The following is a 57,671-nucleotide window of genomic DNA, read 5'->3' as shown; positions in this document are numbered from 1 at the left end:
CCGGGCGGCGCCTGACCGGCTCCGCGAGCAGCGTGGCCGAGCGCACCCGGTCGGCACGGAAGAGCTGCGGCTTTCCGCGCCGGTCGGCGACGAGGTACCAGACGCCGGCCTTGGACACGAGGCCGTAGGGGTCGACCGTGTAGCGGCTGGGCTCGGTCCGCCCGCTGTGCCGGTAGCGCAGCCGCAGCCGGCGGTCGGCGAACACCGCGTCCTGCAGCACCTCCAGGTCGACCGCCCGCTGCGGGCCGCCCTTCCAGCGGGTCGCGTCGACGAGGACGCGGCGGCTGGTGGCCTCGGCGGCCGGTCGGTGCGGGGCGGGCAGCGCGGCCATCACCTTGCGCAGGGCGGAGCCGAGCGCGGCGTCCAGACCGAGCGCGGCGTGCGCCCCCTGGGCGGCCAGGATGAACAGCGCGCGGGACTCGTCGGCGGTCAGCCCGGTGACGTCCGTACGGAATCCGGCGAGGAGCTCGATGCCGCCGTGCCGGCCGCGCTCGGCGTACACCGGCACGCCGGACGCCGACAGCGCCTCGACGTCCCGGTAGATGGTGCGCACCGACACCTCCAGCCGGCCGGCGAGTTCGTGCGCGGGGACCCGGCCGCGCGTCTGCAGCAGCAGAAGGATCGACAGCAGGCGGTCGGACTTCACGCGCCCAGGATTCCCCGCCCGTGAAGCCCTGCGCAAATGCTGACGGAATCTGTCAGGTTATGCGGCGAGAGTCTGCGCATCGGCTCCCGGAGCCGATCCGTCGAGCCCGGTGGGAACCGGGCGGGCCGGCGGTCCCGCGGGTGCGTGGCACCCCGAGGCACTTGGCCCCCGACGGCACCCGATGCGACACCACGAGAGGTGCGACATGAACGCCGCCCCCGACCCCCGCCCCCTGTACGCCCGCGCCGCGGAGCAGATCGCCGCGCTGATCGGGACGGTCCGCGCGGACCGGTTGACCGGACCGACGCCGTGCGCCGAGTACGACGTGCGGCGGCTGCTCTCGCACCTGGTCGGCGGCACCCGCCGGATCGCCGTGATCGGCGAGGGCGGGGACGGACTCGCGCTGAGCCCGTACGCCGACGAGGTCCCGGACGAGCGCTGGCAGCCGGCGTATGCCGAGGCCGCCGCGCGGGTCCGACGGGCCTGGAGCGACGACACCCGGCTGGACGCCCCGGTGCGGGTGCCCTGGGGCGAGGTTCCGGGCCGTGCCGCCCTGTCGGGTTACGTGATGGAGGCCGTCACCCACGCCTGGGACCTCTCGGAGTCCCTCGGCCGTCCGCTGCCGCTCGACCCGGAGCTCGCCGGGTTCGCGCTCTCCGTCGCCCGCCGGGTCCTGCCCGACGAGCGGCGCGAGCCCGGCGGGCACTTCGCGTCGGTGGTGCCGGCTGCCGAAGGAGCGGACACCTACGGGCAGTTGGCGGCCTGGCTGGGCCGCCGGCCCCTGGTCTCCGCGTGCGGGAGGGTCAGCCGAGCCTGACGCGGGCGAGCTGACGGGACTGCGCGACCAGCCGGTCCGCGCTGTCCCACACCTCGGCGTCCTCCTCCAGGAAGCCGCCGGCGAGGTTGCGGGTGGTGATGGAGACCCGGAGGGGACCCGGAGCCGGGCGGCACCGCACGTGCACCGTCAGCTCGACCGTCGGCACCCAGCCGGACAGGCCCAGCTCGAAGGCGGTCGGCGGCAGCGCGTCGACCGCGAGGAGCAGGGAGAGCGGGTCGGGGTCGCGGCCGTCGGCGAGACCGAACCAGGCCCGCATCTCGCCCTTGCCGGAGGGCGCCCCGAGGGCCCAGCCCAGCGTCGAGGGGTCGAGCTTGAGCATCAGCCGGTCGGTGATGGCGGAGCTGCCGGGCACAGGCGCCGGTCCGTCCTGGGGTCCGAAGCACTGCTCCACGGGCGGGATCCCGGGCGGCTGCGCGGTGGTGCGGACGTCTTCGGGCAGAGCGCCGAGGTCGCCGTACGAGGCGAGCACGCGGATCCGCTCGACCTCGCGCCCCTCGTCGTCGTACTGGAAGAGGGAGGCCTGGCCCGTCGACAGGGTGCGGCCGGTCCGTACCACCTCCGTGCGCACGACCGCCGGGCCCGGCTGGGAGGCGGTCAGGTAGTGCGCGGAGATCGTGAACGGGTCGGGGTGCGGCAGGGCCTCACCCAGGGCGCGGCCGAGGACGGCCAGCAGGTAACCGCCGTTGACGGCGCTGATGATCGTCCACCCGGCGGACAGGTCGATGTCGTAGACGCCGGGCTCGCGCAGGGTGACCGCGGTGTCGCGGTCGAACTCGCTGTCGCCGATCGTGGCCCGCGTGGCCTGTACGAAAGCTGCTTCTGACATACCTGAACCGTACAACAGGCGATTACTAAGCGGTAGCTTTTCAGTGTTGCGATCCCGTGAACCGCGGACTCACTCGTCCGTCTCCTGCACCGTCGAGCGCCGGTTCCAGGCCCGCGGCGCCCGCCAGTGGAACCGCATCGCGAGCAGCCGCAGCACGAAGGCCGTCACCACGGCCAGCCCACTGGTGAACGGCGAGAGCGCGTCGTAGCGGATGCACAGGGCCACCATCGTGGCGCCGACGATGGCCGGCACCGCGTACAGATCACGGTCCCAGCGCAGCAGCGAGGGGACCTCGTTGGCCAGGACGTCGCGCAGCACACCGCCCCCCACCGCCGTGGCCAGCCCCAGCGCGGCCGACGGCGTGAGACCGAGGCCGTAGGTGTACGCCTTCGTGGTGCCGGCGACGCAGAAGAGGCCGAGCCCGGCCGCGTCGAAGACGTTCACCCCGACCTGGATGCGCTCCACCTGCGGGTGGAGGAAGAAGACGAGCAGCGCGGCGAGCAGCGGGGTGATGAAGTACCCCAGGTCCGTGAAGGCGGCCGGCGGGACGGCCCCGATGACCAGGTCGCGGAACAGCCCGCCGCCCAGCGCGGTGACCTCGGCGAGCACGGCGATGCCGAAGACGTCGAAGTTCTTGCGGACGGCCAGCAGGGCGCCGGAGATCGCGAACACGAAGATGCCGACCAGGTCGAGCGTGTGCTGGACGGAGGGGCTGAACAGTTGCTGAAGCACCCGACATTCTTACGCACCGCAACAGGGGCGGGAGAGCGCCCCCGCGCTCTCCCGCCCCTGTGCACACACGCCTCTACTCCTTGCCGGGAGCGTCCCCGGTCTCGTCCGCGTTCTTCGCGGTCGCGGGCTTCGCAGTCCCCGGCTCCACAGCGGGCTCGTCCGTCGCGGCCTTGTCCGTCACGGGCTCGACCGTCGCCGGCTCGACCGTCGCCGGCTCGACCGCCACGGCCTTGTCCGTCACGGGCTCGACCGTCACGGCCTTGTCCGTCGCCGGCTCGTCCGTCGCGGGCGCCGCGGCGGCGGGCGCCACGGCCGACTCCGCGGGGCTCCCGGCCGGGGTCTTCCCGACCGGCTCCGCGGCCTCGGTGTCCGCCGACGCGGGGTCGGCGTCCTTGAGGGAGGCCTGCACCGCCACCGAGGACGTCTCCGCCAGCACCGCGTCCGGCACCAGCTCGACCGCCTCGCGGGCCACCGTGAGCAGCACGGTGTCCTGCGGCGCCTGGTCCGCGGCGTTCTCCGGGTGGTGGCAGGCGACCTGCTGACCGGGCTTCAGCTCCAGGAGCGGCGGCTCGGTGGTCTTGCAGATCTCCGTCGCCTTCCAGCACCGCGTGTGGAAGCGGCAGCCGCTGGGCGGCGCGATCGGCGAGGGGACATCGCCCTTGAGCAGGATGCGCTCGCTCTTGGCGTTGCGCCGCGCCGGGTCCGGGATCGGTACGGCCGACATCAGCGCCTTGGTGTACGGGTGCATCGGCGCCTTGTAGAGCGAGTCCCGGTCCGCCAGCTCGACGATCTTGCCGAGGTACATCACCGCGATCCGGTCCGAGACGTGCCGCACGACCGAGAGGTCGTGCGCGATGATCACGTACGTCAGACCGAGTTCCGCCTGGAGGTCGTCGAGGAGGTTGACGACCTGCGCCTGGATCGACACGTCGAGCGCCGAGACCGGCTCGTCCGCCACGACCAGCTTCGGGTTGAGCGCGAGCGCGCGGGCGATGCCGATGCGCTGGCGCTGACCGCCGGAGAACTCGTGCGGATAGCGGTTGTAGTGCTCGGGGTTGAGACCCACGACCGACAGCAGCCGCTGGACTTCCTTCTTGATGCCGCCCTCGGGCGTGACGCCCTGGAGCTTGAAGGGAGCGCCGACGATCGTGCCGATGGTGTGGCGCGGGTTCAGCGACGAGTACGGGTCCTGGAAGATCATCTGGACGTCACGGCGCATCGGGCGCATGCCGCTCACACCGAGGTGCGTGATGTCCTTGCCCTGGAACTCGACCTTGCCGGCGGTCGGTTCGAGCAGGCGCGTGATCAGCCGGCCCATCGTCGACTTGCCGCAGCCCGACTCGCCCACCACGCCCAGGGTCTCGCCCGAGCGCACCTCGAAGTCGATGCCGTCGACGGCCCGCACCGCGCCGACCTGACGCTGCAGAAGGCCCTTCCGGATGGGGAAGTGCTTCTTGAGGCCGGTCACCTTGAGCAGGGTCTCACCGTGGGCGGCATCCTTGGCGAGGGTCGCGCCGCCGCTCTGTGCAGGGATGCTCACTGCGTTGTCTCCCGCGTTCTCACTCACAGCTTGGGCGCAATCTCTTCGGTCCAGATCCGCTCCCGCTGCTCCTGCGTCATGTGGCAGGCGGCCCAGTGCTGGCTGCCGACCTCGGACAGCTCGGGGCGGACCGTGCGGGTGACGTTGTCCTTGGGGACGTCCGCGTACGGGCAGCGCGGGTTGAAGGCGCAGCCGGACGGGATGTTGATGAGCGAGGGCGGGGAGCCCTTGACCGGGATGAGGCGCTCCGTCTGTTCGCGGTCCAGCCGCGGCATCGAGCCGAGCAGACCCCAGGTGTAGGGGTGCCGGGGCTCGTAGAACACCTTCTCCGCCGGACCGCGCTCGACGCAGCGGCCGCCGTACATCACCAGGAGGTCGTCGGAGAGTTCCGCGACGACGCCCAGGTCGTGGGTGATGACGATGACCGCGGAGCCGAACTCCTTCTGCAGGTCACGGATGAGGTCGAGGATCTGCGCCTGGACGGTGACGTCGAGGGCGGTCGTCGGCTCGTCCGCGATCAGCAGCTCGGGGTTGTTGACCAGCGACATCGCGATCATCGCGCGCTGGCGCATACCGCCGGAGAACTCGTGCGGGTAGCTGTCGACACGCTTGTCCGGCTGCGGGATGCCCACCCGGTCGAGCATCTCGACAGCGCGGCGCTTGGCCGTCTTCTTGTCGACGTTGTGGTGGATCCGGTACGCCTCCACGATCTGCTGACCGATCGTGTAGTACGGGTGCAGCGCCGACAGCGGATCCTGGAAGATCATCGCCATCTCGCGGCCGCGCAGCTTGCGCACGTAGTCCGGGTCCGCCGACAGCAGTTCGGTGCCGTTCAGCCAGATCTCACCGGAGATCTGGGCCTTGCGCTTGCCGTACTGGCCGGCCGTGTGCAGACCCATGATGCCGAGCGAGGTCACCGACTTGCCGGAGCCCGACTCGCCCACGATGCCGAGGGTCTTGCCCTTCTCCAGCGTGAAGCTGAGCCCGTCGACGGACTTGACCAGGCCGTCGTCGGTCGGGAAGTGGACCTTCAGGTCGCGTACTTCGAGGAAGGCGGAGGGCGCCGGCGAGGTGGTGACGGGCTCGCCGACCGCTGCTCCGCTCTTGCTGAGTTCGGTCATGCGAGCCTCACTCGGGGGTCGATCACGGCGTACAGGATGTCCACGACGAGGTTGGCGACGATCACCGCGAGGGAGGTGATCAGCGTGACGCCGAGGATGACGGGCAGGTCCTTGTCGCTGATCGCCTTCAGAACCGCCTGTCCGAGTCCGGGGAGGCTGAACGTGGTCTCGGTGAGGATCGCGCCGCCGATGAGGGCGCCGAGGTCCATGCCGAGCATGGTCAGGATCGGCGTCATCGTGGAGCGCATGGCGTGCTTGCCGATGACGACCGGTTCCCGCAGGCCCTTGGCGCGGGCGGTGCGGATGTAGTCCTCACCCATGACCTCCAGCATGGTGGCCCGGGTGATCCGCGCGTACATCGCCGCGTAGAGGAAGGCGAGCGTGATCCAGGGCAGGATCATGCCGCCGAACCAGCCGCCGAAGCCGTCCTCCAGCGGGACGTACTGGGCGTCGAGCCAGCCGAGCCCGTAGCTGAAGATCGCGAGCGACAGCAGACCGGTGAAGTAGATGGGGAGGGAGACGCCCGCGAGGGCGACGACCATCGCGCCGCGGTCCCAGAGGGAACCCCGCTTGAGCGCGGAGAGCACGCCCGCCGCGACACCGAAGATCAGCCACAGGACGGCCGCACCGAGCGCGAGAGCCAGGGTCACTGGGAAGCGGTCGGTGATCTGCGGCCAGATGGCCTGCTCGCTGCGGAAGGAGTAACCGAAGCAGGGAGCAGCGCAGTTCGTGACGTCACCGCCGGACGCGTACGTGCGCCCCGCGAAGATGCCCTTGAAGAACTCCCATACCTGGACGAAGATCGGGTCGCCCAGGCCGAGCTTCTCCCGCACGCCCTCGATGGCTGCGGGGTCGGCCTGCTTGCCCACGAACATCGTGGCCGGGTCCACACCCGCCCACTTCGGGACAAGGAAGAAGATGCCGAAGACCACCAGAATGATGACCACCAGCATCACTGCGGCGGCGAAGAGCCGCCTGATGAGGTAAGCGAGCACTGCTCTCGGCCCGACGGCGGGGCCGTGGGCCACCGGAGGTCTTCCGGTGGCCCACGGCTCACACCGCTCCGGCCTTCACCTGCCTTTCGTGCCTTATGGCGGGTGCGCCGGTCGGGATTACTTCACGCCGAGGTTGACGAAGTCGAACTGACCGCTGTAGTTGTCCGTCGTGTAGACGTTGGCCAGCCGGTTCGAACGCCAGTTGATGAACTTCTCGAAGACGAAGGGCAGGTAGTAACCGCCCTCCATGACCTTGTGGTTGATCTCCGTGGCCAGCTCGACCTTCTTGGACTCGTCGAGCTCGTTCACGTAGTCGTCGAAGAGACCGTTGATGGTCTTGTCGTCGATCATCGCGAAGTTGTTGTTACCGCTGTCCAGGATGTACTTGCCGGACCACAGCGGGAGACCGAAGCCCTGGACGGTCGGGAAGTCCGGACCCCAGCCCATGATGATGATGCCGAAGCCCTTCTTCTTCACGTTCGAAGGGCTGCCGATGATGCCGGTGGTCTGCGCACCGTCGAACTGCTCGATGTCGACGGTGACGCCGATCTTCTTCAGCGACGCCTGGAGGGACTCGGCGGTCGCGACCTCGACGGGCTTGTTGTTGCGGACCGCGATCGTGGTCTTGAAGCCGTTCGGCTTGCCGCAGGCCTTGAGCTCTTCCTTGGCCTTGGTGATGTCCGCGGCGCCGTCGTTCTTCGCGGCGTTGTACGGGTCGTACTTCTGGCCCTCGGAGCCCGGGACGGACGGCGGGAGCATGTTGGTGCCGATGTCACCACCGGCGACCGGGCCACCGCGCGCGGTCTGCAGGGACTTGTGGTCGGCCCCGTAGATCACGGCCTTGCGGCAGTGCTCGTTGTCGAACGGCTTGACCGTCTGCGGGAAGACCGCGTAGCGGATGTAGCCGGAGACCGGGTTGTCCAGGTTGCCCTTGTGCTGCTTCAGGGCGGTGGTGCGGCCCTGCGGCGACAGGCCGGTCTGCGCCAGGTCCAGGTCGTAGTCGCCGGCGATCAGGCGCTGGTCCAGGTCGTTGGCGTTGGTGAAGAACTTGATCGAGATCTTCTCCGGCAGCGCCTTGCGGATCGGGTCCGAGGACTGCTTCCACTCGGTGTTGCGGACCAGCGTCAGGTTCTTGTTCGGGGTGTAGCCCTGGAACTTGTAGGGGCCCGAGGAGAACGGGTGCAGACCGTACTTGGACTTGGTGTCCTTGTCCTGGCGCACCGGCGCGGCCGAGGCCAGCGCGAGCATGTCCTCGAAGTCCGAGTTCGCCTTCGGCAGCTTGAAGACGATCGTCTTCTCGTCGGGCGTCTCGATGGCCTTCAGGCCGAGCTTGTCCTTGGACTTGTCCTTGTAGGGGCCCTTGTACTCGCCCTTCGGGTCCAGGACGTCCTTCAGGTAGACCGGGCCGCCGGACAGCACGTCCTGCGCCCACTGGCGCTCGATGCCGTACTTGACGTCCTGGGACGTGATCGGCTTGCCGTCCTCCCACGTCGCCCCGTCGCGCAGGGTGTACGTGTAGGTCTTGCCGTCGTCCGTGACCTTGGCGAGGCCGGTCGCGAGGTCCGGGGCGAGCTCGGCACCGGCGGCGCCGGGCTCGGCCTTGCCCGTGACGAGCGTACGGCTGTAGTAGCGCATGAAGTTCCACGCGAAGCCGTAGTAGCCGCGCGTGGTGTCCCACGAGTCGGCGTCCTGGGCGCTGGCGAACTTCAGCTCGCCGCCCTTCTTCGACGAGGCGTTGGCGACCTTGTTGTTACCGGCGTTGAAGCCGGCTGCGCCGCCGTTCTTGCCGCCGCTCTTGTCGTCGTCGCCGCCGCCGCACGCAGCCGTGCTCAGCAGTGCTGCGACCACTGCAGCTGCGGCCACGGCCTGCTTGCGCCGCCCTGTGGTGCGTTGGGTAGTCACGATCTCGGATCCTCCGAAATGATGTAGGCGGCCTGTGGATGAGTCACAGGCCCCGGGGGTACGGCAGTTCAGCGGGAAGCCTTCGGGTCGAGCGCGTCACGCACGCCGTCACCGAAGAGATTGAAGGCGAGCACGGTGACGAAGATCGCCACACCCGGGATCACCATGTACATGGGATCCGAGTCGTAGTAGTCGATCGCCGAGGAGAGCATCTGTCCCCACGAGGCGGTCGGCGGCTTGACGCCGACACCCAGGAAGCTGAGCGCCGCCTCGGTGAGGATGTTGGTCGGGATCATCATCGTCGTGTACACGATGATGGGCGCGATGAGGTTGGGCAGCAGTTCCTTGAACAGGATGTAGAACCGCCCGGCGCCCAGGCTCCGCGCCGCCTCCACGTATTCGCGCTCGCGCAGCGAGAGCGTCTGGCCGCGCACCACGCGGCCGACATAGGGCCAGCCGAAGAAGCCGATCACCAGGATCATGACGAACAGGCGCACGCCGGTACCCGTCAGGCCCAGCATCTCGTTCGGCATGACCGAGACCAGGGCGATGATGAACAGCAGCTGGGGGAAGGCGAGGAGACCGTCCATCACACGGCTGATGGCCGCGTCCACCCAGCCTCCGAAGAAGCCCGCGAGGATGCCGAGGACGGTTCCGAGGACCACCGCGACCAGGGCGGACAGGAAGCCCACCAGGAGCGAGATGCGGGCTCCGTAGATGATGCGGGCGAAGATGTCGCGGCCGCTCACCGGTTCGACGCCGAGGAGGTGGTCCCCGCTGATGCCGCCCAGGGATCCCGTGGGCGTGGAGAACAGCGGGTCGATCAGGTCCTCGTGGTGCGACTCGGGGTCCTGGCCCACCAGGTTGGCGATCACCGGCGCGAGAATCGCGATCACGATGAGCACGAGCACGACGACGCCGCCCGTGAGGGCCAGCTTGTCCCGCTTGAGGCGCTCCCAGGCGATCCGGCCGAGAGAGCGTCCTTGAACCGCCTTCGGATCGGCGCTGACAACCGCCGCTTCCTCGGCAGCGCTCGGGGCCGCTTCAGCGGTCGGCTCGTGCAATGGTGCCGTCATCGTGGCAGGGACCCCTCTCAACCGGCGGTAGCCGGCCCACACGTGCCGCTGTAGCGGCATGATCAGTCCGTCGTACAAAGGGGCGAACACCCCTGGACCGGGAGTCTTCAACGCCTCGGCGATCTGTTGCCAGACTTGACGGTGAATGGATGCGCAAACGTGATGCGCTCTGGGGGGTTCCGTTATCCGGACGGCGGGTAACGGGGGTCGGACGCGGGGCAATTGAGCCGGAAGGGTCCACGGGGGACGCTTTCCTCTCCCTTCGTCCGCAACACGGACATCACGCACTTACGCGTTCGAGCACGCTGGTCAGCGCCCGGAGCCCGTTTCAAAGGGCGTGCCGGAGCGCCGATTTCAGGGTGCCCGGGGCGTCGGTTCGGAGCCGGCGCGGACGCGTCGCGGGCCGGCGCGGACGCGGTCGCGGGGTCAGTACGGACGCGGTCGCGGGGTCAGTACGGACGCGGCTGCGGGTAGCCGTAGCCGCCGGCCGCGGGAGCCTGGGCGGGCGCCGCGTGGGCATCGCGGTCGTAGAAGGGCCGCGCTCTCGCGCGCAGCCACATCGCCACCGGGTCGTACTCGTCGGACATGGCGACGGTCGACACGGGCAGCCCGTCCGGGACCGCGCCGACGGACTGCTGCATCATCGCCCGCACCGAGTCGACGGCGGACGGCGACGTGTCGTAGACGTCGAGGCCGATCGCCAGGTACGGCGCTCCGAGCGCCGGCTGCACCCAGGCACGGCGCAGCGACCGCACGGCCGGGGTGCGGTGCGCGTTCTGCGTGAGGAGGGCGTAGAACTGGGGGATCTCGATGCCCGGTTCGGAGAGCCGCAGCGGTCCCGCGGGCTGTCGTTCCAGGCCTGTGGCGATGCGCCGCAGGTCCAGCCACGGGATCCCGACGCCGCCGCCCGGGGCGTGCGGGTTCAGCCAGAGCCCGAAGTGGTCGGGATAGAGGGTGCGGGCGACGTCGAGGCCGTCGACGACCTCGTACGAGCGGTTCCAGCCGCTGGCGGACAGCTCCTGGGCCGAGGTCACACAGGGCGCGTAGCCGTAGCCGCCCACCTCCATGTTCCCGTACTGGGCGTCCTGGGAGCCCGCCTGGCCGTGCCAGAGCAGCATCCAGATCTGGCCGTTCGACGGGGTCGCGAGCGCACGGAGGAGCGCCTCGTAGGCGTCGTAACGCCCGGGCGTCACCTGGCGCAGCATGTGCTCGACCTGCCCGGCCGCGGCCGTGCCCGACGCGCTCACCCTCAACCGCCCCTTCGCGAACAGATCATCATGAACTCACCCATTGCCCCCCGGGGCGCTCGCACGGCTTCCCGTCCGGGAGCACGTCGACACCTCGACCGAGCCATGAAACCAGCTTAAGCGGCGTTCCTGACAGGAACTTGACGCTCGGCTTCACCGGCCCGCGTGGCGTCGGGCACCCGGCGGGGGCCCGGCCCCGCCCGCTCAGTACTCCCGCTGGTAGAAGGGCCGCACCTGGGCGCGCATCCAGTCGCCCACCGGATCCTGGGCGACGTCGAGCAGGACCAGGTTCACCGGGCGGTCGACCGGGACCCGGCCGAGCGCCCGGCCGAGGGCGTCCAGCGGGTAGGTCCGCGCGGGGCCCTCCCAGTCGGACAGCTCGACGCCGACGAACATCACCGGGTCGCCGCCCTCGATGCTGGCCAGGCAGCGGCGCGCGGTCAGGACCACCCCGGTGGCGGCGAACTCGGCCGAGGCAGCGGCCAGGAAGTCCACCGGGTCCTCCTGCCAGTCCGGTTCGAAGAGCCGGACCCGGCCTCCGCTGGCGGGCCCGTCCAGCGGGGTACGGCCGGTGCGGCACAGTTCGGCGACGGCGGGCGGCGGCAGCGGCACGCCGACCACGCCGTCCGGGTTGACCGCGAGCCCCACCTGTGGGGGCAGGCCGCGGGCGAACTCGACGGCGGGCGCGATCGTGTACGCCATGTGCGCCCCGGCGACCTGGCGGAACTGCTCCTCGGAGCTGAAGACCGGGACGTACGCCTGCCCCTCGATCTCCAGCGTCGGCAGGTCGAGCGGGCCGCTGTGCGGACCGCCGCCGTTCGGCAGCGGGATCCACAGGAAGCTGCGGCCGAGGACCTCGACGATCCGGGCGCCGGCCGAGGGGACTCCGAGGGACGCGGAGAGCACCTCCTCCAGTTCGTTGCCGGGCCATCCGCCGTGCGGATGGGGGTGCGGGTGCGCCTGTGCCGGGAAGTCCATCTGTCTACCGCCTGCTGTGAACCGTCGTTCCGGCTGGAAACCCTAGCCGGTGCGCGGGTACGGGGATCAGTCGCCGAAGTCGATCCGGCGCAGCACGTCCGCCGCCTCCCGGTCGATCAGGACCGCCGAGCCGCAGCCCTTGGGCAGCGCGCCGGTCTCGACGGACCGCAGCAGCCGGCCGGCCGCCCGGCGGTGGCGCAGGAAGGCGTAGCGCGAGACCCCCCGGCCGCGCTCGCGCTGGCCGTCCAGGGCCGCGTCCGGCGGGACGTCGAGGAGCAGCAGGTGCAGGGTGCCGCCCCGGCGGCGGGCCTCCCGGGCGAGCCAGCGGCGCACCCAGGCCTGGGTGCCGCAGTCGTGGACCACGACACCGGCTCCCGAGCGCAGCGCCCGGCGCAGCCCGGCGTAGTGCGCGAGCCGGACGAGGGGGCGGTAGAGCGCGTACGGCACGAAGCGGGACAGCCGGGTGTCCCAGCGGTCGCGGGTGTCCTGGGAGTCGATGCGGGCGCCGCTCACGGCTTTGCGCATCAGCGTCGACTTGCCGCTGCCGGGCAGGCCGGTCACCACCACCAGGTCGGCGGCACCGAAGGACAGACCGTGCGGGCTGCGCCCCGCGCGCTCGCGCAGGTCGCGGACGACGGGCCCGGTCCTCGGTCCGCACGCCTCCCGGGCCGGGACACCGGGCTGGTCGGGCAACGCGAGTCCCGAACTCGTCGCGTACGCCGTGGTCCTGTTCACCCTGATCGTCCTCCCCCTTGGTTCCGGAGTCCCATCCCCGTCGAGTGTAAAGAGAAGGTAATGCGGAACGCCTCTCGTTTCCGTCCTCGTCCTGCCACAGACCGGTCACAGGTCCCGCCCGGCCCGCGGGACGGGCCGCCCCTGCCGTGTTTCACGGATGCGTGCAATGATGTGCCCGCCAACTGCATACCGGCCGCTTGAATCCGCGCGGGAGAGTCCCGGGGGCATGAGACCCCGGGCGCCGAAGGAGCAAGTCCCTCCCTTGAATCTCTCAGGCCCCGATACCGCGCGGGCGAGGCACATCTGAAAAGCGGGCCGCTGACCAGTGGCTCCACCCAAGGTGCAAATCAGGACCACCGGTTCGCGGGGTCGTGATGAACCTCTCAGGTTCCGATGACAGATGGGGAGGAACGACCTCGCCGTCATGCCTTGGGAGCCCCACCGATGAGCAGTAACGCCCCCCGTCACACCGCGCTCGATGCCCTGCATCGCTCACTCGGCGCGACGATGACCGACTTCGCCGGCTGGGACATGCCGCTGCGCTACGGCTCCGAGCGGGACGAGCACCTCGCCGTCCGCACGAAGGCCGGCCTCTTCGACCTCTCCCACATGGGCGAGATCACGGTCACCGGTGCGCAGGCCGCCGCCTTCCTGAACTTCGCCCTCGTCGGCAACATCGGCTCCGTCGGTGTCGGCCGGGCCCGCTACACCATGATCGTCCGGGCGGACGGCGGCATCCTCGACGACCTGATCGTGTACCGGCTCGGGGAGCAGGAGTACATGGTCGTCGCGAACGCCTCCAACGCCCAGGTGGTGCTGGACGCGCTGACCGAGCGGGTCTCGGGCTTCGACGCCGAGGTGCGCGACGACCGGGACGCGTACGCGCTGCTCGCGATCCAGGGCCCGGAGTCCCCCGGCATCCTGAAGTCCCTCACGGACGCCGACCTGGACGGCCTGAAGTACTACGCGGGCCTGCCCGGCACGGTCGCGGGCGTCCCGGCGCTCATCGCGCGCACCGGCTACACCGGCGAGGACGGCTTCGAGCTGTTCGTGGCGCCGTCCGACGCCGAGAAGCTGTGGCAGGCGCTGACCGAGGCGGGCGCCCCGGCGGGCCTCGTGCCCTGCGGGCTGTCCTGCCGTGACACGCTCCGCCTGGAGGCGGGCATGCCGTTGTACGGGCACGAGCTGACGACGTCGCTCACCCCCTTCGACGCGGGTCTCGGGCGGGTCGTGAAGTTCGAGAAGGAGGGCGACTTCGTGGGCCGCGAGGCTCTCACCGAGGCCGCCGCCCGGGCGCAGGACAACCCCCCGCGGGTGCTCGTCGGGCTCGTCGCCGAGGGCCGCCGCGTGCCGCGCGCCGGCTACTCCGTCGTCGCCGGCGGCGAGGTGATCGGCGAGGTCACCTCCGGCGCCCCCTCCCCCACGCTCGGCAAGCCGATCGCCATGGCGTACGTCGACGCCGCGCACGCCGCTCCCGGCACGACCGGTGTGGGCGTGGACATCCGGGGCAGCCACGAACCGTACGAAGTCGTGGCGCTGCCGTTCTACAAGCGCCAGAAGTGACACTGGTCGTCGGACACCGACACCGGTCCCACGGCGCCCCGCGTGACATCCGTCCCCGGGCGTCGCACGACCCCGGCCCCGGACGTCGAGACGTGACGCCGGGCACCACCGGGCCGGCTCGCCCGGTCCCCCACCGTCCCCGCTTCATCAGCACTCCCCCGCGTACAGGAGAATTCAGGCCATGAGCAACCCCCAGCAGCTGCGCTACAGCAAGGAGCACGAGTGGCTGTCGGGCGCCGAGGACGGCGTCTCGACGGTCGGCATCACGGAGCACGCGGCCAACGCGCTCGGCGATGTCGTGTTCGTCCAGCTCCCGGAGGTCGGTGACACCGTGACCGCGGGCGAGACCTGCGGCGAACTGGAGTCGACCAAGTCGGTCAGCGACCTGTACGCCCCGGTCACCGGCGAGATCGTCGAGGCCAACCAGGACGTCGTGGACGACCCGTCCCTGGTGAACTCGGCCCCCTTCGAGGGCGGCTGGCTGTTCAAGGTCCGGGTCACGGACGAGCCGGCCGACCTGCTCTCCGCGGACGAGTACACCGAATTCACCGCAGGTTAAGGACTCCCGACTGATGTCGCTTCTGAACACGCCCCTCCACGAACTCGACCCGGACGTCGCCGCCGCCGTCGACGCCGAGCTGCACCGCCAGCAGTCCACCCTGGAGATGATCGCCTCGGAGAACTTCGCTCCGGTCGCGGTCATGGAGGCCCAGGGCTCGGTCCTCACCAACAAGTACGCCGAGGGCTACCCGGGCCGCCGCTACTACGGCGGCTGCGAGCACGTCGACGTGGTCGAGCAGATCGCCATCGACCGCGTGAAGGCGCTCTTCGGTGCCGAGCACGCCAACGTCCAGCCGCACTCGGGCGCCCAGGCCAACGCGGCCGCGATGTTCGCATTGCTCAAGCCGGGCGACACGATCATGGGTCTGAACCTCGCGCACGGCGGGCACCTCACCCACGGCATGAAGATCAACTTCTCCGGCAAGCTCTACAACGTGGTCGCGTACCACGTGGACGACGCCACCGGCCAGGTCGACATGGCCGAGGTCGAGAAGCTGGCCAAGGAATCGAAGCCGAAGCTGATCGTGGCCGGCTGGTCCGCCTACCCGCGGCAGCTGGACTTCGCCACCTTCCGCCGGATCGCGGACGAGGTCGGCGCGTACCTCATGGTCGACATGGCGCACTTCGCCGGTCTGGTGGCGGCGGGCCTGCACCCCAGCCCGGTGCCGCACGCGCACGTGGTCACCACGACCACGCACAAGACCCTGGGCGGCCCGCGCGGCGGCGTGATCCTCTCCACCGCCGAGCTGGCGAAGAAGATCAACTCCGCCGTCTTCCCCGGTCAGCAGGGCGGACCGCTGGAGCACGTCATCGCGGCCAAGGCCGTCTCCTTCAAGGTCGCCGCCACGGACGACTTCAAGGAGCGCCAGCAGCGCACCCTCGACGGCGCCCGGATCCTGGCCGAGCGCCTGGTCCAGGACGACGTCAGGGCCGTCGGCGTCGACGTCCTCTCGGGCGGCACGGACGTGCACCTCGTCCTCGTCGACCTGCGCAACAGCGAGCTGGACGGACAGCAGGCCGAGGACCGGCTCCACGAGGTCGGCATCACGGTCAACCGCAACGCCGTGCCGAACGACCCGCGCCCGCCCATGGTCACCTCCGGCCTGCGCATCGGCACGCCCGCCCTCGCCACCCGCGGCTTCGGGGCCGAGGACTTCACCGAGGTCGCGGACATCATCGCCGAGGCGCTCAAGCCGTCGTACGACGCGGACTCGCTCAAGGCCCGGGTGTCCGCTCTGGCCGACAAGCACCCGCTGTACCCCGGCCTGAAGTAGATTCGTACGCTTTTTTGCCGTACGCGTCTTTTCGTGGCACCGTCTTCCTTCGTACGAACGTCCGGGGCACCGCGCACACTGGAAGCAGAGCGCGGTGCCCCGCCGCATGCACCGCCCCGCACGACCGGCTGACAACGGCGTCCGCCGAAACCCTTAGGAGTCCCCCGTGGCCATCTCGGTCTTCGACCTGTTCTCGATCGGCATCGGCCCGTCCAGCTCCCACACGGTCGGCCCCATGCGCGCGGCCCGCATGTTCGCCCGCCGACTGCGCAACGAGGACCTGCTGGCCCCGACGGCCTCGATACGCGCCGAGCTGTACGGCTCCCTGGGCGCGACCGGCCACGGCCACGGCACCCCCAAGGCGGTGCTGCTGGGCCTGGAGGGCGCCTCGCCGCGGACCGTGGACGTGGAGGGCGCCGACGACCGGGTGGAGGCGATCCGCACCGGCGGCCGCCTCACCCTGCTCGGCGAGCACGAGATCGCCTTCTCCTTCGACGACGACCTGGTCCTGCACCGCCGCAAGGCGCTGCCCTACCACGCGAACGGCATGACGCTGTGGGCGTACGACGCCGACGGCAAGGAGCTGCTGTCAAAGACCTACTACTCGGTCGGCGGCGGCTTCGTGGTCGACGAGGACGCGGTGGGCGAGGACCGCATCAAGCTGGACGACACGGTCCTCAAGTACCCCTTCCGCACGGGCGACGAGCTGCTGCGCCTGACCCGGGAGACCGGCCTGTCGATCTCCGCGCTGATGCTGGAGAACGAGCGCGCCTGGCGCACCGAGGAGGAGATCCGCGAGGGGCTCCTGGACATCTGGCGGGTGATGCAGGCGTGCGTGTCGCGCGGCATGTCCCGCGAGGGCATCCTGCCGGGCGGCCTGAAGGTGCGGCGCAGGGCTGCCGTCTCGGCCCGCCAGCTGCGCGCGGACGGCGACCCGCTGGCCCACGCCATGGAGTGGATCACCCTCTACGCGATGGCCGTGAACGAGGAGAACGCGGCGGGCGGCCGGGTCGTCACCGCGCCCACCAACGGCGCCGCGGGCATCATCCCCGCCGTCCTGCACTTCTACATCAACTTCGTGCCCGGCGCCGACGAGGAGGGAGTCGTGCGCTTCCTGCTCGCGGCCGGCGCCATCGGCATGCTCTTCAAGGAGAACGCCTCCATCTCCGGCGCCGAGGTCGGCTGCCAGGGCGAGGTCGGCTCCGCCTGCTCCATGGCCGCCGGCGCGCTGGCCGAGGTCCTCGGCGGCAGCCCCGAACAGGTCGAGAACGCCGCCGAGATCGGCATGGAGCACAACCTGGGCCTGACCTGCGACCCGGTCGGCGGCCTGGTCCAGATCCCCTGCATCGAGCGCAACGGCATGGCCGCGGTCAAGGCCGTGACCGCGGCGAAGATGGCCATGCGCGGCGACGGCTCGCACAAGGTCTCCCTCGACAAGGTCATCAAGACCATGAAGGAGACAGGCGCGGACATGTCCGTCAAGTACAAGGAGACCGCGCGCGGCGGACTCGCGGTGAACATCATCGAGTGCTGAACCCCCGGTGGTGCGTATAGGGGTGGGCCCCCGGAAGTGAGGGAAAAAGCAAGGGAGTCGGCGCTTTCCGCCGCTCCCCCCCTTGCTCCTCCCTTCCTCCCCCCACGCACCAGGAGTCGCCATGCTGCGCGGCATCGACGTGAGCGCCTACCAGTCGTCGTCCTTCTCCACCGACGGTCTCTCCTTCGTCTTCGTCAAGGCGACGGAGGGCCGTTCGTACGTCAACCCGAAGCTGAACGCCCAGGTGAAGCGGGCCCGTGACGCCGGCTGCGTCGTCGGCTTCTACCACTTCCTGTGGCCGGGCAACATCACCGCCCAGGCCGAGTACTTCCTCGGCAAGGCCCCGGACCGGGCGGGCGACATCCTCGCCGTCGACTGGGAGACCACGGGCGACGGCACGCACGCGAGCAACGCGGACAAGGACCGCTTCCTGCGCAAGCTGAAGGAGCTCCGGCCCGACCACCGGGTCGTCCTGTACTGCAACCGCAACTTCTGGCTCAACGTCGACACGACGTCGTACGCGGGCGACGGGCTGTGGATCGCCGACTACGTGACGGCGGGCAAGCCGAGGATCAAGGCGGACTGGACGTTCCACCAGTACACCGACGATCCCCTGGACAAGGACGTGGCGCGCTTCGCCGGCGCCGCCGAGCTGCGGGAATGGGCGAACCCGTAGGCTTCGCGGCATGGGTGGGACAGTGACCGCGGTCAGCCGCAACGAGAAGCCGAACCGGGAGAGCATCAGGCTGCTCGACGGGCTCGGCGTCGAGGGGGACGTGCACGCGGGCGTGACCGTCAAGCACCGGTTCCGGATGCGCAAGGACCCCTCGCAGATCAATCTGCGGCAGGTGCACCTCATCCACGAGGAACTGTTCGACGAGGTCCGCGCGGCCGGGTTCGACGTCGCGGCCGGGCAGCTCGGGGAGAACGTCACCACCCGTGGGATCGATCTGCTGGGCCTGCCGGCCGGGGCGCTGCTGCGGCTCGGCGACGAGGCGGTGGTCGAGATCACCGGTCTGCGCAATCCGTGCGCGCAGATCGACGGCTTCGCCAAGGGCCTGCTCAAGGAGGTCGTCGGGCGGGACACGGGCGGCGGCCCCGTGCTCCACCGGACCGGCGTCATGAGCGTCGTCCGGGCAGGCGGCACGGTGCGGCCCGGGGACCCGATCGCCGTCGAGTTGCCGGACGGGCCGCACCGGCCGCTGCGCATCGTCTGAGCGGCGCTCAGCCGCGGAAGTCCGCCGGGCGTTCCGCCGGTGCCTCGGCGAGCGCCTTCGTCACCTCGTCGACGCCGGCCCGCAGCCCGTACACCGGGGTGCCCGGCTGCTGGCGCCAGGAGTCGTCCAGGCCGCCGGCGTCGACCGTGTCGAAGCCGAGTTCGTCGACGAGGGCGCGGACGACGCGCTTGGCCGCCTCGTCGTCACCGGCGACCGGCAGGGCCATCCGGTCGGGGTCGCCCGCCGGGCGGCCGCGGTCCAGGATGTCCTGCGCGTACGTGCCGTTGAAGGCCTTGATCACGGTGTGGCCGATCTGCCGGGCCGTCCAGCCGCTCTCGGTCAGTCCCTCGTCCTCGATCCCGGCGATCCGGCCGTCGCGCTGCTGCGGGTAGTAGTTGCCGGTGTCGATCACCGCTACGCCCTCGGCGGCGCCGTCGAGGATGCCGGACGGCAGGTCGGGCACCGCCTTCAGGGGCACCGTGACGACGACGACCTCGGCACCGCGCGCCGCCTCCTCGACCGGCACGGGGGTCGCCCCGGTCTCCTCGGCGAGGGCGGTCAGGGTGTGGGGGCCGCGGGAGTTCGCGACGGAGACCTCGTGGCCGAGCGCGGTGAGGCGCCTCGTGAGATTGCCGCCGATGTTGCCCGCTCCGATGATGCCGATCTTCATGGCTCGCCCTTCCGGGACTCGGGTTCCTGCTGACGCGGAGCACCAACCTCCCGGCCCGGCGGGCTATTCCGCGGCGTCGTGCGACCGGGTGACGCCGGCCGGAAGACGCCGTCGGCCGGTCGCACCGGCGGACGGCCCGGGGCCGGTGCGATGCCCGGGTGTTCCCGGGCGGGCGGGGACGACGGAGGGGCGCCCCCCGTGCTGCGGCGGGCGCCCCTCGCGACGTCGGCTCACTTGTTCAGGTGGGCCCAGAACTCGTCGAACGAGAGGAGCTTGTCTCCGTCGATGTCGCGGGAGGCGATCACGGCCTCCGCCACCGACTCGGTGACGTTCCAGTCCCCGCCCTGGGCGAGAGCGGTCTTGAACTCGGCGGCCGTCACGAAGCCGTCCCCGTCCGCGTCGATCCGCTCGAACGCCTTGCGTGCTTCCTCGATGTCCGCCACCGGATCCGCCCCTTCTTCGTGCTGCATGCAGGCCCTGCGGCCCTACTGACGGAGGTCAGATTAACGGTCCGCCCGCGCACCCGGCGCGGCACCCACCCGGGCGGGCTCCGGGACGCCCGGCACCGTGGCCGATCATGGAGTGCGGCCCGGCGTCACGGGGCCGGGACTCGGGACGAGGGAAGACGAGGGAAGGGGACGGCACCGTGGCCGGCACTCTGCGGGACATCCTGGACGCGGCGGCCCGGGGGGTCTTCCCGCCCCCCGACGGCTCCGTCACCGTCGTACCGCAGCACTGCGCACGTGACGCGGGCGTCCTCGCCTTCACGGCGCACTCCGTCGTGTTCACCGACGAGGATCCGGCGTGGGTGCACGCGGCGGTGCGCGCCCTGGACTGCGATCCGCTGGCGGCGACCATGAACCCGCGCTTCCTCGCGGCGTTCATGGACCGCACCGGGCGGTCCACCGACACGATCGACCTGCTGACCGTGGCCGCGCCGCTGCCCGGGGAGCCGCCGCTCGCGCTGGCGGAGATCGACGATCCGGGCCATCCCCGGGTGGCCCGGGCGCGCGGCCGGCGCGACGACGTGCGGGTGTGGGCGGCGGACGGGGGCGTGCTCGTCCTGGGGCGCGGGGTCGCCGGGCGGCTGGAGGCGGCGGTCGAAGTGACGGAGTCGGCACGGCACCGGGGGCTGGGCCGGGCGCTCGCGGTGGCGGCACGGCACCTGAGCGCGGGCGAACCGGTGTGGGCCCAGCAGGCTGCGGGGAACGCCCGCAGTGTGCGGGCGTTCCAGGCGGCCGGCTACCGCCCGGTCGGGGCGGAGGCACTCCTGGCCGCCCGGTGAGACCTCTCCCGGCGCCGGCTCGGAGCGTGGCCGGTGGGGCTCGTCCCGCACGGACGCCGGCATCCCCGGGAAGCCCGCCACCGCGGGTCAGCGGAAGATGCCGGTGTGCCCGAGGGAGTAGCGGCCGGGCTGGGGGTACACCGCGAGACCGTGCGGGCCGCTGCCGACCTTGATGCGGGCGAGCTGGGCGCCCGTGCGGGTGTCGATGGCGTACACCTCCGAGTCGTACCGTCCGGAGAGCCAGAGCACCTTGCCGTCGGCGGAGACACCGCCCATGTCGGGGCTGCCACCGTCGGGCAGGTGCCACTTCTTGGTCAGCCGGTTCTGGGCGAAGTCGAAGACGGAGACGGTGCCCTCGCCCCGGTTGGAGATGTACATCTCGCGCGAGTCGCGGCTGACGTAGAGGCCGTGGCAGCCCTTGCCGGTGGGCAGCAGGGTCGGCTCGGTGAACTTGTCGCCGTCCAGCACCCACATGCCGTGGGCCATCATGTCGGCGATGTAGAACTTCTTGCCGTCCGGGGAGATCTTCACGTCCTGCGGCATGGCGCCGTCGAACGGCAGCTTCTGCTGGGCGACGACCTTCATCTTCTCGGTGTCGACCTTGAGCAGCTCGCCGCTGAACTCGCAGGAGACGATGAAGTAGCGGCCGTCGGCCGAGAAGTCGGCGTGGTTGACGCCGTAGCAGTTGACCGGCTCCGTCTTGACGCGCTTCATGGTGTGGGCGTCCCGGAAGACGAGTTCGCGGTCGAGCGAGGCCATCACGATCGCGTACTTGCCGTGGGGCGTGAAGTAGAGGTTGTACGGATCGTGCACGTCGACGGTCTTGCCCGCCCGGCCGGTCTTCGGGTCGATGGGCGTGAGCGTGTTGCCCTTGTCGTTGTTGACCCACAGCGTCTTCATGTCCCAGGAGGGGACGACGTGCTGGGGCTGGGAGCCGACCGGGATCGTCTCGATGACCTCGTACGTGGCCGGGTCGATGACCGAGACGGTGTTGGAGTTGGTGTTGGGGACGTAGACCCGGGAGGGGAAGTCCTTCACCACCGGGGAGAGCTTGCCGGGGCGGTCGGCCGCGTAGACGTCGGTCGGGTCCAGCACGGGCGGCATGCCGGGCAGCCCCTTGGCCTGCGGCGGTTGCGGGGGCCTGACGGCCGCCTTGGTGCCGAGGGCCTCGTCGGCGTGGTCCCCGGACCCGCCGGCGCATCCGGCGAGTGCGGTGAGAACGGCGCCCGCGAGCAGGGCGCGCTGGGTGAGGTTCCGTTTGCGGGTCATCAGCTCAGCAGCTCCGTGGTGGTCACCGCGCGCAGTCCGCGGCGGTCGAGTTCGTGCAGGACGGCGGGGAGTGCGGCGACCGTGTCCGCGTACCCGAAGTGCAGGCTCACCACGGATCCGGCGCGGACCTCGCCCATGACCTTGCGGGTCACGGTGGCGGCGCCCGGCGAGGTGAAGTCCAGGGAGTCGACGTCGTACGACAGGACGTGCGGGTAGCCGGCGCGGCGGGCGACCCGCTCCACCAGCGGTGTGGCGTGCGGCGTGCGGGAGGGGCGGAACCAGGTGCCGACGGACCCGGTCAGCCGGCGCAGCCGGTCCGCGCAGCCCCGGATCTCGGCGTAGGCGTCCGCCTCGGACATCGCGTTGATGTCGAGGTGACGCAGCGTGTGGTTGCCGAGGTCGTGTCCGCCGTCGAGGACGCGCCGGGCCATCTCCGGGTGCTCGTCGAGCCAGCTGCCGACGGCGAGCACGGTGACGCGGGCGCCGCCCCGCTCCGCCTCGTCCAGGACGGAGCGTGCGATGCCGGGGTCGCCCTGGCCGTGGAAGGTGAGGGCGACCCGGGGCCGGGTGCGGGGACCGTGCTCGATCTGCACGGGCTGCCCCGGGAAGTGCCGGGGCGCCGGCGCGGGGCGCGCGCTGGGCGTGGGCGAGGCGGCACGGGAGTCCGAGGTGTCCGGGGCGCGGGCGGGGTCGCCCGGGTGCGCGGCGGCCCCTTTCGAGGAGCACGCGGTGGCGAGGGCCCCGGCTGCGGCGAGCCCGGCGCCCGCGCACAGCGCCGAACGGCGGTCGGTCGTGGTCACCTGCACCATTTAAGGCCGATACGACCCGAAATAGGCATATTGACCTGTTGAACGACGACCACGGGTCGCGATCCGGGGATACGGCCCGATGCCCCGCCGGGGTGTTTCGGCCCCTCCGGTGCTTGAGGAGCGGGGTCCGGGGAGGGGAGCCCGGCAGGGTACGCGCAGAAGCGCGGCGACGGGGCCTCGCGGCCGGTACGGAGGGCCCTGCCCCCGGGCGGAGCCCCCGTCAGCGGTCGGCGACCCGCATCTCGAACCAGGTCGTCTTGCCGCGGGGCAGCAGATCGACGCCCCAGCGGTCCGAGAGTTTGTCGACGAGGAAGAGTCCCCGCCCGCTCAGATCCATCTCCTGCACCGGCATCAGACAGGGCAGCCCCCGGGAGGGGTCGCGCACCTCGATGCGGATCCAGCCGCGCCGGCGGCGCATCCGGAGGCCGAAGACCCGGGCGCCGGTGTGCCGTACGGCGTTGCCGACGAGTTCGGAGACGAGCAGGACCGCGTCCTCGGTCATCTTCGGGGAGAGCCCCCAGTGGCGCAGCACCACCACCTGGGCGAGCCGCCGCGCCGTGGCCGCCGACTCCGGGCGGGACGGCAGGGGCACCTCGCCCTCCGTCGGATTGCCGAACAACTCCAGCGCCTTCAGCGCCCGTTCGTCCTCCACCGCCGGCGACCAGCGCGCCGCGGTCGCACTCGCGTGCCGCCGCGGCTGTTCGACACCCTCCAGCCCCGCCATGGCACCATCATGGCCGCCCGTGGGCCCCTACGGGGCGGTTCCGAAGGAATACGCCCCCCGGAACCGCTCGTTCCGCAGCTGCCGTCCGGCATATGCCACAGGTAATTCAAGACCGGCCACAGCTCACGCGACCTGCGGATTCCCTGCCCGCAAGGGCAGGCACCGGAGGTGGCCGTTCAGTCGCCCTTAAGGTTGTCTTAAGGCGGACATAAACCAGCCCTACGGGGGACACCGGGTGAGACGTCGCGTCAACTGCAAGTGGATCTCGACATCAACTGCGGTGCGATCAGAGGAACTTCGCCTTGCCGGGCCCCTCTTCCACGAAGCTCCGCATGCCCCGCTCGCGGTCCTCGGTCGCGAACAGCCCCGCGAACCAGTTCCGCTCGATGGCGAGGCCCGTCTCCAGGTCGGTCTCCAGACCCGCGTCGATGGACTCCTTGGCGGCACGCAGCGCGAGGGCCGGCCCCTGCGCCAGCCCGGCCGCCCACGCGTGCGCCTGGGTGTACACCTCGTCCGCGGGGACGACCCGGTCGACCAGCCCGAGGGTCAGCGCCTCGTCCGCCCGGACCATGCGGCCGGTGAAGATGAGGTCCTTGGCCCTGGAGGGGCCGATCAGCCGGGAGAGGCGCTGGGTGCCGCCGGCTCCGGGGATCAGGCCGAGCAGGATCTCCGGCTGGCCGAGCTTGGCGTTGTCCGCGGCGATGCGGAAGTCGGCGCACAGCGCCAACTCGCAGCCGCCGCCGAGCGCGTAGCCCGTGACCGCGGCGACGACGGGCTTGGGGATGCGGGCGACGGCGGAGAAGGAGTCCTGCAGGCCCCGGGACCGCACGACCATCGCCGCGTGGTCCATGGCCTGCATCTCCTTGATGTCCGCGCCGGCCGCGAACACCTTCTCGCCGCCGTACAGCACCACCGCGCGCACGTCGGTGCGGCGCGTGGCCTCCTCGGCGAGTTCCTTGAGCCGGTCCTGGGTGGCGACGTCCAGCGCGTTCATCGGCGGACGGTCGAGGCGGATGGTGCCGACGCCTTCGGCGACTTCGAGATGCACAGTCATGGGAGCAGGTTAGTGGGCGTTAACGCCGACGGGCCCGGTGTGCTCGGTCACAGCAGCACACCGGGCCCGTGGACGGGCGGACGGTCCTAGGCGGTCCACTTCTCCCAGGACATGTTCCAGCCGTTGTACCCGTTGTCCGGGGCCACGGTCTTGTCGTGGGAGTTCTTCACGACGACCACGTCACCGACCATCGAGTGGTCGAAGAACCACGCGGCGGGCACGCTCCGGTCGCCGCCGCCGCGCACGTCCCGCAGGCCGACGCAGCCGTGGCTGGCGTTGTAGTTGCCGAAGGCGTCGCCGCCCCAGTAGTTGCCGTGGATGAAGGTGCCCGAGTTGGTCAGGCGCATCGCGTCCGGGACGTCCTTGATGTCGTACTCGCCGCCGTAACCGACGGTCTCGCCGTTCATCCGGGTGACCCGCAGGCGCTCGCTGATGACCATCTGGCCGTTCCAGGTGTCGTAACCGGGCTTGCCGGTGGTGACCGGGATGGTCTTGATGGTCTTTCCGTCACGCTTGACCGTCATCTTCTTGGTCTTGACGTCGACGGTGGAGACCTGGCTGCGGCCGATCGTGAACTTCACGGTCTTCGCCTGCTTGCCGTACACGCCCGGCCGCCCCTCGACGCCGTCGAGGTTGAACTCGACGGTGACCTTCGTGCCGGCCTTCCAGTACTCCTCGGGACGGAAGTCCAGGCGGTCGTTGCCGAACCAGTGCCCCTGGACGTCGACCGCGGGCTCGGTCTTGATCCTGATCGCCTTCTCGACGTCCTCCGGGTGCGTGATGCCCCGGGTGAAGTGGACCGAGAACGGCATGCCCACGCCGACCTTGGAACCGTCCTCGGGCGTGTAGATGCCGACGAAGGTGTTCTTCGGGTTCAGCGTGGTGAACGCGGACTCCTCGGCGGCCTCCCGGCCGTCGGCGTCCTTGGCCACCGCGTGGACCGTGTACTTGGTGGCCGAGGCGAGGTGGGTCGAGGGCGTCCAGGTGGCGCCCCCGCCGGTTATCTTCCCCTCGACGGTCCTGCCCTTGGTGTCCTCGACCTTCACCTCGGTCAGCTTGCCCTTGGCCGCGGTCACCTTGAGGGCGCCGCTGGTCTTCACGTCGTCCGCGCCGTCCTTGGGCGCGATCGTCACGACGGCCTGCGACGCCTTCGTGTCCGCCGTCCCCGAACCGCCCTTGCTCCGGCCGGACCCCGAGTCCGTGCCCCCGCCCCCGCCGCACGCGGTCACCGCACACAACAGGACACCCAGCACGAGTGCCAGGGCCCCCTTGTTCCGCTGTGCCCGCGCGCCAACCGACGCCCCCGATATCGGTCGCCCGTTCAAAGTCGTTCTCCCCTCGCACGGCCTGATCAGGCCCGCACCCCGGCGCGTCCCACGCGCGTATCGCGCTAATTAATCACACCGCCAGGAGGGATGGATCCCTGGGATTGTCACTGTTCAGTCCCAAGTTCAACTGTCTTCGAGACGAGCCGGAGGCCGCTCTGTACGTACCCGTATGTCGGGCTACTTCACCGCGCCGCCCGCTTTCCACTGCTTCCAGCCCATGTTCCAGCCGCCGAGACCGTTGTCGGGTGCGACCCGCTTGTCCTTGCTGTGGACGACCTCGACGACGTCACCGATGAGACTGCGGTCGAAGAACCAGCCCGCGGGCGAGCGCGAACTGCCGCCCCTGACGTCCTTCAGGCCCACACAGCCGTGGCTGACATTGGTGTTGCCGAAGGCGTCCGGCGCCCAGTAGTTGCCGTGCAGGAAGGTGCCGGAGCTGGTGAGGCGCATGGCGTGGGGGACGTCCGGGATGTCGTACTCGCCGCCGAAGCCGACCGTGCGGCTGTTCATCCGGGTCACCTCCAGCATCTCGGTGACGACCATCTTCCCGTTGTACGTCGTGGTCTTGGGGGCGCCCGCCGTGATCGGCACGGTGGCGAGGAGGTCGCCGTCGCGGCGTACCTCCATGGTGTGCTCGGCGGCGTCGACGAGACTCACCTGACTGCGGCCGACGGTGAAGGCGAACGTCTTGTCCTGCAACCCGTAGACGCCGGGCGCCCCTTCGACGTCGCGCAGCCGCAGCGCCACCGTCACCTTGGTCCCCGGCTTCCAGTACGTCTCGGGCCGGAAGTCGAGCCGGTCCCTGCCGAACCAGTGCGGGCGGATCTCCACCGGCGGGACGGCGCTCACCCTGATCGCGCGCTCGACGGCGGCCCGGCGTTGGATCTCCCGGTTGAACTCCAGGGAGACGATCATCCCGGTGCCCACCGTGGAGCGGTTCTCCGGCGCCACGTACCCGATGAACCGCTCGTCCGGCACCGCCGTCGTGAAGGTCGTGTGCCGGGCCGAGCGGCGCCCGTGGCCGTCCAGCGCCACCACGTCCACGGTGTACTTGGCGGCGAGGGCGAGCCGGTGCTCGTCCGGCCGCCAGGTCAGGCCGTCGTCCGTGACCCGGCCGGGCACCACGGACTCCTGCGCGTCCTGGACCTTGACGACCTTCACCGACTCCAGACGCCCGCTCGGCACCCGTACCCTCAGCTCCCGCCCGGGCCGCACCCCCTTGCTGTCGTCGCCCGGCGAGACGTGGATGACGTCCTCGGGCGACCGGGGTTTGCCGAGCACCTCGTCCATCCCGTTCGAGGTGCAGCCGGAGGCGGCGGCCAGCAGGGCCGCCCATGTCAGTGCGGCGGCCAGCGCGGCCCCGGCGCGTCGCGCGCGCGTCGTTACGTGCATCACGACGGACCCAACGACCATGCCCCTCCTGGGGAAACGTGAGTGCGAGCCACGCGGTGGGCAGAACAGTGGGGAGGACGACGCGACGGGGAACCGCGGCCGGGACGCCACGGGGCCCTTTTCTTGTCGCTCCCCATCGAGCCGCGGGAGGCTGACCGGTGTCGAGCGCACCCGAGCAGGAGGCAGTCCAGGAGGGACATGCCGCGGGCGGTGGACTGCCCACGCAGTCCGCTCCCCCGAGGAACGGCACGCAGCGGGCGGCGCCCGTCGTGCCCGTGTGGCCGGGTACCCCGACTCCGCTCGGGGCACGCTTCCGGGTCGGACCCGACGGTGTCGCGGGCACCAACTTCGCCCTGTGGGCCGGCGGCGCGGAGGCCGTGGACCTGTGCCTCTTCGACGACCGGGGCGGCGGGGCGAGCGAGGTCCGCGTCAAACTCACCGAGCTGACGCACGAGATCTGGCACGGCTTCGTCCCCGGCGTGCTCCCCGGCCGCCGGTACGGCTACCGGGTGCACGGCCGCTGGGACCCGTGGACCGGCGCGCGCTGGAACCCGGCCAAGCTGCTCCTCGATCCCTACGCGCGTGCCGTGGACGGCGACTTCAGCCTGCCGCCCGAGGTGTACGGGCACGTCCGGGACTGGCCCCAGCAGCATGTCGCGGACACCGTGCGCGACGACCGCGACTCGGCCCCGTACGTCCCCAAGGGGGTCGTCGTCCACGACGACGACGACTGGGCCGACGACCACCGGCCCAAGACGCCGTGGTCGGACTCGGTGATCTACGAGCTGCACGTGCGGGGCTTCACCCGGCTGCACCCGGACATCCCGGAGGACCTGCGCGGCACGTACGCGGGCCTGGCGCACCCGGCGGCGATCGCGCACCTGACGGCGCTCGGCGTGACGGCCGTGGAACTGCTGCCGGTGCACCAGTTCGCCCACGAGGACCATCTGCTGCGCCGGGGCCTGCGCAACTACTGGGGGTACAACTCGATCGGCTACTTCGCCCCCCACGCGGCCTACTCCGCGACCGGGACCCGGGGCGAGCAGGTCGGCGAGTTCAAGCGGATGGTGCGCGCGCTGCACGCGGCCGGCATCGAGGTCGTCCTCGACGTCGTCTACAACCACACGGCGGAGGCGAGCGAGCTGGGCCCGATGCTGTCGCTGCGCGGCATCGACAACCGGGGCTACTACCGGCTGCAGTCGGACGCCCGGCGGTACGCGGACTACACGGGCTGCGGCAACACCCTGCACGTGGTGCAGCCGCACGTGCTGCGGCTGATCACCGACTCGCTGCGGTACTGGGTGACGGAGATGGGGGTGGACGGCTTCCGCTTCGACCTGGCGGCGGCGCTGGCCCGCTCGATGCACGACGTCGACATGCTGTCCCCGTTCCTGGCCGTCATCGCGCAGGACCCGGTGCTGCGCCGGGTGAAGCTGATCGCGGAGCCGTGGGACGTGGGCTCGGGGGGATACCAGGTGGGGGCCTTCCCGCCCCTGTGGACGGAGTGGAACGACCGGTACCGCAACGCGGTGCGGGACTTCTGGCGCGGGGCGCTGCCGGACGTACGCGACCTGGGGTACCGGCTGTCGGGATCGAGCGACCTGTACGCCTGGGGCGGGCGGCGGCCGTACGCGTCGGTGAACTTCGTGACGGCCCACGACGGTTTCACCCTGCGCGACATGGTGTCGTACGAGCGCAAGCACAACGAGGCCAACGGCGAGGGCAACCGGGACGGCTCCGACGACAACCGCGCGTGGAACTGCGGGGCGGAGGGCGAGACGGACGAGGAGCGCGTACGGGCCCTGCGCCGACGCCAGTTGCGGAACCTGCTGACGACGTTGCTGCTCTCCACGGGGGTGCCGATGCTCGTCGCGGGTGACGAGTTCGGGCGGACGCAGCGCGGCAACAACAACGCGTACTGCCAGGACAACGAGATCAGCTGGGTCGACTGGTCGCAGCTGGAGGACCCCGGGTGGCGGGCCCTGTTCGACCTGACGTCACGTCTGATCGCCCTGCGGCACGAGCATCCGGTGCTCCGGACGCGGTCCTTCTTCTCCGGGCGGGCCCATTCGGCGGACGGGCTGCGCGATCTGGCCTGGTTCACCGCGCGCGGCACCGAGATGACGGAGCGGGACTGGTACGCGCCGGCCGCGACCCTGGGGATGTACCTGTCCGGGCGGGACATACCGGGCCGGGACGCCCGGGGCGCGCCCGTCGTGGACGACAGCTTCCTGGCGGTGCTGCACGCCGGGGACCGGCCGGCGGCCTTCGTCCTGCCCGGTCCGCCGTGGGCCGCGGAGTACGAGGTGGTCGTGGACACCTCCCGGGAGGACCAGGCGCGGGCGCCGGGCGTGGTGCACCGGGCCGGGACGACGGTCACCGTGCCGGCCCGGGCGGTGCTGCTGCTGCGGGTCGCGGGCTGAGGCGCCCGACGCGGTGCCCGGCCGTCTCGCCCGGCCGTCCCGCCCGGCCGGGAGCCGAGCCGCACCGGGTGGCGCCGCGCCGACGGGAGCCGTGCGGCGGAGACGTTCCGTCCGGCGCGGAAGCCGTGGAGCGGAGGCGTTCCGTCCGGCGCGGAACCCGTGGAGCGGGGGCGTTCCGTCCGGGGCGGCCCGGGGGTGGGCGCGGCCGGGTGCGGAGGCGGTGCCTCCGGGGCCGCCCGGGCGTTCCGGGTCCGGCCAAAACTCGGTGGGCTGTGTCAGTGACGATCCGTAGGCTCGCCCCTGATGGCCACGACAGATGCAGCGACCAAGGATCACGACGAACCCGCCGGCGGACCCGGGCGGGCCGGCGCCGACGACGGCGCGGGCACGAGCCCCCCGGGCCCGGGCGGGGGCTCCACCGTGCGCAGTCTGCTGCGCCTGTGGCCGTACGTGCGGCCCGTGCGGGCGCGGCTGTTCGGCGCGGCGTGCGTCGCGGTGGTCGCCTCCTGTACCGGGCTGGTCTTCCCGCTCGTCCTGAAGTGGCTGGTGGACGGCCCGGTCGCCGACCGCGATCCGCGCGGAGTGTGGCTCGGGGCGCTGTACCTGCTGCTGCTCGGGTTCGCGGAGGCGCTGCTGTTCGGGCTGCGGCGCTGGCTGGTGGCGCGGCCGCTGGCGGGCGTCGAGGCGTCGATGCGGGCGGACCTGTACCGGCATCTGCAGCGGCTCCCGGTCGCCTTCCACGACCGCTGGGCCTCCGGGCAGCTGCTGTCCCGCGCCACCACGGACCTGATGCTGCTGCGCATGTTCCTGGCCTTCCCGCTGACCTTCCTGCTGGTCAACGGGGTGACGATCCTCGCGGGCATGACCATCATGCTGCTCCAGCAGTGGACGCTCGGGCTGGTGCTGCTGGCCCCGGTCCTGCCCGTGGTCCTGGTCTGCTGGCTGTTCGAGCGGCGCTACTCGGAGGTGGCGCGGCAGGCCCAGGACCAGGTGGGCGATCTGACGACCGTCGTCGAGGAGAGCGTCCTCGGCATCCGCATCATCAAGGGCTTCGGACGGCACCGGAGCCAGGCCCGCGCCTTCCGGGACCTGTCGCGGACCCTGCGCGGCACGGAACTGGTCAAGGCCCGGCTCCTCGCCTCCATCTGGGCCGTCATCGTCACCCTGCCCGAACTCGCCATCGGCGCGGCCCTGGTGCTCGGCACGGTCCAGGTGGCCGACGGGGACCTCTCCGCGGGCACCCTGGTCGCCTTCCTGTCCACGGCCCTCGCCCTGCGCTGGCCCATCGACTCGATCGGCTTCCTGCTGGCCATGAGCCAGGAGGCGGCGACGGCCACGCAGCGCTACTTCGAGGTGATGGACGCCGAGCCGGAGTCGGCCGACCCGGGCGCCCGTGACGCCTCTCCGAGCGGCGCCGGGCAGGACGGGACCGGCGGAATCCGGTTCCACGACGTGCGCTTCCGCTACCCGGACGCCCCCGCGGGCGCGGCCCCGGTCCTGGACCACGTCGACCTGCACATCCGCCCCGGCGAGACGATGGCCCTCGTCGGCGCGACCGGTTCCGGCAAGACGACGCTCACGGCTCTCATCCCCCGGCTGCACGAGGTGACGTCGGGCCGCATCACGCTCGACGGCGAGGACATCACGCGGATGCCCCGGGCCACGCTGCGCGACCTCGTCGCCGTGGCCTTCGAGGAGCCGACCCTGTTCTCGGCGAGCGTCGGCGAGAACGTCCTGATGGGCGCCGAGGACACCGCGGGCGAGGCGGAGCTGGAGCGCGCACTGGCCGTCGCGCAGGCCGACTTCGTCCACGCGCTCCCCCAGGGCACCGCCACCCAGGTCGGCGAGCAGGGTCTGAGCCTGTCCGGCGGTCAGCGCCAGCGTCTCGCCCTGGCGCGGGCCGTCGTCGGCACTCCCCGGTTCCTCGTCCTGGACGACCCTCTCTCGGCGCTGGACGTCCACACGGAGGCCGCGGTGGAGGCGGCCCTGCGCCGGGTGCTGGCCCGCACGACGGCGCTGGTCGTCGCGCACCGCCCGTCCACGGTGCTGCTCGCGGACCGGGTGGCCCTGCTCTCCGGCGGCCGCATCGCCGCGGTCGGCACCCATCACGAACTGCTGCGCTCGAACGCCGAGTACGCCTGGCTGATGTCGGGCACCGAGGACACCGCCGACGGCGGACGGGGCGCCGGCACCGCCCTGTGCTCCGTGCGCGGCGGCGCGCGCACCGATTCCCCCCGGCCCGAGCACGCCGGCACCCGCAGCAAGGAGGACCACCGATGACGGCGGCGCCCACGACGACCGCGCCGGACCAGGACCCGGCCGGGGAAGAGGACCCGCCCGCGCGGGCGGCCGCCGGGCACGAGGACCCGTTCGACCGCGATGTCCTGCCCACTCCCCCGGGCGCGACGGCGGCACTGCTGCGCTCGCTCCTCGCCCCGCTGAAGGCGCGTGTCGTGGTGGCGGCCGTGCTGCTCCTGGTCCAGCAGGCGGCCGTGCAGCTCGGTCCGCTGCTGGTCGCCTACGCCATCGACCGCGCCGTACCGGCGTTCCGCCGCGACGACCACGGTCCGCTGATCGCGGTGGCGGTCGCGTATCTGCTGTGCTCGGTCGTCTCCGGGGCGCTGCAGTACGCCTTCATCGCGGCGTCCGCCCGGGTCAACCAGGACGTGCTGCTCGATCTGCGCGGTCGCATCTTCCGGCACGCGCAGGCGCTCAGCATCGACTTCCACGAGCGCTACACCTCGGGCCGGCTGATCTCCCGTTCGACGACGGACGTCGAGTCCCTGCGGGAGCTGCTCAGCGAGGGGCTGCAGGAGCTCGTCATGGTCGTCCTGTCCTTCGTCTACATCTCGGCGATGCTGCTCTGGCTCGACCTGGGCCTGGGCGCCGTCGCGGTGGCCTCGTTCGTGCCGCTGTACCTCCTGGTCCGCCTCTATCAGCGCCGGGCGGGCCGGGTGTACCGCCTGCGGTCGACCGCGATCGCCGCCGTCATCGTGAAGTTCGCGGAGACGATGAACGGGATCAGGCCAGTCCGCGCCTTCCGCCGAGAGGCGGCCAACGACGCGGAGTTCCGGGTCCTCAACCGCCGTCACGAGCGGACGAACGGCGACGCGCTGCTGGAGATGGCCCGCTATGTCACGGGCTCGCGCCTGGTCGCCAACACGGCGGTCGCGGGCATCGTGCTGTGGGGCGCGTACCGGGTGGCGTCGGGTTCGCTGGAGCTCGGGGTGCTGGCCGCCGCGGTGCTCTATCTGCGCCGTCTGTACGACCCCATCGACCGGCTCGGCATGTTCCTCAACTCCTATCAGTCGGCCGCGGCATCGCTGGAGAAGATCGCCGGGCTGCTCGCCCAGACGCCCGCGGTGCCGGAGCCCTCGACGCCCCGGCACCTGCCGGAGTCCGCCTCGGAACACCCGGGCCGCGAGGTCGTCTTCGAGGGCGTCCGGTTCGCCTACCGCACCGGCGGCGAGGTCCTGCCCCGCTTCGATCTCACGCTGCCCGCCGGCCAGACGGTCGCCGTGGTCGGCTCGACCGGCGCGGGCAAGTCCACCCTGGCCAAGCTCCTGGCCCGCTTCTACGACCCGTCCGAGGGGCGGGTCCTCCTGGACGGCGTCGACCTGCGCGACCTCGCCAACGCCGAACTGCGGCGCGGCGTGGTGATGGTGACGCAGGAGGCGTTCCTGTTCTCCGGCACGGTCGCCGAGAACATCGCGATAGGCCGTCCGGACGCGGGCCGCGAGGAGATCGAGCGGGCCGCGAGGGCGATCGGAGCCCACGACTTCATCAGCGCGCTGCCCGACGGCTACGACACCGACGTGCGCAAGCGCGGCGGGCGCATCTCGGCCGGGCAGCGCCAACTCGTGGCGTTCGCGCGGGCGTTGCTCGCCGACCCCGCGGTGCTGATCCTCGACGAGGCGACCAGCTCCCTGGACATCCCGGGCGAGCGGGCCGTCCAGCGCGCGATGTCGACCGTGCTGCACGGCCGCACGGCCGTCGTCATCGCCCACCGGCTGTCGACGGTCGAGATCGCCGACCGGGTTCTGGTGATGGAGCACGGCCGGATCGTCGAGGACGGAACGCCGGACCAACTCGTCGTGGACACCGGCCGTTTCGCCGACCTCCACCAGGCATGGCAGGACAGTCTGGCCTGACCGAACGACCAGTTCGTATACCGAACATGACCATCCGGACAACGAACGGTTTCCGGCCAACTTCTTGATGCGCCCCTGACAGACAGCGCAATCTGCTGCCACTCTTCCCACGGCCGCTTCACAGCAACCTCACAGCACCTTTGCTGTGCCGTGGCGCAACCTCCTGTGCACCTGGCTTTGCGTACCGCCCTGTTCTGCCCGGACGGGTCACCCATCGTCCGGTCTCCCCTGGCCGTGCGACCCGCGGCCACGCAGAAGGAGTCAGTGTTGAGAAGCAGCACCTCCCACAGACGCACCTCCCACACCGCCCGCCGCCGCGCCACCGCCGTGGCGCTCGTCGGCGTCACCGCGCTGCTCACCGCGGCCGTCCAGTCGGGCGCCGCGAGCGCCTCCCCCGCGAAGCCGGCGGCCGGGAAGATCGATCCCGGTTCCGTCGCCGTGCAGCTCACGCCCTCGCAGCGGGCCGAGCTGATACGCGACGCCGACGCCGCCAAGGCGGACACCGCCAAGGACCTGGGCCTCGGGGCCAAGGAAAAGCTCGTCGCCCGTGACGTCATCAAGGACAAGGACGGCACGCTCCACACCCGCTACGAGCGCACCTACGCCGGACTCCCCGTCCTCGGCGGCGACCTGGTGGTCGACACCGCGAAGTCCGGGAAGACCGAGGGCGTCGTCAGGGCGACGAAGGCGACGATCAAGGTCGCCTCGCTCACGCCGGCCATCAGCTCCTCGAAGGCCGAGAAGCAGGCCGTGTCCGCGGCCGACGCCGCAGGCTCCGAGAAGACCGAGGCCGACCGCGCGCCCCGCAAGGTGATCTGGGCGGCCCAGGGCAAGCCGGCCCTCGCCTACGAGACCGTCGTCGGCGGCCTCCAGGAGGACGGCACCCCGAACGAGCTGCACGTCGTCACCGACGCGGCCACCGGCAAGAAGCTGTACGAGTTCCAGGGCATCGAGACCGGCACCGGCAACACGCAGTACAGCGGCACGGTGCCGCTGACCACGACGCTCTCGGGCTCGACGTACACGCTGAACGACGGCGCGCGCGGCGGTCACAAGACGTACAACCTGAACCGCGGCACGTCCGGCACCGGCACGCTGTTCTCCCAGACCAGCGACACCTGGGGCAACGGCACCACGTCGAACGCGGCCACCGCGGGGGCCGACGCACACTACGGCGCGGCCGTCACGTGGGACTTCTACAAGAACTCCTTCAACCGCAGCGGCATCAAGAACAACGGCGTCGGCGCCTACTCGCGCGTCCACTACGGCAACGCCTACGTCAACGCGTTCTGGGACGACGGCTGCTTCTGCATGACGTACGGCGACGGGTCGGGCAACGCAAAGCCGCTGACGTCGATCGACGTGGCCGGCCACGAGATGAGCCACGGCGTCACCTCCAACACCGCGGGTCTGAACTACAGCGGCGAGTCCGGCGGTCTGAACGAGGCGACGTCCGACATCTTCGGCACCGGCGTCGAGTTCTACGCCAACAACTCCTCCGACGTCGGTGACTACCTCATCGGCGAGAAGATCGACATCAACGGCAACGGCACGCCGCTGCGCTACCAGGACAAGCCCAGCAAGGACGGCGCGTCCAAGGACAACTGGTACTCGGGGATCGGCTCGATCGACGTCCACTACTCCTCGGGCCCGGCGAACCACTTCTTCTACCTGCTGTCCGAGGGCAGCGGCGCCAAGGTGATCAACGGCGTCAGCTACAACTCGCCGACCGCCGACGGCCTTCCGGTCACCGGGATCGGACGGGACAAGGCGCTGCAGATCTGGTACCGGGCGCTCACCACCAAGTTCACCTCGACCACCAACTACGCGGCGGCCCGCACCGGGACGCTCGCGGCGACGGGTGAGCTGTACGGCACGACCGGCGCCGAGTACAAGGCGGTGCAGGACGCGTGGGCGGCCGTGGCCGTCGGCGCCCGCTCCGGTGGCGGCGGAGGCGGCGGCACGTCGTTCGAGAACACCGCCGACGTATCGATTCCGGACAACGGCGCGGCCGTCACGTCCTCGGTCACGGTCTCCGGGCGCGCGGGCAACGCTCCGTCGAACCTGGCGGTCGGGGTGGACATCGTGCACACCTGGCGCGGTGACCTCGTCATCGACCTGGTGGCCCCGGACGGCACCGCCTACCGGCTGAAGAACTTCAGCTCCTCCGACTCGGCGGACAACGTGAACACCACGTACACGGTCGACGCGTCCTCCGAAGTCGCCAACGGCACCTGGAAGTTGAAGGTCCAGGACCAGGCGGCGCAGGACACCGGCTACATCAACAGCTGGAAGCTGACCTTCCCGTAGGCAGCTCCGCGTACCGTCCGCGGTCACGCACAGGACAGGGCGCCGTCCCGGTGGTTCGACTCCCCGGGGCGGCGCCCTCTTTTACCCTGCCCTGACCCTGGCTTGGTTGCCTCTTGAAGCAAGATCGATTCCGCATTGCGTACAGGCGTATTCACTCAACGGACGGTTTCCGGCCAAGCTTTGCTTGTACTCCTGACATGTACGCGCCCCAGGTGCCACTCTTTCCACCGCACGGCACTCCCGCACCGCACCTTCGTACTTCCGGACGGCTACCCCACGCCGCCCGGTCGCCCCCACATAAGGAGCTTGCGTGACCCCCCTCTACGCGCGTCACAAGCGCACCACTCTGGCCATCGCGACCGCCGTTGCGGCCGGAGCGCTCCTCACCACCGGTATGACCACCGGCGCGTCCGCCCAGGCCCCCTCCTCCCCCACGGGCACGTCCGCCCCCGCCGCCGCCCCGGTGCAGCTGTCCGCGGCGGCCCGCACGACCCTGATCAAGAACGCCCAGGCCGACGTCACGCGGACCGCGGACGCGATAGGCCTCGGCGCCAAGGAGAAGCTCGTCGTCAGAGACGTCGTCAAGGACGCCGACGGCACGGTCCACACCCGCTACGAGCGCACCTACGCCGGACTCCCCGTCCTCGGCGGCGACCTGGTCGTCCACGAGACGAAGTCCGGCAGCACCAAGGGCGTCACCAAGGCGACGAAGGCCGCCATCAAGGTCGCCTCGCTCACGCCGGCCGTCAGCGCCGCGAAGGCCGAGAAGCAGGCCGTGTCCGCGGCCGACGCCGCCGGCTCCGAGAAGACCGAGGCCGACCGCGCGCCCCGCAAGGTGATCTGGGCGGCCGACGGCAAGCCGACCCTCGCCTACGAGACCGTCGTCGGCGGCCTCCAGGACGACGGCACCCCGAACGAGCTGCACGTCGTCACCGACGCGGCCACCGGCAAGAAGCTCTACGAGTACCAGGGCATCGAGACCGGCACCGGCAAGACCCTGTACTCCGGCTCCGTCTCGCTCACCACCACCCTGTCGGGTTCGACGTACAACCTGACGGACGGCACGCGCGGCGGCCACAAGACCTACAACCTAAAGCACGGCACGTCCGGCACCGGCACGCTCTTCACCGACGCCGACGACGTGTGGGGCACCGGCACCGCCTCCAGCTCCACCACCGACCAGACGGCCGCCGCCGACGCCGCCTACGGAGCCCAGAAGACCTGGGACTTCTACAAGAACACCTTCAACCGCAGCGGCATCAAGAACAATGGCGTCGGCGCCTACTCGCGCGTCCACTACGGCAACGCCTACGTCAACGCGTTCTGGGACGACGGCTGCTTCTGCATGACCTACGGCGACGGGTCGGGCAACACGCACCCGCTCACCTCGCTCGACGTGGCCGGCCACGAGATGAGCCACGGCGTCACCTCCAACACCGCGGGGCTCAACTACAGCGGCGAGTCCGGCGGCCTGAACGAGGCGACCTCCGACATCTTCGGCACCGGCGTCGAGTTCTACGCCGCGAACAGCAGCGACGTCGGCGACTACCTCATCGGCGAGAAGATCAACATCAACGGCGACGGCACGCCGCTGCGCTACATGGACAAGCCCAGCAAGGACGGCGGCTCCGCCGACTACTGGTCCTCCACGGTCGGCAGCAAGGACGTGCACTACTCGTCCGGTGTCGCGAACCACTTCTTCTACCTGCTGTCCGAGGGCAGCGGCAGCAAGACGATCAACGGGGTGACCTACAACTCCCCCACCTACAACGGCTCCGCGGTCACCGGCATCGGCCGGGCCAAGGCCCTGCAGATCTGGTACAAGGCGCTGACGACCTACATGACGTCGACGACCAAGTACGCGGCCGCCCGCACCGCCACCCTGTCGGCGGCCTCGGCACTGTACGGCTCCACCAGCACGGAGTACGCGGCCGTGAAGGCCGCCTGGACCGCCGTGAACGTCAACTAGTCGCACCCCGGCCCCGCCGGGCGGCCCCCGGAGAGAAGGTTTCTCCGGGGGCCGCCCTACGCTGTCCCCCATGCCCTTCACCTACGAGGACGTGGGCGCGACCCGCGAGGACCGTTGCCCCCCGGGCTTCCACCGACTGCATGTCCGAAGCCGTATCGGCGAGGGCGAGGACGTCTTCCGCAGGGCGTCCCAGGCGCTGCTGACCTGGGAACTGCACCGCGCGGTCGGCGTCGCCGTGTCCGCCGACGCGGAGACGGCGGCGCCCGGCGTCGACGTCACCGTCGGTCTCGGCCCGATCAAGGCGCCCTGCCGTGTCGTCTGGACGCTCGGGGAGCCCCGCCGCGCCGGACTGGCCTACGGCACCCTGGACGGTCACCCGGAGTGCGGCGAGGAGGCCTTCGTCGTGGACCGCACCGGCGACGGCACCGTCTGGCTGACGGTGACCGCCTTCAGCCGGCCGGCCAAGTGGTACACCCGGGCGGGCGGCCCGGCGACGCGCGGCTTCCAGCACGCCTACGCCCAGCGGTGCGGGGTCGTCCTGCGCCGGCTCTGCGCGGGGCTGGAGGAGTAGCGGTGTCCGGCCCCGCCCGCGGCGGGCGGGGCCGGACACCGGTCACCGCATCAGGACGCCGGCCCCCTCGCCGGTCTCCTCGGACGGCACGGCCACCAGACCCAGCTCCGCGCCGGACGCCAGCAGCCGGTGCGCCGGCAGGATGCGGACCGTGTAGCCGAAGGGTCCCGTGCGGTCCAGGGACAGCGGACCCTCGTACACCCAGCGGCCCTCCACGTCCGGGCCGCCCGCCGGTTTGAGGGGGACCGTCGCGGCGTCCGCGATGCGGTCCTCCGCGTCCACCCGCCCGGCGACCGCCTGGACCTCGACGTCGTCGGGCGCGAGGTCGGCCAGGTCCACCCGGACCCGGAGGTTCAGCGTCGTGCCGAGTTCGGCGGTGGCCGTCGCCGCCGAGGCCTCCACGTGGTCGACCGCGACCCGCGGCCAGGCCGCCCGCACGCGGGACTTCCACTCGGCCAGTTCCCGGGCGGAGTCCGGGGTGACGGCCCGGTGGGCGCGGGCCGCCGGGGCGTACAGGCGCTCCACGTACTCGCGGACCATGCGGCCCGCCAGCACCTTGGGGCCCAGGTGGGTCAGCGTCCGGCGGACCATCTCGATCCACCGGTCCGGCAGTCCCTGCTCGCCCCGCTCGTAGAAGCGGGGAGCGACCCGCCGTTCGAGGAGGTCGTAGAGCGCCGAGGCCTCCAGTTCGTCGCGGCGGTCGTCGTCCGTCGCGGTGCCGTCCGCCGTGGGGATCGCCCAGCCGAAGTCGGGCTGGAACCACTCGTCCCACCAGCCGTCCAGGACCGACAGGTTGAGGCAGCCGTTCAGCGCCGCCTTCATGCCGCTGGTGCCGCAGGCCTCCAACGGGCGGAGCGGGTTGTTCAGCCAGATGTCGCAGCCCGGGTAGAGCTTCTGCGCCATCGCCATGCCGTAGTCCGGCAGGAAGACGATGCGGTGGCGCACCCGCGGGTCGTCGGCGAAGCGCACCAGCTCCTGGATCAGCCGTTTGCCGCCGTCGTCCGCGGGGTGGGCCTTGCCCGCGACGACGATCTGGACCGGGTGCTCGGGATGCAGCAGCAGGTCCATGAGCCGGTCCCGGTCCCGCAGCATCAGCGTCAGGCGCTTGTACGAGGGGACGCGGCGGGCGAAGCCGATCGTCAGGACGTCCGGGTCCAGCACGCCGTCGATCCAGCCGAGTTCGGCCGTGCCCGCCCCGCGCTGGCGCCAGGAGGCGTACAGGCGCTCGCGCACCTCCAGCACCAGTTGCTCGCGCAGGACCCGGCGCAGGTCCCAGATCTCCTGGTCGGCGATGTCGGCCACCGCGTCCCAGCGGTCCGAGCCGCCGACGGTGAGCGCGTCCTCGGCGCGCTGCGCGCCGATCTGCCGGGCGCCCAGCCGCAAGACCTCGGGGGCCACCCAGGTCGGTGCGTGCACCCCGTTGGTCACGGAGGTGATCGGGACCTCCTCCGGGTCGAAGCCCGGCCACAGGCCCGAGAACATCTCGCGGCTGACCTGACCGTGCAGCAGGGACACGCCGTTGGCCCGCTGACCGAGCCGCAGCCCCATCACGGCCATGTTGAAGAGGTTGGGCTCACCGCCGGGATAGGTCTCCATGCCCAGGCGCAGGATCCGCTCGACGTCGATCCGGGGCAGCTCGGCGTCGGGGCCGAAGTGGCGGGCCACCAGTTCCCGGTCGAAGCGGTCGATGCCCGCGGGGACCGGGGTGTGGGTGGTGAACACCGTGCCCGCGCGGACGGCTTCGAGGCCGGAGTCGAAGTCGAGTCCGGCGTCGCACAGTTCGGCGATGCGCTCCAGGCCGAGGAAGCCGGCGTGCCCCTCGTTCGTGTGGAAGACCTCGGGCCGGGCGTGGCCGGTGAGCCGGCAGTACGTCCGGACCGCGCGCACCCCTCCTATGCCCAGCAGCATCTCCTGCAGCAGGCGGTGCTCGCTGCCGCCGCCGTAGAGCCGGTCGGTCACGCCCCGTTCGCCGAGGTCGTTCTCCTCGACGTCCGAGTCGAGCATCAGGAGCGGGACCCGGCCGACCTGGGCCAGCCAGATGCGGGCCCGCAGCAGGCTTCCGCCGGGGAGGGCGAGCGCCACCTGGGCGGGGGTGCCGTCGGTCTCGCGGAGCAGCACCAGCGGCAGTTCGTTCGGGTCCAGCACCGGGTAGTGCTCCTGCTGCCAGCCGTCCCGGGAGAGGGACTGGCGGAAGTAGCCGTGCCGGTACAGCAGCCCGACCCCGATGAGCGGTACGCCCAGATCGCTGGCGGCCTTGAGGTGGTCGCCGGCGAGAATGCCGAGGCCGCCGGAGTACTGGGGCAGGGCGGCGGTGATGCCGAACTCGGGCGAGAAGTAGGCGACGGCGGCCGGGAGTTCGGCGGACTGGGCCTGATACCAGCGGTCGCCGCTCACATAGTCGCGCAGGTCGTCGGAGGCGGCGGCCAGTCGGCTCAGGAATCGGGGGTCCTCGGCGAGTTCGGCGAGGCGCGCGGCCGGCACGTTCCCCAGCAGCCTTATGGGGTCGCCGTCCGACGCGGCCCAGTGCTCGGGGTCCACGGACTGGAAGAGATCACGGGTCTCCGCATGCCATGACCAGCGCAGGTTCCGCGCCAGGTCGACGAGCGGGTGAAGGGCTTCGGGGAGAACGGGTCGGACGGTGAACCTGCGGATTGCCTTCACGAATTCCACCTTCACGGAGGACGTACGCGGCAAGGGACGCACGTCGCTGTGCGCCCTTCGTCACCCACGACGGTAGCGGCGCGGACGCCCCCGCAACTACGGCGCACGGTGCGACACGCGGCGGGCACCCGCGCCCACCGGCCGACTTCGGCGGAAATTCGCCGCAACCTCCGCGGGGAGCCGTCATGCGCCGTGTGGCCGGTTCCGCCCGCCTGTGCGCTCTTGTGGCGCTTCGAGCCCCACGAGAGGCTGCTCTGAGACGCGCCGGCCCGGGCCCGGTCCCGACGGGGTGAACAGCGGTCCCCGTGCGTCGCGTCAGGGAGGGGAAGCCGGACATGCCACAGACGCGCACCAGACGCCTGCGCTGGGCGGGGGGCCTCACCGCGGCCCTCACGGCCGCGGTGCTCTCGGCCACCGCGCCGCCCGCGCAGGCCGCCCCCGAGGGCCGGACGGCGGGTGCCGGGGGCCCCGGCGCGGTCGGCGGGAGCTACCTCGTCACGCTCGCGGCGGGCACCGACGCCGCGTCGGCGGCGGGACGGAGCGTCGCCGAGCAGTACGGCGCGAGAATCAGCCAGACGTACCGCACCGCTCTCAACGGGTACGCGGTGCGGACCGACCCGGCCGGGGCCCGGCGGCTCGCGGCGGACGACCGGGTCGCGTCGGTCGTCCAGGACACCTCCATCGCGCTCGGCCACCACCAGGGGCACCCGCCGTCCTGGGGTCTGGACCGGATCGACCGGCCGAGCCTGCCGCTGGACCACGGCTACTCCTCGCCCGACGCGGGGGGCGCCGGGGTCACCACCTACGTCATCGACACCGGTGTCCGCATCACGCACCGGGACTTCGGCGGGCGGGCGCGCTACGGCTGGGACTTCGTCGACGGCGACCGGACCGCCGGGGACGGCAACGGACACGGCACGCACGTCGCCGGGACCATCGCGGGGACGACGTACGGCGTCGCCAAGAAGTCCGCCGTCGTGGCCGTCCGCGTGCTGGACGACGACGGGGCCGGCACCACAGCGCACGTCATCGCGGGCATCGACTGGGTGACCCGGCACGCCCGCAGACCCGCCGTCGCCAACCTGAGTCTGGGCGGTCCCGCCAACGCCCAACTGGACGCGGCCGTACGCAATTCCATCGCCTCGGGCGTCACCTACGTCGTCGCCGCGGGCAACGGCGGACTTTCGGCCAGTCTGTTCTCCCCCGCCCGCGTCGGGCAGGCGATCACCGTCGGCGCGACCGGGCGGACCGACACCCGCGCGGATTTCTCCAACTTCGGTTCCCGCCTGGACCTGTTCGCGCCCGGCGTGGCGATCACCTCGGCGTCGCACAGGAGCGACACCGGCAGCGCAACGCTCTCCGGCACGTCGATGGCGACTCCGCACGTCACAGGGGTCGCCGTCCTCTATCTGGCCGGGCACCCCAGGGCCGCGCCGGCCCGGGTCGGCCGGGCCCTCGTACGTCGGGCGAGCGCCGGCAAAGTCACCGACGCGGGACCGGGCTCCCCGAATGAACTGCTCCTGAGCGGCCACCCGTAGAGGGACGCGTGATCGCACACCCCGGGCGACACGCCGGGGTCCGCCCGGCTTCGTCCTCCTGCGGGACGAGGCCGGTCTTGTGTGCAGACATACGCGTGAGTAGTTAACAAAGCGCCGGATTGCTCACCCGAATAGGGTGGGAAGGCTCCTCCGGTACGCCCCGCAGGACCCACCTCCCCACACCTCTTCCGCCCACCCACGTTGACGCGGACAGGAGCGGTCATGCCCGCCAAGCACCACACGTCGCCACCCCCGACGCCCAGCACCGCCACACCCTCCGTGAGCAGGGTCGATTCCGGTCCCCCCACGGCGGAGAAACCCTCCGCGGACCGTACGGCAGGTGTGGGGCGCATCCCCGTTCTGGACGTCCGGCCCCGTGTCCTGGAAGGACGGCGCCCCGCGAAGGCGGTGGTACGCGAGTCGTTCGAGATATCGGCCACGGTCTTCCGCGAGGGCCATGACGCGGTCGCGGCCAATGTCGTCCTCAGAGACGCGGAGGGCCGCGAGGGGCCCTGGACCCCGATGCGCGAACTGGCCCCCGGCACCGACCGCTGGGGTGCCACCGTGGCCGTACCGGCCGAGGGCCGCTGGACCTTCACGGTGGAGGCGTGGAGCGATCCGGTGGCGACCTGGCGCCATCACGCGGGAATCAAGATTCCCGCGGGGATGGACACCGAACTGGTCCTGGAGGAAGGGGCGCGCCTGTACGAACGGGCGGCCGCCGGCGTACCGAAGAGCGGCGACGGACAGGAGGTCGTCCTCGCCGCCGTGGACGCGCTGCGCGACGGCAGGCGGCCCGCCGCGGCCCGGCTCGCCGCCGCCCTCACCCCCGAGGTGGACCGGGTCCTCACCCGTCACCCGCTACGTGAACTGGTCACGTCCTCCGCACCGCTGCCCCTCCTCGTGGAACGCGAACGGGCGCTGTACGGCGCCTGGTACGAGTTCTTCCCGCGCTCCGAGGGCGCCGTGGTGGAGGAGGGCAGGCCGCCGGTCAGCGGGACCTTTCGCACGGCCGCCGAACGGCTGCCCGCGATCGCGGAGATGGGCTTCGACGTCGTCTACCTGCCGCCGATCCACCCCATCGGCAGCACGTTCCGCAAGGGTCCCGACAACACCCTGTCGGCGGGTCCGCGGGACGTCGGGGTCCCCTGGGCGATCGGCTCGCCCGAGGGCGGCCACGACGCGGTCCACCCGGACCTGGGCACCATCGAGGACTTCGACGCCTTCGTCCGGCGGGCGGCGGAGGAAGGGCTGGAGGTGGCGCTGGACTTCGCGCTGCAGTGCTCTCCGGACCACCCCTGGGTGGAGAAGCACCCCGAGTGGTTCCACCACCGTCCGGACGGCACGATCGCGTACGCGGAGAACCCGCCGAAGAAGTACCAGGACATCTACCCGATCGCCTTCGACCGGGACATGCCCGGGCTGGTGGCCGAGACGCTGCGGATCCTGCGGTACTGGATGGCACACGGCGTGCGGATCTTCCGCGTGGACAATCCGCACACGAAGCCGGTGGTGTTCTGGGAGCAGGTCATCGCGGACATCAACCGCACCGACCCGGACGTGATCTTCCTGGCCGAGGCCTTCACCCGGCCCGCGATGATGCGCACGCTCGGGGCGGTCGGCTTCCAGCAGTCGTACACCTACTTCACCTGGCGCAACACCAAGGAGGAGCTGACCGACTACCTCACCGAGCTGTCCGGCGAGGCCGCCGCCTGCATGCGGCCGAACTTCTTCGTGAACACCCCGGACATCCTGCACGAGTTCCTCCAGCGGGGCGGGCGCCCGGCGTTCGAGCTGCGGACGGTGCTCGCCGCGACGCTCTCCCCGACGTGGGGCGTCTACAGCGGGTTCGAGCTGTGCGAGAACGTGCCCGTCCGCGCGGGCAGCGAGGAGTACCTGCACTCCGAGAAGTACGAGCTGCGACCGCGCGACTGGGCGGCGGCCGAGCGCGAGGGCCGGAGCATCGCGCCCCTGCTGGGCGCGCTCAACGCGATACGGCGCCGCAGCCCGGCGCTTCGGCAGCTGCGGGACCTGCACTTCCACTCCACGGACAAGGACGCCGTGATCGCCTACTCGAAGCGCAGCGGTTCGAACACGGTTCTGGTGGTGGTCAACCTCGACCCGCACCACACCCAGGAGGCCACGGTCTCGTTGGACATGCCGCAACTCGGCCTGGACTGGCACGAGTCCGTGCCGGTGCGCGACGAGCTCACCGGTGAGACCTATCACTGGGGCAGGGCCAACTATGTGCGTCTGGAGCCGGGTCACAGGCCGGCGCACGTTCTCACCGTCCTGCGACCGTCCTCACCGCAGATCGGAGGGTCACCCGCCATATGATCGTCAACGAGCCCGTCCCGGACACCTTCGAGGACACCCCCGCCAAGGACCGCGACCCCGAATGGTTCAAACGAGCCGTGTTCTACGAGGTCCTGGTCCGCTCCTTCCAGGACAGCAACGGCGACGGCGTCGGTGACCTCAAGGGCCTGACAGCCAAACTCGACTACCTGCAATGGCTCGGCGTCGACTGCCTGTGGCTGCCCCCGTTCTTCAAGTCACCGCTGCGCGACGGCGGTTACGACGTCTCCGACTACACCGCCGTGCTGCCCGAGTTCGGCGACCTCGCCGACTTCGTCGAGTTCGTCGACGCCGCCCACCAGCGCGGCATGCGCGTCATCATCGACTTCGTCATGAACCACACCAGCGACCAGCACCCGTGGTTCCAGGAGTCCCGCAACAACCCCGACGGCCCCTACGGCGACTACTACGTCTGGGCCGACGACGACAAGCAGTACCAGGACGCCCGGATCATCTTCGTCGACACCGAGGCCTCCAACTGGACCTTCGACCCGGTCCGCAAGCAGTACTTCTGGCACCGCTTCTTCTCCCACCAGCCCGACCTCAACTACGAGAACCCGGCCGTGCAGGAGGAGATGATCTCCGCGCTGCGGTTCTGGCTGGACCTGGGCATCGACGGGTTCCGGCTGGACGCGGTGCCGTACCTGTACCAGGTCGAGGGAACCAACTGCGAAAACCTTCCGGCAACGCACGAGTTCCTCAAGCGGGTCCGCAAGGAGATCGACACCCAGTACCCGGACACCGTGCTGCTGGCGGAGGCCAACCAGTGGCCCGAGGACGTCGTCGACTACTTCGGCGACTACGCCGCCGGCGGCGACGAGTGCCACATGGCCTTCCACTTCCCGGTCATGCCGCGCATCTTCATGGCCGTGCGCCGCGAGTCGCGCTACCCCGTCTCCGAAATCCTCGCCAAGACGCCGGCCATTCCGTCCGGCTGCCAGTGGGGCATCTTCCTGCGCAACCACGACGAGCTGACCCTGGAGATGGTCACCGACGAGGAACGCGACTACATGTACGCGGAGTACGCCAAGGACCCGCGTATGCGCGCCAACATCGGCATCCGCCGCCGGCTCGCCCCCCTGCTGGACAACGACCGCAACCAGATCGAACTCTTCACCGCCCTGCTGCTGTCGCTGCCCGGCTCGCCGATCCTCTACTACGGCGACGAGATCGGCATGGGCGACAACATCTGGCTCGGCGACCGCGACGCCGTCCGCACCCCCATGCAGTGGACCCCCGACCGCAACGCCGGATTCTCCTCCAGCGACCCCGGCCGGCTGTTCCTCCCGACGATCATGGACCCGGTCTACGGCTACCAGGTCACCAACGTCGAAGCCTCGATGAGCAGCCCCTCCAGCCTGCTCCACTGGACGCGGCGGATGATCGAGATCCGCAAGCAGAACAAGGCCTTCGGACTCGGCTCCTACACCGAACTGCCCTCCACCAACCCGGCGGTCATCGCGTTCCTGCGCGAGTACAAGGACGACCTCGTCCTGTGCGTGCACAACTTCTCCCGCTTCGCGCAGCCGACGGAGCTGGACCTGAGCGCGTTCAGCGGGCGGCATCCGGTCGAGCTGATCGGCGGGGTGCGTTTTCCGGCCATCGGCGAACTGCCGTACTTGCTGACGCTCGCCGGTCACGGCTTCTACTGGTTCCGGCTCCGCACGGACGCCGCGTAGAAGCCGCGCAGAACCCGGTCGGGCCGGTTTCCACCGGCCCGACCGGGGCACGCATCAGTAACACCCCGACCTCCCGGGGAAAGGACGCGACGCCATGTCGGAAGCCGCAACCCATCCAGTCACGGCCCCGGTCGCACGCCCTGATCTGCTCGCGTCCCTCGATCCACTGCTGCGGGAATGGCTGCCGCGGCAGCGTTGGTTCGCGGGCAAGGGGCGTCCGATAACCGGTTTCACCCTGGTGGCAGCCACCGAGCTGCTGCCGCCCACCGCCAAGACGGGCCTGTTCCACCTTCTCGTACGCGCGCACCAGCCGCTCACTCCGGCAGCCGGAGCCCCGGCCCGTCCCGGGGACTGCTACCAGCTGCTGATAGGCGTGCGCGAGGCGCTGCCCCCGCGGCTGGCGCCCGCGCTGATCGGCCATCTCGAGCAGGGACCGCTCGCCGGGCGGACGGCGTACGAGGCCCTCTACGACCCACGCTCCGCCGACGTACTGCTCGAAGCGCTCCGGACCCAGGCGCGCATCGGCGACCTGCGGTTCGAGCGCGACCGGCGCCAGGACATCCGGGAGGACCTGGTGCCACGCGTGGTGACCGCGGAGCAGTCCAACTCCTCGATCGTGTACGGAGATACGTTCATCCTGAAGCTGCTGCGCCGGGTGGTGCCGGGGGTCAACCCCGACCTGGAGCTGCCTCTGGTCCTGTCCCGCGAGGGCTGCCCCCGGGTTCCCGCGCCCACGGCGTGGATGCTCGCGGACCTGGCCGACGACACCTACGTCCTGGGCGTGATGCAGCCCTTCGTGCAGGGCGCCGCGGACGGCTGGGAGCTGGCGCTGCGCGAGCTGGCCAAGGGCGAGGACTTCAGTGCCGAGGCGCGGGCGCTCGGACGCGCCACGGCGGAGGTGCACACGGCTCTCGCCCGCGCGCTCCCCACCCTCACCGTCGGCCCTCCCCAGCTGGAGCTGATCGTCGACGGCATGACGGAGCGCCTGGACGCCGCCGCGCAGGCGGTCCCGTCACTGCGCCCGTACGTCCCCGGGCTGCGCTCCGCCTTCCGGGCGCTCTCCGACCTGGCCGCCGAGGGCCACACCTGGACCGCCCAGCGCATCCACGGCGACCTGCACCTCGGGCAGTGCCTGCGGTCCGCGTCCGGTGAGTGGTCGCTGATCGACTTCGAGGGCGAGCCGTCCAGGCCGCTCGCGGAACGCCGGATGCCGCAGCCCGCCGTGCGGGACATCGCCGGAATGCTGCGGTCCTTCGACTACGCGGCCCATTCGGCCGGCTCCGGGGCACCGGGCTGGGCCGACGCCTGCCGCGCCGCGTACTGCAGCGGCTACGCGGAGGTCGCCGGGCGGGACCCGCGCACCGAACCGGTCCTGCTGCGCGCCTACGAGACGGACAAGGCCGTCTACGAAGTCCTGTACGAGGCCCGGCACCGGCCCGACTGGCTGCCCGTGCCGCTGGCCGCGGTGCGCCGGCTCGCCGCCGACGACGGCTCACCGTGACCCGCGCCCCCGCCCGCCCCACCTCACCCCTGCCGAGGAGGCCCTGCCCGTGACCCCCCGTCCCCCGTCCGAGGACAGTCCGAAGAAGACCGGCGCGAGCGCGCGGAAGTCCGCCGCCGGCAAGGCGGCCGACGGCAAGAAGACGCCCGCCGCGAAGAAGGCGGCAGGCAGGAAGACCGCGGCGGCCGCGAAACGGTCCGCCGAGGAGAGGACGGCGGTCGAGAAGGCCGCCCAGGGCACTCCGGCGGCGAGGAAGGCTGCGGGGAGCAAGACCCCCGAGAGCACGGAGGCGGCGGGACAGAAGGCCGCCGCGAAGAAGGCGGCGGTCGTGCGGAGCGCCGCGGCGAAGAGCACGAGCCCGAAGAGCACAGCCGGGAAGACGGCCGCGAAGAAGGCCGCGGACAAGAAGGTGCCCGCCCAGAAGCGGGCCGGCGCCTCGGCCGCCGGGCCCCGAACCGGGCCGGCGGCCCCCGCGATCACCGCGCCCCGGGCCCCCGAACCCGAGCCCGCTGCCGTGCCCGCGCCCGCGGGCCCGCCGGAGCCCCCCGCCTTCGCCGGGGTCGGTCCCGAGGACCGGGAGCGGCTGCTGAACGGCACGCACCACGATCCGCACGGTGTCCTCGGGGCGCACGTCGTGCCCGGCGGTGTCGCCTTCCGCGCGCTGCGCCCGTACGCCCGCTCGGTCTCCGTGGTCTCCGGCGAACTCCGGGCCGAGCTGCAGGACGACGGTGACGGCTTCTTCTCGGGGCTGCTGCCGCTGCGCGAGGTCCCGCCGGAGTACCGGCTGCTGGTGACGTACGAGGAGACGGTGCTGGAGACCGAGGACGCGTACCGCTTCCTGCCCGCGATCGGCGAGTTCGACCTGCATCTGCTCGGCGAGGGCCGCCACGAACAGCTCTGGAAGGCGCTCGGCGCCGAGCCGATGGTGCACCAGGGAGTGGCCGGCACCCGGTTCACGGTGTGGGCGCCGAACGCACGCGGTGTGCGGGTGGCCGGCACCTTCAACTACTGGGATCCCACCGCGTGTCCGATGCGCTCCCTCGGGTCGTCCGGGGTGTGGGAGCTGTTCGTGCCCGCCATCGGCGAGGGCGAGCTGTACAAGTTCGAGATCACCCGGGCCGACGGTTCGAAGACCCTGCGGGCCGACCCCATGGCCCGGCGCACGGAGGTGCCGCCCAGCACCTCCTCGATCATCGAGGCCTCGCACCACGAGTGGGGCGACGCGGAGTGGATGGCCCGGCGGGCGCAGCGGCCCGCGCACGAGGCGCCCTTCTCGGTGTACGAGATCCATCTCCCTTCCTGGCGACCGGGGCTGACTTATCGTCAGCTCGCGGAGCAGCTCCCCGCCTACGTGGCGGACCTCGGCTTCACCCATGTGGAGCTGATGCCGGTGGCCGAGCACCCCTTCGGCGGTTCCTGGGGCTACCAGGTCACCGGCTTCTACGCCCCGACCGCCCGGCTGGGCACCCCCGACGACTTCAAGTACCTGGTCGACGCCCTGCACCGGGCGGGGATCGGGGTGCTCATGGACTGGGTGCCGGCGCACTTCCCGCGCGACGACTGGGCTCTGGCCGAGTTCGACGGGCGCCCGCTGTACGAGCACGAGGACCCGTTGCGGGCGGCCCACCCCGACTGGGGGACGCTGGAGTTCGACTACGGGCGCCGCGAGGTCCGCAACTTCCTGGTCGCCAACGCCGTGTACTGGTGCGAGGAGTTCCACATCGACGGCCTGCGCGTGGACGCCGTCGCCTCCATGCTCTACCTCGACTACTCCCGGGAGCCCGGGCAGTGGACCCCGAACGAGCACGGCGGCCGGGAGAACCTGGACGCGGTGGCGTTCCTGCAGGAGATGAACGCCACCGTCTACCGGCGCAACCCGGGCGTGGTCACCATCGCGGAGGAGTCGACGGCCTGGGACGGGGTCACCCGGGCCACCCACCACACCGGGCCCGGCGGCTTCGGCGGCCTGGGCTTCGGGCTGAAGTGGAACATGGGCTGGATGCACGACTCGCTCGGCTATGTGCAGCACGAGCCGGTGCACCGCAAGTACCACCACGACGAGATGACCTTCTCGATGGTGTACGCGTACAGCGAGAACTACGTGCTGCCCATCTCGCACGACGAGGTGGTCCACGGCAAGCGGTCGCTGGTGTCGAAGATGCCCGGCGACTGGTGGCAGCAGCGGGCCACCAACCGCGCCTACCTCGGGTTCATGTGGGCCCACCCCGGCAAGCAACTGCTGTTCATGGGGCAGGAGTTCGCCCAGGGCGCCGAGTGGTCCGAGGCCCACGGCCCCGACTGGTGGCTGCTCGATCCGGCCTACGGCGCGGAGGCCGACCACCGCGGGGTCCGCGACCTCGTGCGCGACCTCAACACGGTCTACCGGGCCGAACCCGCCCTCTGGCAGCGTGACACCGATCCCTCCGGGTTCGCCTGGATCGCCGGGGACGCCGCCGAGGACAACGTGTTCGCCTTCCTCCGGTACGACGCGGACGGCTCGCCGCTGCTCGCCGTGTCCCACTTCGCGCCGGTCGTGCGGCACGACTACCGGATCGGGGTGCCGGACGACGTACCCGCCTGGCACGAGGTCCTCAACACGGACCTCGGCCGGTACGGCGGCAGCGACGTCACGAATCCCGACCCGGTGAAGCCGGAGCCCCAGGGTGCCCACGGCCGTCCGGCCGGCATCCGGCTGACCCTGCCGCCCCTGTCCACGGTCTGGTTCCGCCCGGCGTGACACCGGAACGCCGGTGCGGCCGAGGTCGGGTCGGCCGCACCGGCGTGGTGAGCAGCCGGGGCGCGCGGGCGGCGTCCCGTGGCGGGGCGGGTGCCGGCGTCAGGCGGTCGCCAGGGAGGCCGGCAGATCGCCCGTGTGCAGGACGCCGAGTGCCTGCGTGGCGCGGGTCAGGGCGACGTACAGGTCACTCGTCCCGTACCGTGCCGGCTCGACCACCAGGACGGAGTCGAACTCGAGCCCCTTGGCCTGCCGGGGATCGAGCAGCACGACGGTACGGGTGAGATCCGGCTCGGCGCCGGCGCTCACCCCGTCGAGCCGCGCCGCCAGCGCCCGGTGCAGGTCCCGGGGCGCGATCACCGCGAGCCGGCCCTCGTCCGGGGTGAGCTCGGCGACCGCCTCGGCGACGGCGCCCGGCAGGTCCCCGGTGGCCCGCACCCAGGGCCGCACCCCGGTGGACCGCACCGAGCTGGGCGGTTCGAAGTCCGGGTCGGCGGCCCGCACGACGGCCGCCGCGAGGTCCATGATCTCCGACGGGGTGCGGTAGTTGACGGCCAGCCGGGTGTGCTCCCAGCGGTCCTCGACGTACGGGGAGAGGATGTCCGACCAGGAGCCGACCCCGCCCGCCTCCGAGGTCTGCGCGGGGTCGCCGACGAGCGTCATCGAGCGGGTCGGGCTGCGCCGCATCAGCAGCCGCCAGGCCATCGGCGACAGCTCCTGCGCCTCGTCGACGATGATGTGCCCGAAGGCCCAGGTGCGGTCGGCGGCGGCCCGCTCGGCGGCGCTGCGGTGGTCGTCCTCCTCGTGCCGCTCGGCGAACCGCTCCGCGTCGATGATGTCGTGCGCGGAGAGGATCTCGGAGTCCTCCTCGTCCTTGTCCTCGAACTCGTAGGTCCGGGAGGCGTAGGAGACGTCCAGCACGCCCTGGGCGTAGGCGACCTGGGCGTTGCGCTCCCGCTCGGCGCGGGCGCGCGCCACCCGGTCGTCCTCGCCGAGGAGCTCCGCCGCCTCGTCCAGGAGCGGGACGTCCGCGGTGGTCCACGCCCGGGTGACCGGCCGCCGGATCGCCGCGGCGTCCTCGTCCCCGAGGTAGGCCTCCGGGGCGGCCAGGAAGTCCGCGACCAGCCGCTGCGGGGTCAGCCGTGGCCACAACTGGTCGATGGCGGACCACACTTCGGGGTTCTCGGCGAGTTCGTCGCGGATCTGGGTGATGTCACTGGCGTCGAGCAGGTTCGAACCGTCGAAGGGGTCGGTGCCGATGCGCTCGGCGAGCATGTCCGTGAGCGTGTTGAGGATGTGTCCCTCGAAGTGCTCGCGCGCCGTGTTGTGCGGCAGCTTCGCCTCGCGGGTGCGCTCGCGGGCCACCTGCACGAGGCCCTCGTCGAGCATCAGTATGTCGCGGTCGTGCTCGATGGCGATGACCGGGTCGGGCAGGGTCTGCCGGTCGCGTACGACGGCGGCGAGGACGTCGGCCATGTCCGCGCGGCCCTTGACGGCCGCCGCCTCGGGGGTGTCGGCGCCGGTCGCCTTCACGCCGGGGAACAGCTCGCCGACGGTCGCGAGCAGCACGCCCGTCTCACCGAGCGAGGGCAGCACCTCGCCGATGTAGCCGAGGAAGGCCGGGTTGGGGCCGACGATGAGGACGGCCCGCTTGGCGAGCAGCTCGCGGTGTTCGTAGAGGAGGTAGGCGGCCCGGTGCAGCGCCACCGCCGTCTTCCCGGTGCCGGGACCGCCCTCGACGACCATGATGCCGCGGTGCGGGGCGCGGATGATGCGGTCCTGCTCGGCCTGGATGGTCTGCACGATGTCGCTCATCCGGCCGGTGCGGGCCGAGTTGAGCGCGGCGAGGAGGACCGCGTCGCCGGCCGGGTCCTCGTGGCCGGTGCGCTCGCGGTCGCCGAGATCGAGGAGTTCGTCGTGCAGGTGGGTGACCCGGCGGCCGTCGGTGGTGATGTGCCGGCGGCGGCGCAGGTCCATCGGCGTGTGCCCGGTGGCGAGGTAGAAGGGCCGGGCGACCGGGGCCCGCCAGTCGATCAGGATCGGGGTGTGCGCGGCGTCGTCGGCGCGGATGCCGATGCGGCCGATGTGGTGGGTGGTGCCGCCGGTGAGGTCGATGCGGCCGAAGCAGAGCGAGCCGTCCACGGCGTTCAGGGCGGCCAGCAGCCCGGAGCGTTCGGCGACCAGGACGTCCCGTTCGAGCCTCGCCTGCATCGGTGTGTTGCCCTGGCCGAGCGCGTCGACGACGGACGCCTCGGTGACACCGCGCAGTGTGTCCACGCGTGCGTACAAAGCGTCGATGAATTCCTGCTCGTGCTTCAATTCATCGTCTGGAAATTCGGTGTTTGACAATTCCGCTCCCGGCCGGATATACTCTGCCCACTGCACTTGTTCGCGACCATTGCCCATGAAGTCGCGAATCATTGAATATACGCAGAGAAATCCCCCGAGCGCAATTGCTCGAGGGATTTTTTCGTGCCCCGGCGGCCCGGGATCCGTCCGGCGCGGCTCCCGGTCAGAGCACGTCGGACAGCTCCTCCAGCAGACGCCGTTTCGGCCGGGCGCCCACCATCGACCGCACCGGCTCACCTTCCCGGAACACCATGAAGGTGGGCATCGAGAGCACCCCGTAGGCGAGGGCCGTCTGCGGGTTGGTGTCCACGTCGAGCTGGACGACCTTGAGCCGTTCCCCTTCCTCGGCGGCCAGGGCGCTGAGCACCGGCCCCATCTGCCGGCACGGCGGGCACCAGTCGGCGGTGAACTCCACCAGCACCGGCAGCTCCGCCCCGATCACCTCTGCCGCGAAGTCCGCGTCCGTCACTTCGGCCACTCCTGCCGCTTTGATCACAGCGTCCGTCCTCCCAGTTCGCACACCGGTTCCGGACCCCCCGGAACCTCCGCGTCGGCCGCCAGCTCGTCACGCGCCCGCTCGGCCCTGGCCAGCTGGGCGCCGACGTGGGCACGCACGGCCTGCAGCTCGCCGATCAGCGCGTCGAGTTCGCCGAGCTTGCGGCGGTACACGGCGAGCGAGGCGGGGCAGGAGTCGCCCTCGGGGTGTCCGGCCCGCAGGCACTCCACGAAGGGCCGGGTCTCCTCCAGCTCGAACCCGAAGTCCTGCAGGGTCCTGATCTGCCGCAGCAGCTTGAGGTCGTCCTCGTCGTACGTCCGGTGCCCGTTCTCGCCCCGCCGCGCGGGCAGCAGTCCCCGTGTCTCGTAGTAGCGCAGGGTCCGCGTGGTCGTCCCGGCCCGCGCCGCCAGCTCGCCGATTCGCATGTCCCCGACGGTACGGCTTGACGCCGACGTCAAGGCAAGCGGTTCAGCGCGGGCCCGGACGCAGCGGGAGCAGCGGCCGGCGTTCCACCGGCGACGACAGGACGATCGACGTCGTGGTGCGGCCGAGCGCCGAGGTCTGCGCCAGGACCTCCTCCAGGTGCAGGGTGTCCTCCACCGCCACCTTGAGGATCCAGCAGTCCTCGCCGACGACGTGGTGGACCTCGACGACCTCGGGCCGGTCGAGGAGTTCCAGCGTTCTCGGGTGCTTGAGGGTGTAGCCGCCGTGCGGGTTCACGCGGACGAAGGCCTGGACGCCGTAGCCGAGGCGGGCGGGCGCGACGTGGGCGCCGTAGCCGGTGACGGCACCCGCGGACTCCAGCCGGCGGACGCGCTCGGCGACCGCCGCGGGGCTCAGGCTGACCCGGCGCCCCAGTTCGCTGAGCTTGATCCTTCCGTCGGTCTGCAGCAGCTCCAGGATGCGGCGGTCCAGCTCGTCGAAGGCCGCCGACGTTTCGTTGGCGCCGGCTCGCTGATGCCGTGGTTCCTTCGGTGCGACGGCCTGATCTCCCATGACTCCCCCTTCAGTGCCGCGGTCCGCGTCGGGAGAATTATGACCGCACCGGACGGCAGGGGCCGCGTGCGGAAATCGGAATTCGGGAGGGCGTCGTGCGCGACGTATGCGTCATCGGGGGAAACCGCTATTTCGGAAAGCGGCTGATCGCCCGGCTGCTGGACGCCGGGGACCGGGTCACGGTCGTCAATCGCGGTTCGTCCGCGCCGCCGGCCGGTGCGGAGCACCTGATCGCCGACCGCGACGACGAGCACGCGCTCGCGGCGGCGCTGGGGTCGCGCACCTTCGACGTGGTCGTCGACCAGGTCTGCTACTCGCCCCGGCAGGCCGCCGTCGCACGACGGGTCTTCACCGGCCGCACCCGGCGGTACGTCATGACCTCCACCGTCGAGGTGTACGAGCACGAGGACTCGGCGTCGCCGGTGCGCGAGGAGGCGGTCGACCCGCGGACGGTCACCGTGGACCTCACCCTGCCCTGGGAGGACCCCGGGTTCCTCGACGCCCACTACGGCGAGGGGAAGCGGCAGGCCGAGGCGGTCTTCGCCGCCGATCCCGGTTTCCCCTGGGTCTCCGTGCGCGTGGCCCATGTGCTGGGCGGGGACGACGACTTCACGGGGCGGCTCGACCACTACGTCCGTCGGATCGAGGCGGGCGAGCCGATCGCCGTACCGGCCGTGAACCGCCCGGCGACGTACATCCACGTCGAGGAGATCGCCGACTTCCTGCTGTGGGTGACGGAGCGGGACTTCACCGGCCCCGTGAACGCGGCGTCCCACGGGCCCCTGACCACCGAGGAGCTGTGCCGGGCGGTGGCCGCGCGGATCCCCGGCGGCAGGACCGTCTTCCGGAGCGTGGAGGCCGGAGAGGTCTCGCCGTTCTCGTTCGCCCGCTCGTACGGGATGGACACCTCCCGTGCCACCGGTCTCGGATTCGCCTTCGGCCATACCCGGCGGTGGCTGCCCCGCGCGGTCGCGGAGACCCTCGGCGCCGGGACGCAGGGCACCTCTCCCCTGGGAACGGCGCACTGACGTACCCCGCGCGTCCCGACCCGGCCGGCGGCAGCCCGGACCGGTGCAACCCCGTACGCCGCGTCGCGATGAGTTCCGCCCCCGGTGGCGGTCCCACCTTCGACCGCTCCCGGACGAAGGTGGACCGATGACCGACCTGCACGAGCTCCTGAGGACGTACGTCGACGACGGCTGGGCCCCCGGCGCCGTGGGCCTGATCGCGCGCGGCGACGACGTCGAGGCGGTGGCCGTCGGTTCCCTCGACACCGAGGGGACCGCCCCGATGACGCGCGACTCGATCTTCCGGATCGCCTCGATCACGAAGCCGGTCGTCGCCGCGGCGGTCATGACGCTCGTCGACGAGGGCAGGATCGGGCTGGACGACCCGGTCTCCCGCTGGCTGCCCGAACTCGCGGAGCCGATGGTCGTCCGCTCGCCCGCCTCTCCTGTGGACGACGTGGTGCCCGCCGTCCGGCCGATCACCGTGGACCACCTGCTCTCCTCCCGTGCCGGGTACGGCTTCCCGTCGGACTTCGGCCTGCCCCAGGTCCAGAAGCTGTTCACGGTCCAGAAGGACGGACGGGACCCGTGGAACTTCCCCGCTCCGGACGCGTGGACGGCCGCGCTGGCGCGGATCCCGCTGCTCCACCAGCCGGGCGAGGCCTGGCTCTACGGCACCTGTTCGGATCTCCAGGGTGTCCTTGCGGCCCGGGTCACCGGGCAACCGCTGCCGGAGCTCCTGGCCGAGCGGATCCTCCGGCCGCTCGGCATGAGCGACACGGGCTTCATGGTGCCGGCGGCGGCCCGCGACCGCTTCACCAGCTACTACCGGGTCGGGGAGGCAGGCGACCTGGAACCGGCGGACGGCCCCGACGGGCGGTGGAGCCGGCTGCCGGCGTTCCCGTCCGGCGGCGGGGGTCTCGCCTCGACCGCCGACGACTGGCTGGCCTTCGGCCGGATGCTGCTGGCCGGCGGGACGAGCGCGCGGGGCACCCGGGTCCTGTCGCCCGAGTCGGTGCGCCGGATGACCACCGACCGGCTGACCGACCCTCAGCGCGCCGTCGGCGCCCTGTTCCTGGAGGGCCAGGGCTGGGGGTACGGCGCGTCGGTCGACATCGCGCCCCTCGCGCCCTGGAACATCCCGGGCCGGTACGGCTGGGTCGGCGGCACCGGCACCAGCGCGCACATCGTCCCCGCCACCGATTCGGTGGCCCTGCTGCTGACGCAGCGCGGCATGGAGGCCCCGACCCCGACCCCGCTGCTGCGGGACTTCTGGCACTACGCGGCCACCCGCACGGCTCCCTGACGCCGGGCCCCGTCCGACCGGCCGGGATCCACGTCCACCGGGCCGGGATCCATCCGCCTCCGCCGGGATCCGCGTCCACCGGACCCGACGTCCACGACCGCCCGACGCCACGGCCGGCACCGCCGAGACCGCCGAGACCGGCGTCCACCACCGCCGGGATCCGCGTCCACCACCGCTGGGACCGGCGTTTCACCACGGCCGGGCGCCGCAACCACCACCGCCGGGACCGGCGTTTCACCACCGCCGGATCGGCGTCCACCCCGCCGGGACCGGCGTCCACCATTGCCGGGATTCCGCGTCCACCCGTCC

General features: G+C 71.5%; 44 protein-coding genes, 1 pseudogene and 2 riboswitches (1 of these 47 cut by a window edge). Of the genes and pseudogenes, 21 read left to right on the top strand and 24 right to left on the bottom strand.

The features are described from left to right. Positions 1 to 646: the 5' portion of a helix-turn-helix transcriptional regulator gene (locus ACZ4NT_RS11030; RefSeq protein ID WP_467724769.1), read on the bottom strand. 347 nt of this gene lie to the left of the window's left edge; 646 of the gene's 993 nt are visible here — the first part of the coding sequence; it begins with the start codon at positions 644 to 646; the stop codon falls past the left edge of the window. 205 nt (positions 647 to 851) lie between these two features. Here ACZ4NT_RS11030 and ACZ4NT_RS11025 point away from each other — a divergent pair, with 205 nt between their 5' ends. Then, positions 852 to 1,463, top strand: a complete 612-nt coding sequence (locus ACZ4NT_RS11025) for a TIGR03086 family metal-binding protein (RefSeq protein WP_121406098.1) — start codon at positions 852 to 854, stop codon at positions 1,461 to 1,463. Here ACZ4NT_RS11025 and ACZ4NT_RS11020 read toward each other — a convergent pair. The 10 genes from ACZ4NT_RS11020 to ACZ4NT_RS10975 form a co-directional block, all read right to left on the bottom strand. Continuing rightward, positions 1,450 to 2,310: a thioesterase family protein gene (locus ACZ4NT_RS11020; RefSeq protein WP_121406097.1), complete on the bottom strand. Its 861-nt coding sequence runs from the start codon at positions 2,308 to 2,310 to the stop codon at positions 1,450 to 1,452. The genes ACZ4NT_RS11025 and ACZ4NT_RS11020 overlap by 14 nt on opposite strands. Before the next feature lie 69 nt (positions 2,311 to 2,379). After that, positions 2,380 to 3,042 (bottom strand): trimeric intracellular cation channel family protein, encoded by a 663-nt coding sequence (locus tag ACZ4NT_RS11015; RefSeq protein ID WP_121406096.1) that lies wholly within the window; start codon positions 3,040 to 3,042, stop codon positions 2,380 to 2,382. Between the two features lie 73 nt (positions 3,043 to 3,115). Then, entirely contained in the window at positions 3,116 to 4,582 is a 1,467-nt protein-coding gene (locus ACZ4NT_RS11010) for an ABC transporter ATP-binding protein (RefSeq protein WP_467724766.1), read from the bottom strand. A gap of 23 nt (positions 4,583 to 4,605) precedes the next feature. Then, complete coding sequence (locus tag ACZ4NT_RS11005) at positions 4,606 to 5,703, bottom strand: ABC transporter ATP-binding protein (protein WP_121406094.1); 1,098 nt, start codon at positions 5,701 to 5,703, stop codon at positions 4,606 to 4,608. After that, a complete protein-coding gene (locus ACZ4NT_RS11000) occupies positions 5,700 to 6,698 on the bottom strand; it encodes an ABC transporter permease (protein WP_121406093.1) in 999 nt (332 codons plus the stop codon). The genes ACZ4NT_RS11005 and ACZ4NT_RS11000 overlap by 4 nt, the downstream gene beginning before the upstream one ends. A gap of 117 nt (positions 6,699 to 6,815) precedes the next feature. Further along, complete coding sequence (locus ACZ4NT_RS10995; RefSeq protein WP_121406092.1) at positions 6,816 to 8,600, bottom strand: ABC transporter substrate-binding protein; 1,785 nt, start codon at positions 8,598 to 8,600, stop codon at positions 6,816 to 6,818. A gap of 68 nt (positions 8,601 to 8,668) precedes the next feature. Further along, entirely contained in the window at positions 8,669 to 9,676 is a 1,008-nt protein-coding gene (locus tag ACZ4NT_RS10990) for an ABC transporter permease (RefSeq protein WP_121406091.1), read from the bottom strand. A 449-nt stretch (positions 9,677 to 10,125) separates the two neighbouring features. Continuing rightward, on the bottom strand, positions 10,126 to 10,923 hold the full coding sequence (locus tag ACZ4NT_RS10985) for an enhanced serine sensitivity protein SseB C-terminal domain-containing protein (protein WP_121406090.1): 798 nt from the start codon (positions 10,921 to 10,923) through the stop codon (positions 10,126 to 10,128). Between the two features lie 204 nt (positions 10,924 to 11,127). After that, positions 11,128 to 11,901, bottom strand: a complete 774-nt coding sequence (locus tag ACZ4NT_RS10980) for an enhanced serine sensitivity protein SseB (RefSeq protein WP_121406089.1) — start codon at positions 11,899 to 11,901, stop codon at positions 11,128 to 11,130. A 66-nt stretch (positions 11,902 to 11,967) separates the two neighbouring features. After that, positions 11,968 to 12,636: an AAA family ATPase gene (locus tag ACZ4NT_RS10975; RefSeq protein WP_121406088.1), complete on the bottom strand. Its 669-nt coding sequence runs from the start codon at positions 12,634 to 12,636 to the stop codon at positions 11,968 to 11,970. A gap of 198 nt (positions 12,637 to 12,834) precedes the next feature. Continuing rightward, positions 12,835 to 12,933, top strand: a riboswitch (glycine riboswitch). Then, positions 12,934 to 13,046: riboswitch (glycine riboswitch) on the top strand. Between the two features lie 34 nt (positions 13,047 to 13,080). On the opposite strand from ACZ4NT_RS10975, the gene gcvT reads away from it, so the two are divergent. The 6 genes from gcvT to ACZ4NT_RS10945 all read left to right on the top strand — a co-directional run bounded on the left by gcvT (position 13,081) and on the right by ACZ4NT_RS10945 (position 18,785). After that, complete coding sequence (gene gcvT, locus ACZ4NT_RS10970) at positions 13,081 to 14,199, top strand: glycine cleavage system aminomethyltransferase GcvT (RefSeq protein WP_121406087.1); 1,119 nt, start codon at positions 13,081 to 13,083, stop codon at positions 14,197 to 14,199. A 181-nt stretch (positions 14,200 to 14,380) separates the two neighbouring features. Continuing rightward, on the top strand, positions 14,381 to 14,758 hold the full coding sequence (gene gcvH, locus ACZ4NT_RS10965) for a glycine cleavage system protein GcvH (RefSeq protein ID WP_121406086.1): 378 nt from the start codon (positions 14,381 to 14,383) through the stop codon (positions 14,756 to 14,758). Positions 14,759 to 14,771: 13 nt separating this feature from the next. After that, positions 14,772 to 16,034: a serine hydroxymethyltransferase gene (gene glyA / locus ACZ4NT_RS10960; protein ID WP_467724763.1), complete on the top strand. Its 1,263-nt coding sequence runs from the start codon at positions 14,772 to 14,774 to the stop codon at positions 16,032 to 16,034. Positions 16,035 to 16,200: 166 nt separating this feature from the next. After that, positions 16,201 to 17,568: an L-serine ammonia-lyase gene (locus ACZ4NT_RS10955; RefSeq protein WP_121406084.1), complete on the top strand. Its 1,368-nt coding sequence runs from the start codon at positions 16,201 to 16,203 to the stop codon at positions 17,566 to 17,568. Positions 17,569 to 17,689: 121 nt separating this feature from the next. Next, positions 17,690 to 18,244 (top strand): glycoside hydrolase family 25 protein, encoded by a 555-nt coding sequence (locus ACZ4NT_RS10950; protein WP_121406083.1) that lies wholly within the window; start codon positions 17,690 to 17,692, stop codon positions 18,242 to 18,244. 10 nt (positions 18,245 to 18,254) lie between these two features. Further along, positions 18,255 to 18,785: an MOSC domain-containing protein gene (locus tag ACZ4NT_RS10945; RefSeq protein ID WP_467724760.1), complete on the top strand. Its 531-nt coding sequence runs from the start codon at positions 18,255 to 18,257 to the stop codon at positions 18,783 to 18,785. 7 nt (positions 18,786 to 18,792) lie between these two features. On the opposite strand, the pseudogene ACZ4NT_RS10940 reads toward ACZ4NT_RS10945, so the two are convergent. Together ACZ4NT_RS10940 and ACZ4NT_RS10935 are read right to left on the bottom strand one after the other, a co-directional pair. After that, a pseudogene (locus ACZ4NT_RS10940) lies at positions 18,793 to 19,488 on the bottom strand (NADPH-dependent F420 reductase); the annotation flags it as partial. 197 nt (positions 19,489 to 19,685) lie between these two features. Next, positions 19,686 to 19,898 (bottom strand): EF-hand domain-containing protein, encoded by a 213-nt coding sequence (locus ACZ4NT_RS10935; RefSeq protein ID WP_121406080.1) that lies wholly within the window; start codon positions 19,896 to 19,898, stop codon positions 19,686 to 19,688. A 203-nt stretch (positions 19,899 to 20,101) separates the two neighbouring features. Here ACZ4NT_RS10935 and ACZ4NT_RS10930 point away from each other — a divergent pair, with 203 nt between their 5' ends. After that, on the top strand, positions 20,102 to 20,740 hold the full coding sequence (locus tag ACZ4NT_RS10930) for a GNAT family N-acetyltransferase (protein ID WP_183117010.1): 639 nt from the start codon (positions 20,102 to 20,104) through the stop codon (positions 20,738 to 20,740). An 87-nt stretch (positions 20,741 to 20,827) separates the two neighbouring features. On the opposite strand, the gene ACZ4NT_RS10925 is transcribed toward ACZ4NT_RS10930, so the two are convergent. From ACZ4NT_RS10925 to ACZ4NT_RS10900, 6 genes are all read right to left on the bottom strand, one after another. After that, positions 20,828 to 22,009 (bottom strand): YncE family protein, encoded by a 1,182-nt coding sequence (locus ACZ4NT_RS10925; protein WP_467724758.1) that lies wholly within the window; start codon positions 22,007 to 22,009, stop codon positions 20,828 to 20,830. Next, entirely contained in the window at positions 22,009 to 22,818 is an 810-nt protein-coding gene (locus ACZ4NT_RS10920; protein WP_467724756.1) for a polysaccharide deacetylase family protein, read from the bottom strand. The genes ACZ4NT_RS10925 and ACZ4NT_RS10920 overlap by 1 nt, the downstream gene beginning before the upstream one ends. Positions 22,819 to 23,038: 220 nt before the next feature. Beyond that, positions 23,039 to 23,542, bottom strand: coding sequence for an ATP-binding protein (locus ACZ4NT_RS10915; protein WP_183117009.1), 504 nt, complete (start codon positions 23,540 to 23,542; stop codon positions 23,039 to 23,041). A gap of 286 nt (positions 23,543 to 23,828) precedes the next feature. Next, positions 23,829 to 24,596, bottom strand: a complete 768-nt coding sequence (locus ACZ4NT_RS10910) for an enoyl-CoA hydratase-related protein (RefSeq protein ID WP_121406075.1) — start codon at positions 24,594 to 24,596, stop codon at positions 23,829 to 23,831. An 86-nt stretch (positions 24,597 to 24,682) separates the two neighbouring features. Beyond that, complete coding sequence (locus tag ACZ4NT_RS10905) at positions 24,683 to 25,921, bottom strand: Ig-like domain-containing protein (protein WP_121406074.1); 1,239 nt, start codon at positions 25,919 to 25,921, stop codon at positions 24,683 to 24,685. 180 nt (positions 25,922 to 26,101) lie between these two features. Beyond that, positions 26,102 to 27,337 (bottom strand): L,D-transpeptidase, encoded by a 1,236-nt coding sequence (locus tag ACZ4NT_RS10900; protein WP_467724753.1) that lies wholly within the window; start codon positions 27,335 to 27,337, stop codon positions 26,102 to 26,104. 137 nt (positions 27,338 to 27,474) lie between these two features. Here ACZ4NT_RS10900 and glgX point away from each other — a divergent pair, with 137 nt between their 5' ends. From glgX to ACZ4NT_RS10870, 6 genes are all read left to right on the top strand, one after another. Then, positions 27,475 to 29,739, top strand: a complete 2,265-nt coding sequence (glgX, locus tag ACZ4NT_RS10895) for a glycogen debranching protein GlgX (RefSeq protein ID WP_467724751.1) — start codon at positions 27,475 to 27,477, stop codon at positions 29,737 to 29,739. A 303-nt stretch (positions 29,740 to 30,042) separates the two neighbouring features. Further along, the gene (locus tag ACZ4NT_RS10890) at positions 30,043 to 32,019 is read left to right on the top strand and encodes an ABC transporter ATP-binding protein (protein WP_467724749.1); all 1,977 of its coding nucleotides are present in this window, start codon (positions 30,043 to 30,045) and stop codon (positions 32,017 to 32,019) included. Further along, complete coding sequence (locus tag ACZ4NT_RS10885; protein ID WP_467724747.1) at positions 32,016 to 33,890, top strand: ABC transporter ATP-binding protein; 1,875 nt, start codon at positions 32,016 to 32,018, stop codon at positions 33,888 to 33,890. Before ACZ4NT_RS10890 ends, ACZ4NT_RS10885 begins: the two co-directional genes overlap by 4 nt. 267 nt (positions 33,891 to 34,157) lie before the next feature. Beyond that, positions 34,158 to 36,200, top strand: coding sequence for a M4 family metallopeptidase (locus ACZ4NT_RS10880; RefSeq protein ID WP_467724746.1), 2,043 nt, complete (start codon positions 34,158 to 34,160; stop codon positions 36,198 to 36,200). A gap of 310 nt (positions 36,201 to 36,510) precedes the next feature. Then, positions 36,511 to 38,169, top strand: coding sequence for a M4 family metallopeptidase (locus ACZ4NT_RS10875; protein WP_121406069.1), 1,659 nt, complete (start codon positions 36,511 to 36,513; stop codon positions 38,167 to 38,169). Between the two features lie 70 nt (positions 38,170 to 38,239). After that, positions 38,240 to 38,740, top strand: coding sequence for a DUF1990 domain-containing protein (locus ACZ4NT_RS10870; protein WP_121406068.1), 501 nt, complete (start codon positions 38,240 to 38,242; stop codon positions 38,738 to 38,740). Positions 38,741 to 38,782: 42 nt separating this feature from the next. Here the strand turns inward: ACZ4NT_RS10870 and ACZ4NT_RS10865 are convergent, their stop codons facing one another. Next, positions 38,783 to 41,401, bottom strand: coding sequence for a glycosyltransferase family 1 protein (locus ACZ4NT_RS10865; RefSeq protein WP_121406450.1), 2,619 nt, complete (start codon positions 41,399 to 41,401; stop codon positions 38,783 to 38,785). Between the two features lie 335 nt (positions 41,402 to 41,736). Between ACZ4NT_RS10865 and ACZ4NT_RS10860 the strand changes: the two genes are divergently transcribed. The 5 genes from ACZ4NT_RS10860 (at position 41,737) to glgB (ending at position 51,211) form a co-directional block, all read left to right on the top strand. After that, positions 41,737 to 42,939: a S8 family peptidase gene (locus ACZ4NT_RS10860; protein ID WP_467724743.1), complete on the top strand. Its 1,203-nt coding sequence runs from the start codon at positions 41,737 to 41,739 to the stop codon at positions 42,937 to 42,939. Between the two features lie 222 nt (positions 42,940 to 43,161). Next, complete coding sequence (locus tag ACZ4NT_RS10855; RefSeq protein WP_467724741.1) at positions 43,162 to 45,276, top strand: alpha-1,4-glucan--maltose-1-phosphate maltosyltransferase; 2,115 nt, start codon at positions 43,162 to 43,164, stop codon at positions 45,274 to 45,276. Further along, on the top strand, positions 45,273 to 46,973 hold the full coding sequence (gene treS, locus ACZ4NT_RS10850) for a maltose alpha-D-glucosyltransferase (protein ID WP_121406065.1): 1,701 nt from the start codon (positions 45,273 to 45,275) through the stop codon (positions 46,971 to 46,973). The genes ACZ4NT_RS10855 and treS overlap by 4 nt, the downstream gene beginning before the upstream one ends. Before the next feature lie 94 nt (positions 46,974 to 47,067). Then, a complete protein-coding gene (locus tag ACZ4NT_RS10845; RefSeq protein ID WP_121406064.1) occupies positions 47,068 to 48,474 on the top strand; it encodes a maltokinase N-terminal cap-like domain-containing protein in 1,407 nt (468 codons plus the stop codon). Between the two features lie 43 nt (positions 48,475 to 48,517). Next, positions 48,518 to 51,211: a 1,4-alpha-glucan branching enzyme gene (glgB, locus tag ACZ4NT_RS10840; RefSeq protein ID WP_467724843.1), complete on the top strand. Its 2,694-nt coding sequence runs from the start codon at positions 48,518 to 48,520 to the stop codon at positions 51,209 to 51,211. Positions 51,212 to 51,310: 99 nt separating this feature from the next. Here the strand turns inward: glgB and ACZ4NT_RS10835 are convergent, their stop codons facing one another. From ACZ4NT_RS10835 to ACZ4NT_RS10820, 4 genes are all read right to left on the bottom strand, one after another. Then, positions 51,311 to 53,614: a HelD family protein gene (locus tag ACZ4NT_RS10835; protein WP_467724842.1), complete on the bottom strand. Its 2,304-nt coding sequence runs from the start codon at positions 53,612 to 53,614 to the stop codon at positions 51,311 to 51,313. 106 nt (positions 53,615 to 53,720) lie between these two features. After that, the gene (locus tag ACZ4NT_RS10830) at positions 53,721 to 54,053 is read right to left on the bottom strand and encodes a thioredoxin domain-containing protein (RefSeq protein WP_121406062.1); all 333 of its coding nucleotides are present in this window, start codon (positions 54,051 to 54,053) and stop codon (positions 53,721 to 53,723) included. Continuing rightward, on the bottom strand, positions 54,050 to 54,478 hold the full coding sequence (locus ACZ4NT_RS10825) for a MerR family transcriptional regulator (protein ID WP_121406061.1): 429 nt from the start codon (positions 54,476 to 54,478) through the stop codon (positions 54,050 to 54,052). Before ACZ4NT_RS10825 ends, ACZ4NT_RS10830 begins: the two co-directional genes overlap by 4 nt. Positions 54,479 to 54,521: 43 nt before the next feature. Further along, the gene (locus ACZ4NT_RS10820; protein WP_121406060.1) at positions 54,522 to 55,049 is read right to left on the bottom strand and encodes an Lrp/AsnC family transcriptional regulator; all 528 of its coding nucleotides are present in this window, start codon (positions 55,047 to 55,049) and stop codon (positions 54,522 to 54,524) included. A gap of 95 nt (positions 55,050 to 55,144) precedes the next feature. Here ACZ4NT_RS10820 and ACZ4NT_RS10815 point away from each other — a divergent pair, with 95 nt between their 5' ends. Together ACZ4NT_RS10815 and ACZ4NT_RS10810 are read left to right on the top strand one after the other, a co-directional pair. Beyond that, a complete protein-coding gene (locus tag ACZ4NT_RS10815; RefSeq protein WP_121406059.1) occupies positions 55,145 to 56,077 on the top strand; it encodes an NAD-dependent epimerase/dehydratase family protein in 933 nt (310 codons plus the stop codon). Between the two features lie 127 nt (positions 56,078 to 56,204). After that, a complete protein-coding gene (locus ACZ4NT_RS10810) occupies positions 56,205 to 57,362 on the top strand; it encodes a serine hydrolase domain-containing protein (RefSeq protein WP_467724736.1) in 1,158 nt (385 codons plus the stop codon). The last annotated feature ends 309 nt before the right edge of the window (positions 57,363 to 57,671 follow it).

This window comes from Streptomyces sp. NPDC026417 (genome assembly GCF_055567695.1).
The sequence above is the reverse complement of the archived record's forward strand: the minus strand, read 5'-3'. Positions and strand labels throughout refer to the sequence as shown.

Coding starts and splice junctions, on each gene's coding strand:
- ACZ4NT_RS11025 (WP_121406098.1), top strand. CDS start 852: ATGAACGCCGCCCCCGACCCCCGCCCCCTGTACGCCCGCGCCGCGGAG.
- ACZ4NT_RS11020 (WP_121406097.1), bottom strand. CDS start 2,310: ATGTCAGAAGCAGCTTTCGTACAGGCCACGCGGGCCACGATCGGCGAC.
- ACZ4NT_RS11005 (WP_121406094.1), bottom strand. CDS start 5,703: ATGACCGAACTCAGCAAGAGCGGAGCAGCGGTCGGCGAGCCCGTCACC.
- ACZ4NT_RS10990 (WP_121406091.1), bottom strand. CDS start 9,676: ATGACGGCACCATTGCACGAGCCGACCGCTGAAGCGGCCCCGAGCGCT.
- ACZ4NT_RS10980 (WP_121406089.1), bottom strand. CDS start 11,901: ATGGACTTCCCGGCACAGGCGCACCCGCACCCCCATCCGCACGGCGGA.
- gcvT (WP_121406087.1), top strand. CDS start 13,081: ATGAGCAGTAACGCCCCCCGTCACACCGCGCTCGATGCCCTGCATCGC.
- gcvH (WP_121406086.1), top strand. CDS start 14,381: ATGAGCAACCCCCAGCAGCTGCGCTACAGCAAGGAGCACGAGTGGCTG.
- glyA (WP_467724763.1), top strand. CDS start 14,772: ATGTCGCTTCTGAACACGCCCCTCCACGAACTCGACCCGGACGTCGCC.
- ACZ4NT_RS10950 (WP_121406083.1), top strand. CDS start 17,690: ATGCTGCGCGGCATCGACGTGAGCGCCTACCAGTCGTCGTCCTTCTCC.
- ACZ4NT_RS10945 (WP_467724760.1), top strand. CDS start 18,255: ATGGGTGGGACAGTGACCGCGGTCAGCCGCAACGAGAAGCCGAACCGG.
- ACZ4NT_RS10925 (WP_467724758.1), bottom strand. CDS start 22,009: ATGACCCGCAAACGGAACCTCACCCAGCGCGCCCTGCTCGCGGGCGCC.
- ACZ4NT_RS10920 (WP_467724756.1), bottom strand. CDS start 22,818: ATGGTGCAGGTGACCACGACCGACCGCCGTTCGGCGCTGTGCGCGGGC.
- ACZ4NT_RS10915 (WP_183117009.1), bottom strand. CDS start 23,542: ATGGCGGGGCTGGAGGGTGTCGAACAGCCGCGGCGGCACGCGAGTGCG.
- ACZ4NT_RS10910 (WP_121406075.1), bottom strand. CDS start 24,596: ATGACTGTGCATCTCGAAGTCGCCGAAGGCGTCGGCACCATCCGCCTC.
- ACZ4NT_RS10900 (WP_467724753.1), bottom strand. CDS start 27,337: ATGGTCGTTGGGTCCGTCGTGATGCACGTAACGACGCGCGCGCGACGC.
- ACZ4NT_RS10890 (WP_467724749.1), top strand. CDS start 30,043: ATGGCCACGACAGATGCAGCGACCAAGGATCACGACGAACCCGCCGGC.
- ACZ4NT_RS10885 (WP_467724747.1), top strand. CDS start 32,016: ATGACGGCGGCGCCCACGACGACCGCGCCGGACCAGGACCCGGCCGGG.
- ACZ4NT_RS10870 (WP_121406068.1), top strand. CDS start 38,240: ATGCCCTTCACCTACGAGGACGTGGGCGCGACCCGCGAGGACCGTTGC.
- ACZ4NT_RS10860 (WP_467724743.1), top strand. CDS start 41,737: ATGCCACAGACGCGCACCAGACGCCTGCGCTGGGCGGGGGGCCTCACC.
- ACZ4NT_RS10855 (WP_467724741.1), top strand. CDS start 43,162: ATGCCCGCCAAGCACCACACGTCGCCACCCCCGACGCCCAGCACCGCC.
- treS (WP_121406065.1), top strand. CDS start 45,273: ATGATCGTCAACGAGCCCGTCCCGGACACCTTCGAGGACACCCCCGCC.
- ACZ4NT_RS10845 (WP_121406064.1), top strand. CDS start 47,068: ATGTCGGAAGCCGCAACCCATCCAGTCACGGCCCCGGTCGCACGCCCT.
- ACZ4NT_RS10835 (WP_467724842.1), bottom strand. CDS start 53,614: ATGGGCAATGGTCGCGAACAAGTGCAGTGGGCAGAGTATATCCGGCCG.
- ACZ4NT_RS10825 (WP_121406061.1), bottom strand. CDS start 54,478: ATGCGAATCGGCGAGCTGGCGGCGCGGGCCGGGACGACCACGCGGACC.
- ACZ4NT_RS10820 (WP_121406060.1), bottom strand. CDS start 55,049: ATGGGAGATCAGGCCGTCGCACCGAAGGAACCACGGCATCAGCGAGCC.
- ACZ4NT_RS10810 (WP_467724736.1), top strand. CDS start 56,205: ATGACCGACCTGCACGAGCTCCTGAGGACGTACGTCGACGACGGCTGG.